A 57,671-nucleotide genomic window follows, 5' to 3' on the forward strand; every position below is an offset into this window, starting at 1 on the left:
GGGCGGGGCCGCGGAGGGGCCGGGGGGCGGGGCCGTCGGGAGACCGGGGGCGGGAGGAACGGGCTGGGGCGGGGTGCCGTTGGAGTGCGGGCCCGTGCTGGCCGCGGCCGAGAGGGCCTCCGCGAGGCCGCCCAGTTCGACGTGGACCACGAGCACCGGTTTGCCGGGGGTCGCCTCGGCGGCCGAGCGCAGCGCGTCGGCCAGGGCCGCGTCCTCGGTGGCCCCCTCCCCCAGGGCCGGGATCGCGGTCACCACCACCGCGTCGCTCGTCTCGTCGGCCAGCGCCCGGGACAGCGCCGCCCGGAAGTCCTCCGCGGAGGCGGCCGTCGTGAGGTCCTGCGGCGGCTGCGGGCGCAGGCCCTCGGCCAGGCAGCGGTCGTAGGTGAGCACGCCCAGCGACTCGGAGTTGCCGAGGATCGCCACCCGGGGCCCGGCGGGCAGCGGCTGCCGGGCCAGCAGCAGCCCGGTGTCGACCAGCTCCGTGATGGTGTCGACCCGGATCACGCCGGCCTGCCGCAGCAGCGCGGACACCGTGGCGTGCGGCAGCCGCGTCGCCCGGACCGCGTGCCCCTGGGGCGCCGAGCCGGCCCCCTGCACGACGACGAGCGGCTTCACCGCCGCCGTGCGCCGGGCGAGCCGGGTGAACTTGCGCGGGTTGCCGATGGACTCCAGGTACATGAGGGCGACGTCGGTGTCGGGGTCGTCGTACCAGTACTGGAGGACGTCGTTGCCGGAGACGTCCGCGCGGTTGCCGGAGGAGACGAAGGTCGACACGCCCGTCACCCCGGTCACCCCGCCGCCGCGCCGGTGCAGCCGGGAGAGCAGGGCGATGCCGATGGCGCCGGACTGGGCGAACATGCCGATCCGGCCGGGCCGGGGCATCTCGGGGGCGAGGGAGGCGTTCAGCCGGACCTGCGGCGAGGTGTTGACGATCCCGAACGCGTTCGGCCCGACGATCCGCATGCCGTACGTGCGCGCCTGCCTGACCAGGGCGCGCTGGCGCTCCCGCCCCTCCGGGCCGCTCTCCGCGTACCCGGCGGAGACCACGACGAGTCCCTGCACACCGTGCTCGCCGCACTCGGTGACCACCTCGGGCACCTGTCCGGCCGGTACGGCGACCACGGCGAGGTCGACCGGCCCGTCGATCTCCCGCACCGAGCGGCGGGCGGGCACCCCGTCGATCTCCTCGCACTCCTGGCCGAAGGCCCGGTTGACGGCGTACAGCCGGCCCGTGAAACCGGCCTCGCGCAGATGGCCGAGGAGGGTGCGGCCCACGCCCCCGGGCGCACGGCCCGCTCCGATGACGGCGACCGAGCCGGGCACCAGCAGCCGCCGCACCGAGCGCGCCTCCGCGCGCTGCTCGCGCGCGTGCTGCACGGCCAGCGAGCGGTCGGTCGGCTCGATGTCGAACTCCAGGCGTACGACGCCGTCCTCGAAGCTGCGCTTCTGGGTGTACCCGGCGTCGGTGAACACCTTGATCATCTTGTTGTTGGCGGGCAGCACCTCCGCGGCGAAACGGCGGATGCCGCGCTCGCGGGCGACCGCCGCGATGTGCTCCAGGAGGGCGGAGGCGACGCCGCGGCCCTGGTGGGCGTCCTGCACCAGGAAGGCGACCTCGGCCTCGTCGGCGGGCTCGGAGCCGGCGGGCGCGGAGGCGGACGAGGCGGCGGGGGCGGAGGCCGGTACGGGGGCGGACACGGCGGCGGGCGCTCCGGCGGCGCCGAGGCGGTCGTAGCGTACGGTGGCGATGAACTCGCCGCCGATGGTGGCCGCGAGTCCCACCCGGTCCACGAAGTCGTGGTGCGTGAAGCGGTGGACGTCCTTCGCGGACAGTCGCGGGTAGGGCGCGAAGAAGCGGTAGTACTTGGACTCGTCCGACACCTGTTCGTAGAAGCTGACCAGCCGGTCGGCGTCCTCGGCGGTGATGGGGCGGATCCGCGCGGTGCCGCCGTCGCGCAGCACCACGTCCGCCTCCCAGTGGGCGGGATACTCGTGCCGGTCCGACGAGGTGCGCATGGGCCCCAGAGTACGGCTCGCGTCCGGCGACGGCGCGAGGCAGTCTGTGGAGCACACGCGCGAGGACGCGCCCTGGGCGGACACCTGCCGGACCGAGGCCGCGGTCCGGCACCGCCGGGACACCGGTCGCGGTGCCGTCCGGGACGTGCTTCACGTATGGGAAACTGGTCTAGACAACCTGAAACACTGAAGGGCAGCATCACATGGCTGAGCGCCGCGTCAACGTCGGCTGGGCCGAGGGCCTCCACGCCCGCCCCGCTTCCATCTTCGTCCGGGCCGCCACGGCCGCAGGGGTCCCCGTGACGATCGCCAAGGCCGACGGCAACCCCGTCAACGCGGCCTCCATGCTGGCCGTTCTGGGCCTCGGCGCGCAGGGCGGCGAGGAGATCCTCCTCGCCTCCGACGCCGAGGGCGCGGACGCCGCCCTGGACCGGCTGGCCAAGCTGGTCGCCGAGGGTCTCGAGGAACTTCCCGAGACCGTCTGACCGCTCACCGCTCACCGCGCACCGCGCACCGAGTGCCGGGCGCGGCCACGGCCCCGCCGGGCCGCCGCTCACCGGCCGCGGTGCCGCGCAGCGCAGCGCGCACACGAAAACCGCGTCGCCCTTTTCTTCACGGGCGGCGCGGTTTTCGCGTGTTACCGCGTTCAAGGAAAAGTTCGCACGCATGCCGGAATCACGATCGTGCCGCCCGGCGGTAACGCGAGCGGGCGCATACCGAGAACGCGATCGGGCGCACACCGGAAACGCGCGCGAATTCACGGCGGCGCGAATAACGGCCCGGAGCTTCCTCCGGTCGATTTCCTCTTTGTATACGGCAGTCTTGTTAATGCCGGACGCCCGATGTGTTGACGGGACGTTTCGGGGCCCTCACACGTTGCGCGGCCGTCACCCGCTCCGTGTGCAGGGCGGCGAGCGCCCGGGCGCGGTCGGCGTCACCGCGCGCCACGGCGTCCACGATCGCCCCGTGCTCGTCCCAGGCCTCCACCGGGTCGGCGGGGTCCGGCACCCCGTACATCCAGGCGATCTTGTACCGCAGCTGGGTCAGGGCGGCGGTCAGCGCGGGACTGCCGCAGGCCTGCGCCAGGGTCTCGTGGAACCAGGCCGCCAGGGACCGCAGTTCCTCGCCGCCGCTGTCGGCCCGCTCCCGCCCCAGCCTGACCAGGCCGCGCAGCACCTTCAGATGGGCCTCGGTGCGCCGCTGGGCGGCCCGCGCCGCGCCCAGCGGCTCCAGCAGGAGGCGCATCTCCAGCAGGTCGGCGGCCTCCTGCCCGGTGGGCTCGGCGACACACGCGCCGGCGTGCCGGCGGGTCACGACGAAACCCTCGGCCTCCAGGGTGCGCAGGGCCTCGCGCACGGGCACGCGCGAGACGCCGTAGCGTCGGGCGAGGGCCTCCTCGGCGAGCCGGGCGCCGCGCTCGTGGACGCCGGCGACGATGTCGTCCCGGATCGCCGTGCACACCGAGTGCGCCGGAACGCGCATGACCGACCTCCGCATTGATCCCGTGGAACTCCGCGACGAACGCGTGTTCCGCGACTCTATGACAATGCGCGGGAATTTCCGACCGCACGACGGAATCCGGGGTTATTTTTTGGTCAACGCCTAGCCCGGGAATACCGAAAGCCCCGGCCGGGCGGCCGGGGCTTTCGATGTCGTTCAGATGTCCGCGTGATCAGTGTCCACGTGTTCGGGGGCACGGGCTGCCGGACGGGCGCGCCCTCTCAGGTGCCGCCGTCAGACGTTCACGCCGTGCTTGCGAAGGTAGGCGATCGGGTCGACGTCCGAGCCGTAGTCGGGGGCGGTGCGCGCCTCGAAGTGCAGGTGCGGGCCGGTGACGTTCCCGGTGGCGCCGGACAGGCCGATCTGCTGCCCCGGCACGACCTGCTGGCCCACCGAGACGCCGATGGACGACAGGTGCCCGTACTGGGTGTACATGCCGTCGGCCATCCTGATCACGATCTGGTTGCCGTACGCCCCGCCCCAGCCGGTCTGCACGACAGTGCCGGCACCGACCGCGTGCACCGCGGTGCCGCTCGCGGCGTGGAAGTCGATGCCGGTGTGCGAGCCGGAGGACCACAGGGAGCCGCCGGTCTTGTAGCCGGTGGAGACGTACGAGCCGGTGATCGGCGGCACGAAGGTGTTGAGGCGCTTGCGCTCGGCCTCGCGGGCAGCCCGCTCCTTGGCCTCGCGCGCCTTCTTCGCCTGCTCGGCGGCCCGCTTGCGCGCGGCCTCCTCGGCCTGCTTGTGCCGGGCCGCCTCCAGCTGCGCGGCGGCCTGGGCGTCGACCCGCTCGGCGACGGTGTCACCGAGGCTGACGACCGGGGTGAGGCCGGTGTCCGCGGGCGCCGGGGTCTCGGCGGCCAGGGCCGGGGAGGCGGCGAGGGTGCCGATGACGCCGGTGGTGGTGAGGGCCGCGACACCCGCCGCGCGGGCGGTGGTGCGCTGCACCCGTCCGGGACGGCGGTGCTTCCCGGTGGCGCGCGTGAACGCCATGTGGTGGCTGGTCCTTTCCTTCCCTCTCGCCTACCGGGTTAGCTGACGGGTTCGGAGCAGGAAGGTCTCCTACGGGCCCCGCGCGTGCGCGGCGCCCGATTCACCCCAGGGACTGAGTGGGTCCCCGGCTCCCCTGGCTCGCGCCGTACGGGGACTCGGCGATGACTGTCCGGTGCCGCGGGTGCGGCGCACTGCCCGACGAACAGCCGGACCGACGCTAGACGGGCCCGCTTTCCGATCCCAAACAGATCCGGGTTTTTGTAGCGCAGACCACAGGGCAGAAGGGCAGCCACTCCCCCAATCCGGACATCGCAGAGCCCTGGTGACGCGTCCGTCACCAGGGCCCCACGCGCGCGTGCCGGGCGGCCCGCTACTCGGCGGCGACGACGGTCACCGGACCGATGCCGAGCGCCTCGACGGGCTCCTTGATCTGCGCCGCGTCCCCGACGAGCACCGTCACGAGCCGGTCCACCGGGAAGGCGCTGACGACCGCCGCGGTGGCCTCCACCGTGCCGGTCTCGGCGAGCTGCTGATAGAGCGTCGCCTGGTAGTCGTCGGGCAGGTGCTGCTCGACCTGGTCGGCCAGCGTGCTGGCCACGGCGGCGGCCGTCTCGTACTTGAGCGGCGCCACACCGACGAGGTTCTGCACGGCGACGTCCCGCTCGGCTTCGGTGAGGCCCTCGGCGGCCAGCTTGCGCAGCACGGTGAACAGGTCGTCCAGCGCGGGTCCGGTGTTCGGCGTGTCGACCGAGCCGCTGATGGCGAGCATCGCCGCGCCGGTGCCGTCGGGCGCGGAGCGCAGCACCTGGCCGAACGACCGCACGCCGTAGGTGTAGCCCTTCTCCTCGCGCAGGACGCGGTCCAGGCGGGAGGTGAGGGTGCCGCCCAGGCAGTAGGTGCCGAGCACCTGGGCCGGCCAGACCCGGTCGTGCCGGTCGGGCCCGGTGCGGCCGATGAGCAGCTGCGTCTGGACGGCGCCGGGCCGGTCCACGATCACGACGCGGCCGGTGTCGTCGGCGGTGACCGGCGGCACGGGCCGCGGCTCGGCCCGCGAACCGGTCCAGGCGCCCAGGGTCTCGCCCAGCAGCTCGTCGAGGTCGACGCCGGTGAGGTCGCCGACGACCACGGCGGTGGCCGTCGCGGGGCGTACGTGCCGGTCGTAGAAGGCGCGGACGGCGGACGCGTCGACGGCGCCGACGGTGTCCTGCGTGCCCTGGCGGGGGCGCGACATGCGCGCGGTGGCCGGGAACAGCTCCTTGGAGAGTTCCTTGGCGGCCCGGCGGGAGGGGTTGGCCAGCTCGTGCGGGATCTCGTCGAGCCGGTTGCGCACCAGCCGTTCGACCTCGGACTCGGCGAACGCCGGTGCCCGCAGGGCGTCCGACAGCAGCCCGAGCCCCTTGGCCAGCCGGGAGGCCGGGACCTCCAGGCTGAGCCGTACGCCGGGGTGGTCGGCGTGCGCGTCCAGGGTGGCGCCCGCGCGCTCCAGTTCGGCGGCGAACTCCTCGGCGGAGTACTTGTCGGTGCCCTCGGAGAAGGCCCGCGCCATGATCGTGGCGACGCCGTCCAGGCCGGCCGGCTCGGCGTCCAGGGGTGCGTCGAGGAGCACCTCCACGGCGACGACCTGCTGGCCGGGGCGGTGGCAGCGCAGCACCGTCAGGCCGTTGTCCAGCGTGCCGCGCTCGGGGGCCGGGAACGCCCACGGCCGGGCCTCGCCCGCCTGGGGACGGGGGTGGAACTCCATGGTGGCCAGCTCGGTCACTTCGCCGTCTCCTCGGTGTCGTCGCCGGCCGCGGCGTCCGCGTCCGGTGCCTGCTCCTGTGCGTCGGGGGCGGTCGGCTCGTAGACGAGGACCGCGCGGTTGTCGGGGCGCAGGCGGGCCTTGGCGACCTCCTGGACCTCCTCGGGCGTCACCTCCAGGACGCGCTGGACGGCGGTCAGGGCGAGCTGCGGGTCACCGAACAGGACGGCGTAGCGGCACAGTTCGTCGGCGCGGCCCGCGACCGTGCCGAGCCGGTCCAGCCACTCGCGCTCCAGCTGGGCCTGGGCGCGCTCCATCTCCTCGGCGGTCGGGCCGTCCTCGGCGAACCGGGCCAGTTCCTCGTCGATGGCGGCCTCGATGACCGGCACCTCGACGTCGCCGGAGGTCTTCACGTCGAGCCAGCCCAGGGAGGGGGCGCCGGCCAGCCGCAGCAGGCCGAACCCGGCGGCGACGGCGGTGCGGTCGCGGCGCACCAGCCGGTTGTACAGCCGGGAGGACTCGCCGCCGCCGAGGACGGTCAGCGCGAGGTCGGCCGCGTCGCACGCGCGCGTGCCGTCGTGCGGGAGCCGGTAGGCGGCCATCAGGGCGCGGGCCGGGACCTCCTCCTCGACGACCTCGCGCAGCTGTCCGCCGATGATCTCGGGCAGCGAGCCGTCGCGGGGCTGCGGCTTGCCGTCGTGGGCGGCGATGGAGCCGAAGTACTTCTCGATCCACGCGAGGGTCTGCTGCGGGTCGATGTCGCCGACGACCGAGAGGACGGCGTTGTTCGGCGCGTAGTACGTCCGGAAGAACGCGCGCGCGTCCTCCAGGGTGGCCGCGTCCAGGTCGGCCATGGACCCGATGGGCGTGTGGTGGTACGGGTGGCCCTCCGGGTAGGCGAGGGCGGTCAGCTTCTCGAACGCCGTGCCGTAGGGCACGTTGTCGTAGCGCTGGCGGCGCTCGTTCTTGACGACGTCGCGCTGGTTCTCCATCGACTCGTCGTCCAGCGCGGCGAGCAGCGAGCCCATGCGGTCGGCCTCCAGCCAGAGGGCCAGTTCCAGCTGGTGGGCGGGCATGGTCTCGAAGTAGTTGGTGCGTTCGAAGCTGGTGGTGCCGTTGAGGGAGCCGCCGGCGCCCTGGACCAGTTCGAAGTGACCGTTGCCCTTGACCTGGGCGGAGCCCTGGAACATCAGGTGCTCGAAAAGGTGAGCCAGGCCGGTACGCCCCTTGACCTCGTGGCGGGAGCCGACGTCGTACCAGAGGCACACCGCCGCGACCGGGGTCAGGTGGTCCTCGGAGAGCACCACGCGCAGGCCGTTGGCCAGGCGGTGCTCGGTCGCTGTCAGGCCGCCGGAGCCTGCCTCGGCTGTGGCCGTGTGACCCATGGGCATGTGCGTCCCTTCGATCGCGGTGGCGGTCCGGGAACCGCCCTGTTCCTGCCGGTCCTGCCACTGTATGCAAGCGTGCGGACCGCTGGCGAAGTTCCCGCTCGCGGTACGCCGGGAGCGGAAGCGGATCGGGGCGGACGGGTCCCGCGCGCGGGGCGCGCGGGACCCTCCCGGGCGGGGTCCGGTCCACGTTGTCAGTCCGGCGGTCCACAATGGTCGGCGTCAGATCCCGTCACACGCTTCAGCAAGGAGCCGGCAGCGATGGCCCGCCGCAGCACGAAGACCCCGCCGCCCGACGACCCCTACGAGGAGAAGATCCTCGACATCGACGTCGTCGACGAGATGCAGGGCTCCTTCCTCGAGTACGCGTACTCGGTCATCTACTCGCGCGCCCTGCCGGACGCCCGGGACGGACTGAAGCCGGTGCACCGCCGCATCGTCTACCAGATGAACGAGATGGGCCTGCGCCCCGAGCGCGGCTACGTGAAGTGCGCCCGTGTCGTCGGCGAGGTCATGGGCAAGCTCCACCCGCACGGCGACGCGTCGATCTACGACGCGCTGGTGCGGCTGGCCCAGTCCTTCTCGATGCGTGTCCCGCTGGTCGACGGCCACGGCAACTTCGGCTCCCTGGGCAACGACGACCCGCCCGCCGCGATGCGGTACACCGAGTGCCGCATGGCCGAGGCGACGAGCCTGATGACCGAGTCGATCGACGAGGACACGGTCGACTTCGCGCCGAACTACGACGGCCAGGAGCAGGAGCCGGTGGCCCTGCCCGCCGCCTTCCCGAACCTGCTGGTGAACGGCGCGTCGGGCATCGCCGTCGGCATGGCCACGAACATGCCGCCGCACAACCTGGGCGAGGTCATCGCGGCGGCCCGGCACCTGATCCGCCATCCGAACGCGGACCTGGACGCGCTGATGCGCCATGTCCCGGGCCCCGACCTGCCCACCGGCGGACGGATCGTCGGCCTGTCCGGCATCCGGGACGCCTACGAGTCGGGCCGCGGCACGTTCAAGATCCGCGCCACGGTGTCGGTGGAGACGGTCACCGCCCGCCGCAAGGGCCTCGTCGTCACCGAGCTGCCCTTCACGGTCGGTCCGGAGAAGGTCATCGCCAAGATCAAGGACCTGGTCGGCGCGAAGAAGATCCAGGGCATCGCCGACGTCAAGGACCTCACCGACCGCGAGCACGGACTGCGCCTGGTCATCGAGATCAAGAACGGTTTCGTGCCGGAGGCGGTCCTGGAGCAGCTCTACAAGCTGACGCCGATGGAGGAGTCCTTCGGCATCAACAACGTCGCCCTGGTCGACGGCCAGCCCCTCACGCTGGGGCTGAAGGAGCTGCTGGAGGTCTACCTCGACCACCGCTTCGAGGTCGTGCGGCGCCGCAGCGAGTACCGGCGCGGCAAGCGGCGCGACCGGCTGCACCTGGTCGAGGGCCTGCTCACGGCGCTGGTGGACATCGACGAGGTCATCCGGCTGATCCGCTCCAGCGAGAACTCCGCGCAGGCCAAGCAGCGCCTGATGGAGCGGTTCTCGCTCAGCGAGGTGCAGACGCAGTACATCCTCGACACGCCGCTGCGCCGGCTGACCAAGTACGACCGTATCGAGCTGGAGGCGGAGAAGGACCGGCTCAACGCGGAGATCGAGGAGCTGACGCGGATCCTGGAGTCCGACGCGGAGCTGCGCAAGCTGGTCTCGAACGAACTCGCCGTGGTCGCCAAGAAGTTCGGCACCCCGCGGCGCACGGTCCTGCTGGAGGCGGGCGCCGTCCAGGTCGCGGCGGTGCCGCTGCAGGTGGCGGACGACCCGTGCCGGGTCCTGCTGTCCTCGACCGGTCTGCTGGCACGCACGTCTGACGACGGGCCCTTCCCGCGGGACGCGGACGCCAGGCGGCACAAGCACGACGTGATCGTCTCGGCGGTCCCGGCCACGGCGCGCGGCGAGGTGGGCGTGGTGACGTCGGCCGGCCGCCTGCTGCGGGTGAACGTCGTGGACCTGCCCCAGCTGCCCCCGACGGCGGCGGCGCCGAACCTGTCCGGCGGCGCGCCGATCGCGGAGTTCATCTCCCTGGACGACGACGAGACGGTGGTCTGCCTGACCACGCTGGACGAGTCCTCGCCCGGTCTCGCGCTCGGCACGGAGCAGGGCGTCGTCAAGCGGGTGGTCCCCGACTACCCCGCCAACAAGGAGGAGTTGGAGGTCATCACCCTCAAGGAGGGCGACCGGATCGTCGGCGCGGCCGAGCTGCGCACCGGTGAGGAGGACCTGGTCTTCGTCACGGACGACGCGCAGTTGCTGCGCTACCAGGCGTCCCAGGTCAGGCCGCAGGGCCGGCCGGCGGGCGGCATGGCGGGCATCAAGCTCGCCGACGGCGCCAAGGTCATCTCGTTCACGGCGGTGGACCCGGCCGCGGAGGCGGTGGTGTTCACGGTCGCGGGCTCGCGCGGCACGCTGGACGACTCGGTGCAGACGACGGCCAAGGTGACACCGTTCGACCAGTACCCGCGCAAGGGCCGGGCCACCGGCGGTGTGCGCTGCCAGCGGTTCCTGAAGGGCGAGGACTGCCTGTCGTTCGCCTGGGCGGGGCCCACCCCGGCGCTGGCCGCGCAGAAGAACGGCAACCCGGCCGAACTCCCGGAGATCGACCCGCGCCGCGACGGCTCGGGCGTGTCCCTGCCGAAGACGGTGGCGGTGGTGGCCGGTCCCGCCTGGGCGTGAGGCCGTTCCGGGCCGGGCGGGGAGCCGGCCGGCCCTGGGCGGGAGGCCGACCGGGTCCCGGCGAGGGGCGCTCGGGGGCCCTTGCGGACCGGGGCGAATCCGTCCCCGCCCGGTCGGATCCGTTCGCGGGCGGGGCGCACCGTCCGGGCGCGGGTCGAATCCGTCCCGGCGCGGGTCGTACCCACCCGGGCGCGGGGTATCGAATCCGTCCCGGCGCGGGTCGTACCCGCCCGGGCGCGGGGGCTGAGTCCGTCTTGGCGCGGGCTGGGTCCGTCCCGGACCGGCCCTAGACGGGCGGGTCCTCGGTGGGTACGTCCTCCTGGTCGGGACCTTGGACGTAACGCAGGACGCCCCACATGCCGTGCTCGTCGGCGTGCGGGGTGTCCTGCTCGCACGCCTGGAGTTCCTTGACGAGGCCGGGGACGTCGGTGCCGGACCCGATGAGCACGAGCTGGGTGCGGTGCGGTTCGCCGGCCGGCCAGGGTTCGGGGTAGAAGCGCAGGAACCGGCCCACGGCGTGCACGGCGTAGCGGTTGCGCGGGTCGTGCGGGCCGAAGCCGACGTACCCCTTGATGCGGTAGAGACCGTCGGGCCGGCTGTCCAGGAATCGCATCAGGCGGCGGGGATCGAGCGGCACGTCGGAGACGAAGGAGAGGCTGTCGTAGCCGGCGTGCAGATGGCCGGCGTGATGGTCGTGGGCGTCGTCGTGGCCGTCCTGCCCGAAGGCGCCCAGATCGTCGAAGGACAGCTGGCCGACGCGTTCCTCACCGGGCCGGCAGTCGAACAGGAACTCGGGGTCCACGCGGCCGTAGGAGGCCGGGACGACGGCGGCCCGGTCGACGAGGGACCGTACGGTGGCGAGCACCTGTTCGCCGTCGGCGGCGCGGTCGGTCTTGTTGACGACGACCAGGTCCGCGAGGGCGAGGTGCCGGTCGATCTCCGGGTGCCGGGCCCTGGTGCCGTCGAACTCGGCGGCGTCGACCACCTCGACGAGGCCGCCGTAGACGACCCGGGGGTTCTCGCTGGCCAGCACCATCCGGACCAGTTCCTGCGGCTCGGCCAGCCCGCTCGCCTCGACGACGATCACGTCGATGCCGGCGCCGGGGCGGGTCAGCCGGTCCAGGTACTGGTCCAGCTCCCCCGCGTCCACGGCACAGCACAGGCACCCGTTGCCGAGGGAGACCGTGGAGTCGCCGAGTGCGCCCGCGACCGCCATCGCGTCGATCTCGATGGCCCCGAAGTCATTGACGATCGCGCCGATCCGGCTGCCGCCGCTGTGGTGGAGGAGGTGGTTGAGCAGCGTGGTCTTCCCGGCGCCGAGGAATCCGGCGAGCACGACGACGGGGATCTGGGCGCTGCCCGGGCGCGCGGCGGGCGGGGCGGTGGCCGGGGCCGCGACGGGACCCGGATCGCGGTCCGGGTCCGGGTACGGGTTCCGGAGCGGCTGGCTCACCGTGCGGCCTCTCTCCCAGCGGTGCGGTGCGCGCCCGGGGCGACGGGGCCCGGTGCGGGCGCGCGGACTGACTGCCGCACCAGGATACGAGCCGCTCACCGGCCCGGGGACCGCGAGCGGCTCCCCCGCGCGGGGCACCGTCGCGGACCCTGCGGGTCACGCCCTCACGCGCGGGCGCACAGCGTCTGCCCGCAGGCACCCCTCCTACCCCGTGGCGCGGGGATCTTCCGCCGCGTCGGCGCGGGCCTGCTCGTCGATGCGGCGCTTGGCGTCCTTCCAGTCGATCGGGAGGTGCGCGACGGGCACTTCCCAGAAGGTGAACGTCGAGCGCCGCATGGCCGGACGGAGGCCGGTCATGACGCCCTTGTGCGGTTCCGCCCTGGCGTACGTGTCGAGCGCGTCGCGGCTCTCCCACGTCGACAGGGTGAAGAAGACCCCCTTGAACAACTGGGCCTCGAGGGAGGCCCCGAGGGCTCCGGGTGCCTTGCGCACCTGGCCCCACGCGGAGAGGGACTTCAGGAAGAAGCGCGGGACGTCCTTCAGGGAGCGCAGCTCGAAGCGGGAGGCCATGACGAGGGCGGTGGTGCCGGGCCGGGCGGGGTTGGGCGTGACCCAGGGAAGAGTGGGCACGGTGGGCTCGCCTCCACTGTTGGTGAGTGACGCTATCCAGCTTAGACAGCGCTGCTATCCAATGCCAGAAAAGAACGCGGAGAACGCGGAGAACGCGGAGAGTGCGGAGAACGCGGAGAAGCTGATGCGGCTGCGGCTGCGGCTGCGGCTGCGGCTGCGGCTGCGGCTGCGGCTGCGCGAGTGTCCGCACAGGAGCTGACACGTCAGGGCCGGGGTGCCGGGCGGGCCCGGACGGTCCGCGGGGGTCCGGCCGCAGTAGGCTCGCCCCTGTGAGTACGTGCGCGACCGCCTCCCGGCAGCTCGGCGAACCGTTGTCCGCCACCGCGCCCACGGCGACGACGTGGCTGCTGCTGGAACAGCCCGGCCCCTGGGGCGCCGAGGCGCTCACGTCCAGCCACCTGGACCCGGTCCTGGGACGCGCACTGGAGCGGGCGGCACAGGGCACCGGCGTCCGGGTGGCCCTCATCCGCCGCCCCGGACGGCACGCCGACTGCCACACCCCTTCGATGCGGCATGTGTACGCGGCCCACACTCTGCCCGGCGCCACCTGGCTGCACGGCGCGGTGACGGCAGCCCCCGAACAGTTGCTGGACCTCGACTTCACCGCCCTCGGCAGGGGTGACCACCACACCTTCGACACGGTCCTGACGGGCGGGCCGCACACAGCGGGCCCGCTCGCCCTCGTGTGCACCAACGGCCGGCGCGACCGGTGCTGCGCCCTGCTGGGCCGGCCCCTCGCCGCGGAACTCGCCTCCCGCGGGGTCCGGGACACCTGGGAGGTCTCGCACCTGGGCGGCCACCGCTTCTCCCCCACCCTGCTCGTCCTCCCCCACGGGTACGCGTACGGACGCGCCGAGGCCCGCTTGGTCGAAGAGGCCCTGCACGGCGTACGGGAGGGCCGGGTCGTGCTCGACGGCTGCCGGGGCCGCAGCGCCTGGGAGCGGCCCGCGCAGGCCGCCGAACTGGCCGTGCGCGAGGCGGCCGGCGAGTACCGTGCCGACGCGCTGACCGTCGTACGCACCGCCCCGCTGGCCGTTCCCGGCGTACCGGACCCGGCCCGTGCGCCGCGCCCGGAGGGAGCCGCGCCCTGCTGGGAGGTGACCGTCGCCCACGTCGACGGGCGCCGCTGGCACGTCACCGTGGCACGGGGCGCTTCCGGTCCGCCGCGCGCGGAGAGCTGCGGAGCGTCGGCGCTCGGCACCCCGGCCCGCATGGACGTGCTGGCCGTCCGTGAACTGGCGGTGCCCGGGCCGCACCACTGAGCCCGCCGGGAACCGCCGGGGGAGAACCGGCGGGGAGAGAGCGGCACGCGGAACCGGCTCGGCCGGGAGAGAGCGGCACGCGGAACCGGCTCGGCCCGGACAGTCGCGGCGCGGGAATCGGCTGCGCCGGGAGATCCGCGCCACACCACCTGGGGCGGCCGCCGTCGCGCACCGTACCGTCATCCGCATGAGCACGACTGCCCCCGCACGCCGCCGACGCCTGGGCCTGCCCCGGCGGGCGTTCTCCCAGGTGCTGCTGATGCAGCTGGCGATCGCCGCGGGAGTCGCCGTCCTGGCGACCGGGCTGTTCCTCGCGCCGCTCAGCCACCAGCTGGACGACCAGGCGATGCGGCGCGCCCTCTCGATCGCCGAGACCACCGCCGAGAACCCGCAGATCGCCCGCGACCTCCAGCACACCCCGCCCAGCGCGGACGGGCCGGTGCAGCGGGAGGCGGAGCGGATCCGCAGCGCGACGGGGGCCGAGTACGTCGTGGTGATGGACCTGCGGGGCACACGCTGGTCGCACGCCGATCCGCAGCAGATCGGCAGGATCGTCTCGACGAGTCCCGAAGCCCCCCTGGCCGGCCAGAAGGTCATGCAGATCGACACCGGCACCCTGGGCCGCTCCGCCCGCGGCAAGGTGCCGCTCTACGACGACCGCCACCACATCGTCGGGGCGGTCTCGGTCGGCATCGCCTACACGAGCGTCCGCGCCCGCCTGGTCGACGCCATCCCAGGACTGCTCGCGTACGCGGGCGGAGCCCTGGCCGTCGGCGCGCTGGCCGCCTGGCTGGTCTCCCGGCGGGTGCAGCGGCAGACCAGGGACCTGGCCTTCTCCGACATCGCGGCCCTGCTCGCCGAACGGGAGGCCATGCTGCACAGCATCCGCGAGGGCGTCGTGGCCCTGGACCGGGACGGCCGGGTGCGGCTGCTCAACGACGAGGCGCGACGGCTGCTCGGCATCGGTGACGAGGCCGTGGGCCGTTCCCTGGACGAGGCGCTCGGCGAGGGCCGTACGACCGACGTCCTGGCCGGGCGGGTGACCGGCACCGACCTGCTCACCGTGCGCGGACAGCGGGTCCTGGTCGCCAACCGGATGCCCACCCACGACGGCGGCGCCGTCGCCACCCTGCGCGACCGCACCGAACTGGAGCAGCTCGGCCGGGAACTGGACTCCACCCGGGGCCTGATCGACGCGCTGCGCGCCCAGGACCACGAACACGCCAACCGCATGCACACACTGCTCGGACTGCTGGAGCTGGAGATGTACGACGACGCGGTGGAGTTCGTGGGGGAGGTGGTCGGCGACCACCGGGCCACCGCGGAGCAGGTCACCGAGAAGATCCAGGACCCGCTGCTCGCCGCCCTGCTCGTCGGCAAGGCCACGGTCGCCGCCGAGCGCGGTGTGGCGCTGTGGATCTCGGACCGCACGTGGCTGCCGGACCGGCTGGTCGACCCCCGCGGCCTGGTCACCGTCGTCGGCAACCTCGTGGACAACGCCCTCGACGCTGTGGCGGCGACGCCGCACGCGCGCGTGGAGGTCGAGCTGCGCACCCAGGGGCGCAGCGCCGTCCTGAGAGTGCGCGACACCGGTCCGGGCATCCCGGCCGAGCTGCGCGAACTGGTCTTCACGGAGGGCTGGTCCACCAAGCGGCCACCGGCGCACGGGAAGCGCGGCATAGGGCTCTCCCTGGTGCGCAGGCTGGCCGAGCGCCAGGGCGGCAGCGCGACGGTGGGAGCGGCGCACGGCGGCGGCGCGGAGTTCACGGTGGTACTGCCCGAGGCGCTGGAGGAGGGCGCGGGCCCGGCCCCCGCCGCCGCCCCCGCCGGGTCCCTCGCGTCCGCCGGGCCCGTCAGCACCGGCGGACCCGTCGCCACCGGCGGACCCGTGACCACCGGCGGGCCCGTGACCACCGGCGGGCCACTCGCGTCCGGCCCCGCCACCGTCACCTCCGGCCCCACCGCAGCTTCCGCCGCTTCCGCCGACGAGGAGGCACGGTGATCGAGGTTCTGGTCGTGGACGACGACACCCGGGTCGCGCGGGTCAACGCCGCGTACGTCGCCAAGGTGCCCGGCTTCCGCGTGGCGGGCCTGGCGCACAGCGCCGCCGAGGCGCTGCACCGGCTGGAGGCCCTGCCGCGCCCGGACCTGGTGCTCCTGGACCACCATCTGCCGGACCGGACAGGGCTCGACGTGGTCCGGGAGATGCGCCGCCGCGGCCACCAGAGCGACGTGATCATGGTGACGGCGGCCCGGGACGTGGCGACCGTCCAGGCGGCGATGCGGCACGGCGCGCTGCAGTACCTGGTCAAACCGTTCACGTTCGCGGGCCTGCGGCCCCGGCTGGAGGCGTACGCCGCGCTGCGCCGCACCCTGGACGGCGGCGGGGAGGCCGAACAGGCCGAGGTGGACCGCATCTTCGGGGCGCTGTCCGCGTCCGCGGCGCCGGGTCCGCCCCGGGCGCACTCCCCCACCACCGCCGACCTCGTACGCCAGACCCTGATCCGCGCGGACGCGCCGCTGTCGGCGCAGGACGTCGCCGACCGGACGGGGCTGAGCCGGCAGACCGCCCAGCGCTATCTGAAGCTGCTGGAGCGCGCGGGGCGGGCCCGGCTGACCCTCCGGTACGGCGACGCGGGCCGCCCCGAACACCGTTACGTGTGGGCGGCCCGCGTCTGAGGACCCGGCTCACGGGGCGCGGAGGACACGGTGCGTGTCGCTCCCGCGGCCGGGCACGGGGGTCAGCCGATGGCCTTCTTGACGAACTCCGTCGTGAAGGTCTTGCTCAGGTCCACCTTGGCGTTCTTGATGGTGGGATTGAACGCCTTGAGGACCTTCTCGACGGTCTCGGGACCGTTCGCCGGCATGACGCCGTCCGTGGTGAACATCGGCAGCGTGCTCTTGATGGCCGCCGCGTACAGGAGCTTGTTGCCCTGCGAGTAGTCGGCGGGCATCTTGTCGGCGATCTCGGTCGCGCTGTGGGTGGACATCCACTTGAGCGTCTTGACGAACGCGTTGGCCAGCTTCTGGACGGTGTCCTTGTGGCTGTTGACCCACTCCGTCTGCATGTAGAGGCTCGACGACGGGTACGGGCCGCCGAGCGCCTCCTGCGAACCCTCCGGGGTGCGCATGTCGAGCAGGATCTTGCCGGCCTTCTTGTCCAGGATGGTCGCGACGGTCGGGTCGGTTGTCATACCGCCGTCGATGGATCCCTTCTGCAGCGCGGAGATGAACGTCGGTCCGGCACCGACGGCGACCGGGGTGAAGTCGCTGACGTTCACGCCGTTCTTCACCGCGAGGTACTTGGTGAGGAAGTCGGTCGAGGAGCCGAGGCCGGTGACGCCGAGCTTCTTGCCCTTGAAGTCCTTGGGAGAGGTGATCTCCCCCTCGGCCTTGGCGGAGACCACCTCCACCTCACCCGGCGCGTGCGAGAACTGCACCACGGACTCGATGTCCTTGCCCTTGACCTGGAGGTCGAGGGTGTGGTCGTAGAAGCCGACGGCGCCCTGGACCTGGCCGGAGACGAGCGCGGTCTCGGCCTGGACGCCGGCGGGCTCGCTGAGCAGTTCCACGTTCAGTCCCTCGGCGGAGAAGAAGCCGAGGCGCTGGGTGAGCATGGCGGGCATGTAGATGACCTTGTCCAGGCCGCCGACCATGATCTTGACGTGCTCGCCCTTGCCGCCGCCGCTGCCGCTGCCGGCCGCCGAGCCGGCCGCGTCGTTGGCGCAGGCGGTGAGGGAGGACAGGGCGAGCAGGCCGGTGGCGGCCGACGCCGCGAGTCTGGTGGTCTTGCGCATGACGGTTCACGTCCTAGGGGTGAGCGGTACGGGGCGGGGTGCGGGGAAGAGGGCGCCGGGCCGGACCGGCGGCCCGGTGCGCGGACCGGCGGGTCTGCGGACCCGGCGGACTTGCGGGCTCGCGGACCGGCGGACCGGCGGCAGGGCCTGCGCCACAGGGGCCAGGCCGCGGCTCAGCGGCCGGAACGGCGGCTCATCGGCCGGAATCGGCGGCTCAGTCGCCTGAGTCGGCGGGCTTCCAGCGGAAGATGCGGCGCTCGGCGAAGGTGAGCAGCCCCTCGGCGACGAGGGCGACCGCGGCGAGGATGACCATCGCGGCGTACACGCCGGCCGCGTTGAAGGTGCCCTGGGACTGCGCCACGAGCAGGCCGATGCCGTTGGTGGCGCCGATGTACTCGCCGACGATGGCACCGATGAGGGCGAAGCCGAAGCTGACGTGGAGGCTGGTGAAGATCCAGGAGGTGGCGGACGGGATGACCACCTGGAACGTGACCCTGCGGTCGCTGGCACCGAGGATCCGCGCGTTGGCCACCAGGTTGCGGTCGACCTCGCGGGCGCCCTGGAAGGCGTTGAAGAACACCGGGAAGAAGACGAGGACGACGGCCGAGGCGATCTTGGACATCGGTCCGAGTCCGAACCAGATCACGAAGATCGGGGCGAGCACGATCCTGGGAAGCGAGTTGAGCACCTTGATGTAAGGGCCCAGGACGTCGGCCAGGAAGGGGATGCGCCCCAGCGCGATGCCGAGGACGACACCGGCCACCACACCGAAGCCCCAGCCGATCAGTGCCTCGTAGAGGGTGTACCAGATCTGCTCGCCCAGCGAGCCGAGCGCGGTGCCGTGGGTGATCCACGTCCACATCTGGTCCCAGATCTTGGACGGCATCGAGAAGTTGAAGGGATCGATGACCTCCGCGCGGGAGAGCGCCTCCCACAGGCCGAGCACGGCCACCAGGAGCAGGACGCGGGCCGCGGTGACGATCACCTTCCGCTTGCGGGCGGCTCGCGCCCGGGAGTGCGCCCTGTCGGGCGTCTTGGCCACCTCGGCGACCGGCGTGCTGAGCGTCTCAGGCGACATGGGCGGCACCTCTTTCACGGGTGATGCGGACCTCTTCGCCCAGGGACTCCCAGATCTCGCGGTAGATGTCGATGAACTCGCTCTGCAGGCGCACCTGTTCGACCTTGCGCGGCCGGGGCAGGCGGATGTCGAAGACCTGCTTCACGGTGGCCGGACCGGCCGTCATCACGACCACCTTGTCGGCCAGCGCGATGGCCTCCTCCAGGTCGTGGGTGACGAAGACGACCGAGGAGCCCGTCCCCTCCCACAGCTCCAGCAGCTCGTCCGACATCAACGCCCGGGTCTGGACGTCGAGCGCCGAGAACGGCTCGTCCATGAGCAGGATCTCGGGGTCGTTGACGAAGGTCGCGGCGAGCGCGACCCGCTTGCGCTGACCGCCGGAGAGCTGGTGCGGGTAGCGGTCCTCGAAGGCGGCGAGTCCGACCCGGGCCAGCCACGCCCGCGCCTTCTCCTTCGCCTCCGCCTTGGGCACACCGCGGAACCGCGGCCCGGCCATCACATTGGACAGCACCGTCCGCCAGGGGAAGGTGGCGTCCTGCTGGAAGACGAAGCCGACCTTGCCGCCGACGCCGGTCACCGGCTCGCCGGCCACCAGCACCTCACCCTCGGTGGGCTCCTCCAGCCCGCTGACCAGCGTCAGCGTGGTCGACTTGCCGCAGCCGGTGGGTCCCACCACGGCCACGAACTCGCCGCGCCGCACGGTCAGGTCGAGATCCCTCACCGCGGTGTGCAGGCCCCCCGACGGGGTCCTGAACGTCTTGCTCGCGCCCCGTAGCTCGATGGCGGGGCTGGTGTCTGCGCTCATGACCCGGGACGGTAGGTGTGGCCCCCGCCACAGCAGCAGTCTTCTGTTCGCAAGCCGTTCTTTTGCTCGCAAGCACCTGTTGTGCTCGTTTTGCTCGCGCTACAACAACGGAGCCGAAACACGGGCTTAACGCTCGCCAGGCCTTGAGGGAAAGAGGCCCGATGATTGACGTCCTGGTGGTCGACGACGACTTCCGTGTCGCCGAGATCAACGCGAAGTACGTGGGAAAGGTTCCCGGTTTCCGGGTGACCTCCCGCGCGCACAGTGCTGCCCAGGCACTGGCCGCCGTACAACGCGGAGGGATCGACCTGGTCCTGCTCGACCACTACCTGCCCGACCGCACCGGTCTGGAACTCGTCCACCGCATGCGCGAACAGGGCCTGGGCACCGACGTCATCATGATCACGGCGGCCGGCGACGTGGCGACCGTGCAGCAGGCGATGCGGCTGGGCGCGCTGCACTACCTGGTCAAGCCCTTCACCTTCACCGCGCTGCGCACCCGCCTGGACTCCTACGCCGCCCTGCGCCGCACCGTCGACCGCGTCGGCGGCCGCGGAGTGGCCGGGCAGGAGCAGGTCGACCGGATCTTCGGCGCCCTGCGCACCACACCGGCACCGTCCTCCCCCGGCCTGCCCAGCGGCCACTCGGAGCCGACGACGGACCTCATCTGCGGTGTCCTGCACGGCGCCGGCCGGCCGCTGTCGGCCCACGAGGTGGCCGAGCGCACCGGCCTGAGCCGGTCCACCGCCCAGCGCTACCTGCGTCACCTGGAACAGGCCGGCCGGCTGCGCCTGTCACTCAAGTACGGCGACACCGGACGCCCGGAGCACCGCTACGCGTGGGTGGCGCCCTGACCCGGGCGGGGCGGCCGGTGCCGGTGGCCACCGGTGACCGCCGCTCCGGTGCCGCAGGTGTCACGGGACGCCTCCCCGGCGAGGGCGAGGGCGCCCGCCTGGCGACCGGTCGCCTCGCGGCCCGCCGGGACGGCCATCGGTGTGACGGCGGCCGGGCCGGCCCCGCTCACACGGCCCCCGCCCCGGTCAGCGACCGCACCTCCGTCTCCGCGTGCTTGCCCTCGTCGGGCGGTTCCGCGGAGGTGACGGTGCCCAGCCAGCCGGCCACGAAGCCCAGCGGGATGGAGACGATGCCCGGGTTCTGCAGCGGGAAGTACTGGAAGTCGACTCCGGGGAAGAGGGAGTCCGGGCTGCCCGAGACGACCGGGGAGAGCACGACGAGCCCCAGGGCCGGGATCAGCCCCCCGTACACCGCCCACACCGCGCCGCGGGTGGTGAACGCCCGCCAGAACAGGGAGTAGAGCAGCACCGGCAGGTTCGCCGAGGCGGCGACGGCGAAGGCGAGCCCGACCAGGAAGGCGACGTTGAGGTCGCGGGCGAGCAGACCGAGGCCGATGGCGACCACCCCGACGCCGACGGCCGCGATCCGTGCCACGGCCACCTCGCCGCGCTGCCGCCCGCCACGCCGCCTCAGCGACGCGTACAGGTCGTGGGCGACGGACGCGGAGGAGGCGAGCGTGATCCCGGCGACCACCGCGAGGATGGTGGCGAACGCGACGGCGGCGACCACCGCGAACAGCACCGTGCCGCCCGTGGAATCCGCACCGCCGCCCAGGTCCAGGGCGAGCAGCGGGACCGCCGTGTTCCCGGCCGCGTTCGACCCGCGCACGGCCTGGGGCCCGACGATCGCGGCGGCACCGAACCCGAGCACGATCGTCATCAGGTAGAAGCCGCCGATCAGCCCGATGGACCAGAGCGCCGACCTGCGCGCCGCCCGCGCGGTCGGCACCGTGTAGAAGCGGGACAGGATGTGCGGCAGACCGCCCGTGCCGAGCACCAGGGCGAGCCCGAGGCTGATGAAGTCCAGGCGCGCGGTCCAGTCACCGCCGTACTTCAGGCCCGGCGCCAGGAAGGCCGCCCCGTGGCCGCTGTGCTCGGCCGCGGCACGCAGCAGCCGGTCGGGATCGCCGTGGAAGCGGACCATGACGAGCACGGTCAGCACGACGGTCCCGGCCAGCAGGAGGACGGCCTTGACGATCTGGATCCAGGTCGTGGCCCGCATCCCGCCCAGCGACACATAGACCACCATCAGGGCGCCGACGCCGATCACGGCCCACGCCTGCGCCGCGCCGCCCGCGCCCGTCCGCCCCAGCAGCAGGGCCACCAGAGTGCCCGCGCCCACCATCTGCGCCACCAGGTACAGGACGGACACGGTGGCCGAGGACGTGCCCGCCGCGATCCGCACCGGCCGCTCGCTCATCCGGGCCGCCACCACGTCGGCGAGGGTGAACCGGCCGCAGTTGCGGACCAGTTCGGCGACGAGGAACAGCACCACCAGCCAGCCCACGAGGAAGCCCACCACGTACAGCACCCCGTCGTAACCGAAGAGCGCGATCAGCCCGGGCACACCGAGGAAGGAGGCGGCCGAGGCGTAGTCCCCGGCGATGGCAAAACCATTCTCCATCGGGGAGAACAGCCGCCCGCCCGCATAGAACTCCTCCGCCGAACCGTGTCTCCTGCGGCTCACCCAGGTCGTGATGGCCAGCGTGACCGCCACGAACCCGCTGAACAGCACCAGCGCCGGCGTCTGGTGGCCACCGGTCATGACGCGTCCCCCTGCATGGTTCCCCGTGTCAGCACCTGCGTGTCCCAGCGCAGTTCGAGCGCGGCCCGGTCCCGCCGCAGCCGGGCGTGCCGGGCGTAGGCCCATGCGAAGAGGAAGGTGGTGAGGAACTGCGCGAGCCCCGCGAGGATCGCCACGTTCACCGCGCCCGCCACCGGCCTCGCCATCAGCCCGGGCGCGGCCGTAGCGGTCACGACGTAGGCCACGTACCAGACGAGGAAGACCACCACAGCCGGCACCACGAACCTCCGGTAGCGACCGCGCACCTCCTGGAACGCGGCACTGCGCTGCACCTCCAGATACACCTCGGCCGCCGTCGCCGCGCCCGGCCGGCCCGCTTCCTCCCGTCGTGCCGCCGGCACCCCTGCGGCGGGGGCTCCCGTCCCCTGCCCCTCGCCCCACCCGGACGCCAGCACGTCGTACCACGGATCGCGGTATCGCAGGTCCTCGGGCGCCTGCTCCCGGCCCTCGTGGCTCCCGGACGGGCCCTCGGCGCCGCCCCCGTCCCCGTGGGGACCGCCGTTGTTTGACTGCATGCCCAAGGATGGGCGGAACGGGAGGATTCCCGGCTTCCCTTCCCCCCGCTCTTCACCCCATCAGGTGAACCGGCCCCAGACGGCCCCGCCCCGGGTGCCTCCGCCCCCGATGACTCGCCCCAGGCGGCTCCCCCGGGTGCCTCCGCCCAGGCGGCTCGGCCCCGGGTGGCTCAGCTCGCCGGCGGCCGCGCCAGCCCCTTCGCGTACGCGTACCGCACCGCCTGCGCCCGGTCCTTGAGGCCCGTCTTGGCGAAGAGGTTGTTGATGTGCGTCTTCACGGTGGCGGTGGAGACATGCAGCCGACGGGCGATCTCCTGGTTGCTCAGACCCTCGGCGATCAGCACCAGCACCTCGCACTCCCGGCCGGTGAGCCCGTCCGGCGGCTCGGAGGGATGCGCCTGCCGGTGGCCGGACTCGGACAGCCGCTCCAGCAGCCGCCGCTGGATACCGGGCGACAGCCCCGCGTCCCCCGACAGCACGCTCTCCACGGCCCGGACGATCTCGTCACCCCCCGCGTCCTTGGTCAGATAACCCCGCGCTCCCGCTCTGAGCGCGGGAAACAGCGACTCGTCGTCCGCGTACGTCGTGAGGATCACGACCTGGGTGCCCGGATACCGAGACCTGATCCGCCGGGTGGCCTCGACGCCGTCGCAGCGGGGCATCCGCAGGTCCATCAGCACCACGTCCGGAGCCACCTCCGCGACGAGCTTCACCGCCTCGTCCCCGTCGCCCGCGGACCCCACCACCTCGATCCCCGGGAGCAGCCCCAGCAGCATCACGATGCCTTCGCGCACCACCGTCTGGTCGTCGGCCACCACCACCCGCGCCGGTTTCCTCCCGGCCTCGTCGCTCATACCGGCACCTTCAGCGTCACCACGAACCCCTCCTCGCGCGGGCCGGCCTCCAGCGAGCCGCCCAGCAGCTCGGCCCGCTCCCGCATGCCCAGCAGACCGTACCCGCCGCCGGCCCCGCTCAGGTCGCCCGGCGGGCCGCCCGAGTCCCGCACGTCCAGCATCACCTCGTGCTCTCCGTAGTCCAGCCGGAGCCGGACCTTGGCCCCCGGAGCATGCTTGCGGACGTTGGTCAGGGCCTCCTGCGCGACCCGGCGCACCGCCTGCGACGCCTCGGCGGGCAGCTGTCTGCGATCACCCGAGACGGTGACCTCCGCACCGTCGGTCGCCGCCACGAGCCGGCTGAGGAAGTCCTCCAGCGGCGTCAGCTCCCCGCGCAGCGCGGACAGGGCCTGACGGGTCTCCTCGAGACCGTCGCGGGCCATTCCCCGGGCCGCGACCACCCGCTCCAGGATCTGGTCGCGCTCCGCGCCCCGTTCGATGAGGAGCCGGGCCGCCTCCAGGTGCACGAGCTGAGCCGAGAGGCTGTGCGCCAGCACGTCGTGGATCTCCCGGGCGATCCTCGCCCGCTCCCCCAGCGCCGCGGACTCCGCCTCCGCCACCCGCGCGGCCCGCTCCTGGGCGAGCAGCCGCTGAGCGCTGCCACGGGCCTCGGCGTCGAGCCGCAGGACGTAACCCGCGAGCGCCAGGCCCGCCGCCGTGACGACGGTGGTCAGCCACCGGTCGTCGTTGGCGAGAACGAACGCGGTGAGCGCGACACCCGTCAGGGGCGTGGCCACCGCGAGCGGCAGCCTCTCCAGCGCGGCGATCGCGCAGGCGCACCAGATGACGAGGGCGGGCACATGGAAGCCCCCTGCCTGCGCGGCGGCCGCCATGCCGAGGAGAACGGCGAAGAGCCCCAGCGACGGCGCGAGCCGGTGCGCGAACGTGGTCCGGAAGAAGCCCCAGCCCGCAGCCGCCACCACGACGACGCCGGCGGCCCCGCCGAACGCCCCCCAGAGATGGACGTGACTGCTGCGGAAGGTGCTCCACAGCAGGACGGCGGCCATCAGGATCCGCGCGCCCCACCCGAGGAGGCGCCGGGGCCGGGAGATTCCGACGCGCCCCAGCGCCTCCGGAGAGGGCCAGCGCGTCCAGACGTTCTCTGTCACACGCGCTCCTTCCACGCGGGTCGGGGGCTGCCGCCACCGTACGCCGGGAGCGGGCCGTCGACCGGGGCGAGGGCCCGCGTCCTCTGGACGAGGACGCCTGAGCGAACCAGCAGCGTGGCGGCCAGGGCGAGCATGAGGGCCGGGCTCCCCTGGTGCAGGCCGAGCAGCGCGCCCCACCCGAACAGGCCGGCACGCAGGATGATGCCCCCGGCCCAGACGGCCATGCTCGCCCTGGTGCTCTTGGTCCACACGGTGCCGTCCGGCTCCGCCCATATGCGGGTGGTCCAGGCCCATCCGGCCCCGATCCCGAGGCCGATGACCAGTTCCGCCGCGAGCAGCAGCGAGGCCGCGGTGCGGTGGTGGGCGTCGATCAGACCGGGGTCACGCAGCGCGACCACCGCCAGGATCACGGGCATGAGCCACCAGCGCCGGTCGGCGTCGAGCCGGCGTGCGCCGAACTGCCTCGTGATCACGACGGCGGCGACGGCGACGATCACCAGCACATTGACGAGCCCGGACATCAGAGCCTCCATGAGCGGGAAGGGAAGGCCGACGGCGAGAACCGTCGACGCCTTCGACGCTACGGAAATCCGCGGGCGGAGTGATCGGAGCACGGGTGGATCACGGGTGGATCCCACACCGCCGCCGACTCCACCCACGGGTGGAGAGAGGACCGTGGCAGAGCCCTGCGCACCGGCGACGTACCGGCGCCCCGGCCGCCGGCGCGGCTCGGCCCCGCGGACGGAGACCGGAGCCGGTCCGCCGCGCGTCACGTGGACCGGCACAGGCCCGCCCGCCGCGCATCGGCCCGGCTGACGTCCTCCGCCCCCGCCCCCGCCCACGGCCGGCCCGGCCGACGCCTGCCCGCCCGCCAGACATCGTCGGCTGACGCCTGCCGGCCCGCCCACGGCCGGGCCGGCCGACGCCTCTCCGTCCGCCGCCGGCCGGGCCGGCCGGTGGTGGAGCAAGTTCCTCCGCGGCACGCCGGCCCGGCCGGCTCTCGCGACGGAGTTCCGGCCTTCCGGGCTCAGGCGCTCCACGACGGCCGGCACCGAGTTCCGTCCGGGCAGGGACACCGGCCCGGACCTGCCTGGGCCGGTCCCGCGGCTGTCCGGTCCGCCGGCCGCTAGGCGTCGATGCGCGAGCGGTCGAGTGTCGCCGCCGAGCTGGCGATGAACTCCTTGCGAGGTGCCACGTCGTTGCCCATCAGGAGGTCGAACACCCCTTCCGCGGCCTCCAGATCGGAGAGGTTGATCCGGCGCAGGGTGCGATGGCGCGGGTCCATGGTGGTCTCGGCCAACTGGTCGGCGTCCATCTCGCCGAGGCCCTTGTACCGCTGGATCGAGTCCTTGTACCGGATGTTCTTGCTCTGGAACTCCAGGAGCTTGTCGCGCAGTTCGCGGTCCGAGTACGTGTAGACGTACTTGTCCTGGCCCTTCTTCGGCTGGATCAGCTCGATGCGGTGCAGCGGCGGCACCGCGGCGAACACCCGGCCGGCCTCGACCATGGGCCGCATGTAGCGGTGGAACAGGGTCAGGAGCAGGGTGCGGATGTGGGAGCCGTCCACGTCCGCGTCGGTCATCATGATGATCTTGCCGTAGCGCGCCGCGTCCAGGTCGAAGGTGCGGCCCGAGCCTGCCCCTATCACCTGGATGATCGCGCCGCACTCGGCGTTCTTCAGCATGTCCGTGACGGACGACTTCTGGACGTTGAGGATCTTGCCGCGGATCGGCAGCAGCGCCTGGAACTCGGAGTTCCGGGCGAGCTTGGCGGTACCGAGCGCGGAGTCGCCCTCGACGATGAACAGTTCGCTGCGGTCCACGTCGTCGCTGCGGCAGTCGGCGAGCTTGGCCGGCAGGGAGGAGGACTCCAGGGCCGTCTTGCGACGCTGGGCGTCCTTGTGCTGGCGGGCCGCGATCCGGGTCCGGGCGGCGGCGACGGCTTTCTCCATGACCACCCGGGCCTGCTGGGCGGCGTCCCGCTTGGTGGACGTCAGGAACGCCTTGAGTTCCCTGGTGATCACGTTGTTGACGATGCGGCGGGCCGCCGAGGTGCCGAGGACCTCCTTGGTCTGGCCCTCGAACTGCGGCTCGGCGAGCCGGACCGTGACGACCGCGGTGAGGCCTTCCAGGGCGTCGTCCTTGACGATGTCGTCCTCGGCGACGCGCAGCATCTTCTTGGCCCGCAGCACCTCGTTCATCGTCTTGGTGACGGCCTGCTCGAAACCGGCGACGTGGGTGCCGCCCTTGGGCGTGGCGATGATGTTGACGAACGAGCGGAGGGTGGTGTCGTAGCCGGTTCCCCAGCGCAGGGCCACGTCCACGCCGAGATCGCGGGTGACCTCCGTGGGTGTCATCTGGCCGTGGTCGTCGAGGACGGGAACCGTCTCCTTGAAGGAGCCCTGCCCGCTGAAGCGGAGCACGTCGCACACCGGCCTGTCGCTCGCCAGGTACTCGCAGAACTCGCTGATGCCGCCGTCGAAGCGGAAAGACTCCTCGCCCTTGCTGCCGCCCTCGCCGAGGCCGTACTCGTCACGGACCACGATGGTCAGGCCGGGCACCAGGAAAGCCGTCTGCCGGGCGCGCTGGTGCAGATTCTCCAGGGAGAGCTTCGCGTCCTTGAGGAAGATCTGGCGGTCGGCCCAGTAGCGCACGCGCGTGCCGGTCCGCGCCTTGGGGATCTTCTTGGCCTTGCGCAGACCGCTGCCGGCCTCGAACTTGGCCTCGGGGCCATTGCCCGTGAACGCCCCGGGCACGCCGCGCCGGAAGCTGATGGCGTGCGTGTGGCCGCCGCGGTCGACCTCGACGTCCAGCCGGGCGGAGAGCGCGTTGACGACGGAGGCGCCGACGCCGTGCAGACCGCCGGAGGCGGCGTAGGAGCCACCGCCGAACTTGCCGCCGGCGTGCAGCTTGGTCATGACGACCTCGACGCCGGACAGGCCGGTCCTGGGCTCGACGTCGACCGGGATGCCACGGCCGTTGTCCCGGACCTCCACGGAGCCGTCGTCGTGCAGGACGACCTCGATGTGGTCGCAGACGCCCGCGAGGGCCTCGTCCACGGAGTTGTCGATGATCTCCCACAGGCAGTGCATCAGACCGCGGCTGTCGGTCGATCCGATGTACATGCCGGGGCGCTTGCGCACGGCCTCGAGCCCCTCGAGGACGAGAAGGTGCCGCGCGGTGTAGTTGGAGCCGTCACGGTCTGCTCCTGCCAGCAGCGCTGTGGACGGCACGGACGTATCGGCGGTCACGCGGTTCGCTCCTCGCTGAATTTCAGGTGAGGCCCTCGTGGGTAAGGGCGCGGCTTCGGTTGCCGCTCAGAGGGTACCGAGGCCTGGTAGAGCCCTTGTAACGCAACCCTCGGCAGCGACCCAGACTAGTCGACGATCGCATGTACGTTCGATCCCTCGATGGAGTGAAGCACATATCACGTTCCCTTCGAGGCATGAACCATTTAGGCTCCGGGCACGTCCTCATGAACAACCGGCAAGCCGGCCGGGAGGACCGACCATGACCGACAGCGCGAACCCGTAAGACACACAGAAACGTAATACGGCACATTCGCCGCCAAACCGGCAACGGACAGCCGCCTCGGAAAGATTTTTCGAGGAAAAGCCGCGAGCGGGAACGTTTGGGGCTGGTTGGATGTTGACCCTGGTACGACAGCTCGTCGAGCTAGAGAAGAGGCGACGTGACTACTGTTCTGACCCCCGCGAGCCCGCTGACGGCCGCTGATCGCTGCGACCGCTGCGGCGCCCAGGCTTACCTGCGCGTCGTCCTGCTGAGCGGCGGAGAACTGCTCTTCTGCGCCCACCACGGTCGCAAGTTCGAGCCGGAACTCAAGAAGATCGCCGCTGAGATACAGGACGAGACGGAGCGCCTCACCTCCGTGCCCTCCAATACGTCCGAGGAAGAGCGCTGACCGAGCGCTGACCATCTCGCACGACGAGCCAGCACCGGCGCAGGCCGGCGAACGGGCGGCCGCTCCTGACCCACAGGAGCGGCCGCCCGTCATTGTCCCCGTGGAGCCCCGTCAGCCCTCTCCGGCCGCCCCGGGCAGCCCCCTGGCCCCGCGGGCCTCGCGCAGCGCCCGCGCCACGGCGGACACCCGCGTGTAGACGCCGGGGTTCCCCGCCCGGCCGCAGCCGTTCCCCCACGACACGAGCCCGATGAGGCGCCCCTTGGCCACCAGCGGACCGCCGCTGTCCCCCTGGCAGGCGTCGCGGCCGCCCGTGCTCTCCCCCGCGCACAGCATCGTCTCCGGCGCGTACGTCCCCTCGACGCTGCCGGGATACGCCCGCCGGCACTGGGCGTCGGGCAGGACGTGCACCCGCGCGGCATGCAGGCCGTGCGGGTAGGCGGCGCCTCCGGTCGTGTCCCCCCAGCCGTAGACGAGAGCGCTCGTGCCCGGCGTGTACGCCGGGTCGCCCGCGCCCGCCATCGGGATGACCGCCCGCTGCGGCAGCGGCTCGGCCAGGGTGAGCACCGCGAAGTCCCCCGAGTTCGTCATGACGTCGTAGCGCGGATTGACCCAGGTGTCTCGTACACGGATCTCCTTGCCCTCGGCGGAGAGCAGGTCCGTGCGTCCCTCGATGACCTTCAGATCGCGTGTCGGTGGTGCGCCGACCACCTCACCGGCCAGACAGTGGGCGGCGGTCAGCACGGTGGTGCGGGCGACGGCCACGGCTCCGCAGAACTGCCCCGCCCGGGTACCTCCGAACCGGTCACGGCTGGCCAGGGCCACGGTCCACGGGCTCTGCGACACGTCGACGGGAAAGCCCCCCACGACAACGCTGTCGGCGGCCGCGGGGGCCGTGTCCACCAGCGGTATCGCGGCCCCCGCGGCCGCCAGGACCAGCGGCCCGGCCAGGACCCGGGCAATACGGCATCGCATGCGCGCTCCTCACTCTGGGATGATCGTCGGACACCCAGAGTCGGGCAGAGCGGGACACATCGCAGCACGAAGGCCCGGCCCCCTCGGGGAACCGGGCCTTCGCCGGCGTACGGCTGTGCCTAGTCGAGGTAGTCGCGCAGCACCTGCGAACGGGACGGGTGACGCAGCTTCGACATGGTCTTGGACTCGATCTGGCGGATCCGCTCACGCGTGACGCCGTAGACCTTGCCGATCTCGTCGAGGGTCTTGGGCTGACCGTCGGTGAGACCGAAGCGCATGGAGACGACGCCCGCCTCGCGCTCGGACAGGGTGTCGAGCACCGAGTGCAGCTGCTCCTGCAGGAGCGTGAAGCTGACCGCGTCGGCCGGGACGACCGCTTCGGAGTCCTCGATGAGGTCACCGAACTCGCTGTCGCCGTCCTCGCCCAGCGGGGTGTGCAGGGAGATGGGCTCGCGACCGTACTTCTGGACCTCGATGACCTTCTCCGGGGTCATGTCGAGTTCCTTGGCCAGCTCCTCCGGGGTGGGCTCGCGGCCCAGGTCCTGGAGCATCTGGCGCTGCACGCGCGCGAGCTTGTTGATGACCTCGACCATGTGCACCGGGATACGGATGGTGCGGGCCTGGTCGGCCATCGCGCGGGTGATCGCCTGACGGATCCACCAGGTGGCGTACGTGGAGAACTTGTAGCCCTTGGTGTAGTCGAACTTCTCGACCGCGCGGATCAGACCGAGGTTGCCCTCCTGGATGAGGTCCAGGAAGAGCATGCCGCGACCCGTGTAGCGCTTGGCCAGCGAGACCACCAGACGGAGGTTGGCCTCCAGGAGGTGGTTCTTGGCCCGGCGGCCGTCCTCGGCGATGATCTCCAGCTCGCGCTTGAGCTTCGGCGCCAGCTTGTCGGCGTTGGCCAGCTTGTCCTCGGCGAACAGGCCCGCCTCGATGCGCTTGGCCAGCTCGACCTCCTGCTCGGCGTTGAGCAGGGGCACCTTGCCGATCTGCTTGAGGTAGTCCTTGACCGGGTCGGCGGTGGCACCGGCCGCCGCCACCTGCTGGGCGGGGGCGTCGTCCTCGTCCTCGTCGGAGAGTACGAAACCGGCGCTCTCGGTGCCCTCCGGCTCCTCCGCGCCCTTCGGGTCCTCGAGCACCTCGTCCTCGAGGAGCTCGGCGTCGTCCTTCTTGGCGCCGGTCTTCTTCGCCGCCGTCTTCTTCGCGGCGGCGGTGGTCTTCTTGGCCACCGTCTTCTTCGCGGCGGCGGTCGTCTTCTTGGCGGCGGCCTTCCTGGCGGGCGCGTCGTCCTCGCCCGGCGTGTCGACGGCAGGCGCCGCCGCCGGGGTGGCGGTGGCGGTGGCCTTCCTGGTGGTCACCGTCTTGGCCGCGACCGTCTTGGTGGCGGTGCGCTTGACCGGGCTCTTCGCTGCGACGCTCTTCCGGGTGCGCTTGTTGGGCTCCGCGGCACTGACCATCAGCGTCACACCCTCTTCCTCGAGGATCTGGTTGAGGCTGCGCAGTACGTTCTTCCACTGAGTGGCCGGGATCTGGTCAGCTTCGAAGGCCCGACGCACATCGTCGCCGGCGATCTGCCCCTCAGCCTTTCCCCGCTCAATGAGCGCCATGACAGAGACGGACTCGGCGATCTCCGGCGGGAGCGTACGGGATGTGCTGGCCGACACGAACAACCTCTCGGAACGTTGGAAAACGGCTTCCGGCCCCGTCCACGAGTGGACAGGAGCCGACCACCGGCCTGGGGATGGGCCGACGGCGCGGGCGGGGGCCGGGAAGATGCACAGCGCCATGAACGGCGTCCGTATTCCCTCCGCGGCTGTCACCTCTTAGGTCATCGCGTTGTTTCCACGAGCGTTACGCCCAATCCGCGTGGCCCGAGTCACACCCCGTAAGCGCTCAAAAACGGTCAGAGGCGGACAGAAGTGTGTGGCGGTGTCTCGCCCGCCACCGGCTGCAGACGCCTGTCGTCACGCGCGGACCCCGCCGAGTGCGCGGAGGATCCGGCAGGGTCCGCCGAGGAGCCGCTCACCGGCCGGGCGGCGCCGCACGCGAACGGCCGGGCGACGGGTGGCGGGGCGAGCGGTCCGCCGGGCCGGGCGGCCCCGCGGGAGGGCGGCACGGCTCCGGCCGTCCGCCCGCGCCCGGAGCGGCACCCACGGCTCAGTGCTCGCGCGGCGCCGGCACCACGCGCTCGATCTCGGGGTGCACCGTCAGCAGCTGGCGCATCGCCGCCTCCGCCGCCGCGCCGTCGGCGGCCGCGAGCGCGTCGACGATCCGGGCGTGCTGGGCGACGGACGCCTCGTTCGGGCGCTCACAGCCCGTGACCGGGCCGCCGGACACCTGGAGGGCGGCCGAGACGATTCCGGCGAGGTGCTCCAGCATCCGGTTGCCCGCGATCTGGATGAGCAGCGAGTGGAACTCCGCGTCCGCGCGGGAGAAGGTCAGCGCGTCCCCCTGAGCCAGCGCGTGCCCCATGATCTCGACCATGTCGGACAGGCGCTGCTGGACGTCTTCGCGCCCGTGCCCCGCGGCGAGCCGCGCCGCGAGCGGCTCGATCGTCCAGCGCAGCTCGCTCAGCTCACGGCGCTGGTCGTCGCGCTGCGGGCCGAAGGCCCGCCACTCGATGATGTCCGGATCAAGGAGGTTCCAGTCACTGACCGGACGCACGCGGGTGCCGACGTTCGGTCGCGCACTGACCAGGCCCTTGGCCTCCAGCACACGGAGCGACTCACGGACGACGGTGCGGGAGACCTCGAAGCGCTGGCCGATCTCCTCGGGCACCAGCGGCCGGTCGGCGCCCAGATCCCCGGAGACGATCATCTGACCGAGCTGCTGGACGAGTTGGCCGTGCAGGCCGCGCCCGCGGCTGCCCGCGGCCCGTCGGCCGACGCGTCCCAGCTCGGGGTCCGCGGTCTCCCAGGCAGAGCTCGCGACGCGGTCGGGGACGGGTGCCTCGGCGTAGGGGTAGCGGTCGAGTCCGCCCGGGCCGGCAAGACCGGAGTCTGAGGAGCGGGCGGCGGTCATCATGGTGTGCGCAAGGGTACTCACGGATCCTTTGTCGGCGTTGCCTCCAACTCCCTTGAGGTCTTTGGTGAAAAGCACACGAAAGGGTGATCGCTCACTCCGTCGCAATTGACGCCTTATCGGAAAGAATTGTGCTTTCCGCGAGGAATTGCGCACGATGCGCGATCGAAAGAGTACGAACGGTGGTCACCTCATCCTGCTCCGCAGAGTCGTCATCAGGTACCCGCCCACCAGCGTGGCCAGCGACAACGTGAGGGCGCCGCCCACAGGTTGGGCGATCACACGGGCCGCGGCGGCGACGTAGCGGTCACCCCCGAAGGGCCACGACAACAGGAACGTTTCGCGCAACCGTGCGGGCAGGCCGGCCGCGTCCCCGTTCGCTCCTCCCAGGGCCTGCCGCACGAGGGGTGCGACGGCGACCGGTACGGCGACGACCGCGGCGAGACCGGCGGTGGTGGACCGGAACAGCCCCGCGGCGAGCACCCCGGCCCAGCCGCAGCCGACCACGAGGCCGGCCCAACTCGCGGTCGGCGCGAGCCAGTCGCCGGGAACCTGGGTGAGTTCCCGTCCGTATACGACGTAGAGCACCTCGGCGTCGCAGCCGGCCGTGAGGAAGGCCAGCAGCAGGGCGGCGGCCGTGGTGACGAGGAGCTTCGCGGCGAGCAGTCCCAGGCGGCGCGGGACGGTGCCCCGGTCCGCGGCCAGTGCGGGATGGCGGAACTCGTCGCCGAAGGCGAGCGCGCCGATCAGCCCCGCGCCGAGCGCGGCCGGCGGCAGCGGGAACTGCTGCGGCCATGCCGCCAGCAGCCGGGGCTGGGGCGTGTGCCCGATCCGCCCCGCGACCAGGGCGGTCAGCGCGGAGACGACGAGCACGGCGGCACAGATGGCGAACCCGGTGCCGATGCCGAGGGCACGGCGCAGTTCGTAGCGCACGGGACGCAGGGGGCCGGCGCCCGCACGGACGGAGATGGGAGGGGGCAGGGGCGCCGAGGCGTCCGGCCTCACGGCCTCCGCCGGACGCGGAGTGGGGATCGAGGGCTGCGCCCCCGCGGTGGCGCTACCGGACGGCCGGGCCGCGGCACGGCCGGGGGACTCCGTGGTCTCCGAGTGGCCGGTCCCCGTTTCTCCCGGCCGGGGGCGCCGTGCCCCTTCTCCGCGCTCGGCGGGACGTCGCCGCACGGAAGGCCGTGCGTCGGCCGGGGGGACGTGATTCCGGGCCTCCCTGCGGCCGGGCTCGTGCGGGGCGCCTTCCGGCGTGGGCACGCCGCCCTGGCGCTGGGGGCGGGCCTCGCTGCCGTGACGGACCGCCGCGGACGGGGCTTCGCCGGGGCGGGCGGCCCCGGGGGCGTTGCCGCAGCCGTCGGCAGGCACCGGGTCCGCGCCCTCGCGGCCGAGGGCTGGGCTTCCCGCCCCTGAGCGGGTCCGTGTCCGCACCGCCGGGCCGCTGTGCGCGTGCGCCGTCGGGGGCGCGCCGTCGGCGGATACGGCCGGCGTCGCGCTGTCGGCACGTCCGGAGACGGAGACGGCCTCGGACGGCCCGGACGCGGCGTCCGCCGTGTCCGCCGTGCCCCTCGCCTCTCTCGCCACCCTCGTCGCGGCGCCGGATGCCGCTGCGAGCGTCGCCGTCACGGCTCGTTCCTCGAATCCGTCCGGGAGTCCGTGGTCGCGGGGAGCGGCGGCGGGCTTTCCCTCGGCTGTCGCCGAGCCGGGCCCCTCAGCCGGCGCGGCAGCGGCGAACACGCCGCCGGAGTCCGTCGTGCCCGGCGCGCTCCCGCTCGCCGCGCCGGCCGCTTCGCGGGGGGCGCGTCCGGCACGGGCGGCGGCAGACGCCGGCCGCCGGTCGGTCGCCGGACTCTCGCATTTCTCACCCACCGTCCGATCGGCGGCCTGCTGTTCTGTCCCGGCCCCGGCCCCAGCTCCCATGTCGCCGATCTCGTCCGCCAGTTGGTGAACGAGGATGCCGTGGCGGAACGCGGTCTCACCGACATCGGCACACGTACTGCCGTAGACGGAGAGGCGATTGCCGTTCTCCCGTACGACCTCGACGGAGCGGTGTGCGGTGCGGGCTTCCTTGGCCAGCAGAGCCGCGAGACGGGCCGCGTGCGGGGTGCGGACGGCGACACGCGGACGCAGCCGGTGGCGCCCGAAGTCCTCGGCCTCCTGGTCGGCCACGACGGTGCCGCGTTCCAGCGTGACCACGCGGTCGGCCGTGCGCGCGGCCTCCTTTGGATCGTCCGTGGCGAACAGAACCGTGCCGCCCCGGCCTGCGTGGGCCCTCAGCACCCCGTGCAGCCAACGGCCCTCCCGCGCGGAGAGGCCGCGAGTGGGGCTGTCGAGCACCAGGGTGTGCGGATCGGTGAGCAGGACGCAGGCCAGGCCCAGCCTCCGGTCCATGCCCCGGGACAGCGTGCCCAGGCGTTCCTCCCGGAAACTGACGAGTCCGACGGCCTCCAGAACCTCGTCGGCCCGCCGGGCGGGAAGTCCCGCCGCCGCGCACAGCATGCGCAGGTGGCCTCGGACGGTGCGGGAGGGGTGACCGGGTACATCGCCCAGAAGGACACCGACCTCGCGCGCCGGGTGGGCGATGCGGTGCAGCGGACGGCCCTTGAAGTAGGTGATGCCTCGGCCCTGTTGGAGTTCGAGCATGAGTCTGAGCGTCGTCGTCTTGCCCGCGCCCGCAGTCCCCAGGAGCGCGGTGACGCGCCCCGCGCGCGCTTCGAAGGACACGTCGTCGACGGCGGGCGGAATGCCCTTGCGGGAGTCGCTGGTCAGTCCGAAGGCCTGGATCACCCGCAGCAAGATAGCGCGTTATGTCCCTTTTTTCGGGGTTCTCGGGTTCGCGAGGCGCGTTCCGCACCCACCGTCGCCCCGCCCGCTCCCTCGTTTTTCCCGGCCCGCGGGAAACGGCGCCTTCGCACTGCGCGCACGAGGACGGGGAATCAGACCTCGGGCCGCAGCATGGGCGGGTTGAGCAAAGTGGCGCCACCGGCCCGGAAGAGCTGCGCCGGCCGGCCGCCCTGCCGCGTGGTCGTGCCTCCTGTCGGCACGAGAAAGCCCACTGTGCCCGTCACCTTGCGGTGGAAATTACGTGGATCGAGCGCGACGCCCCACACCGCCTCGTAGACGCGGCGCAGTTCACCGACGGTGAATTCGGGCGGGCAGAAAGCGGTCGCCAGCGATGAGTACTCGATCTTGGAGCGAGCCCTCTCCACCCCGTCGGCCAGGATCTGGGCGTGGTCGAAGGCGAGCGGGGCCACCGGTTCACCGTCGCGGCCGTAGCCGCCCTGCTGCAGCAGTTCCTCCACGGGTGCCCACCGCGCGTCCCCGGCGTCGCCGCCCGCCCGGGGCGCGGGCAGATCCGGCGCGAGGGCGAGGTGGGCCACACTCACGACGCGCATCCTCGGGTCACGCTCCGGGTCCCCGTAGGTCGCGAGCTGCTCCAGGTGGGCGCCGTTGTCCTGGACGGGCGCGGCGGGGTCGTGGGCGCGCAGGCCGGCTTCCTCCTCCAGTTCGCGTGCCGCGGCCTGCGCCAGGTCCTCGTCCTCCCGCACGAAGCCCCCGGGAAGCGCCCACCGCCCCTGGAACGGCGGCTCTGCCCTGTGCACCGCCAGCGCGCACAGGGAGTGATGGCGCACGGTCAGCACGACCAGGTCCACGGTGACGGCGAAGGGCGGAAAGGCTGACGGGTCGTAGGGCATGCGGTGATCATAGTCGTCTGCCTGACGATAAACACTCCCTCCGTCGGTCGCAGCGTCGACCGCTGTGCGGACTTGCACCCCGAGCCCCACGGCTGCCCCTGCCAGGGCTCAGCCCCCGTGTCGCACGAGGTCAAGCCCCCCCTCGCAGCCCGTGGCCTGCGAGGCAAGCCCCCCGTCGCACGTCTGGCCCGTACGAGGCCGACCCCCGCGTCGCCCCTCCTGGCCCGTACGAGATCAGGCACCCAGTTGCAGTCCTTCGGCCGCCTCCTCCACCAGAGCCATGCCGAGCCTGCTGACGCGCACGGAGAAGGGCGCTCCGGCCACCCGCAGCCCCGTGAAGCCGATCTCCCCGAGCGGCGCGGCCCGCACCGGCCGCAAGGTGACCGACCTGGCGGGGGCATCGGGCCGGATGCCCACGAGCGAGGTCAGCAGCAGGACCGCGGCGGCGGCCGCCGTGGCCGAGGGACGGCAGGCCGCCGGATGCGGCACGGGCGCGCCGCCCTCCGTGCGCTGCTCCCCGGCGAACATCTCGGGCAGTCGGTGCCCGAAGGCCTGGGCCGCCGCCAGAACGCCCCGCAGGAGCGCGCCCGCCTCCTTCTCGTGTCCAGCGGCCGCCAGACCCGCCACGGCGACCGCCGTCTCCGCCACCCGCACCGCCCCGGCACGATGCCCGAAAGGGTTGAAGCCCGCCTCCTTGGCGGCCAGCCCGCGCAGTCCCCAGCCCGAGTCCATCGACGGTCCGCCGAGCAACCGGGCGAGTTGCCCGGTCTGTGCCTTGTCGAGCAGTCCGGGCGCCTGCTCGCCACCGCCCGCCAGCCCCGTGTCGAGGAGATGCACGGCGGAAGCGTCGAGGTGGGTCAGAAGCCGCCCGTCGGGGGTCCTGCCCGCGGCGGGTCTGCCGCCGCCGCGGTCCTCGACCCAGAAACCGCTGCGGAACGCCGAACGCAGCTGCTCGGCCCACTGCCGCAGCTCGGCGGCGCCCGGCCGGTCGAACGCGTCGAGCAGATCGGCGCCGAGCACTGCCGCTCGGTGTGCGTACGCCTGGATCTCGCAGCGCACGGGCCGTCCGGGCAGCGGATCGCACAGGTACGTGTCCTCGCCCACGGCGGTGCGCAACCAGCTCAGGCAGTCCGCGGCGGCGGGCAGCAACTCCTCCGTCTCCTGTTCCGGAAGGCCCCATCGGCGGGCTTCCGCGAGGAGCACGGGAAAGAGCAGGGTCGCCTCCGTGCCCGTGCACCCGGGCGGAAGGTGCGGACCGGCGTCCCTCCGCGGACCGGGGATCATGCCGGACTGCGGCCCCGGGCCCGCCCGCTGGGTGCGGGCCAGCGTGCGCAGGGTGCTCGCGGCGAGCCGGGTGCCCAGGGGCAGCACCATGCGGGCGGCGACGAGCGCCTCGGCCGGGGCAAGACCGGAACGCCAGGGTGTTCCTGCCGCGAGGTGGAGGTCGGCGGGGTGCATCGGGTCGCGCAGCAGGAGAGCGTGCAGGTCGTCGATGCCGGCGCGCATCAGTTCCGCGACACCCGGGGCGTCTCCCGTGGCCCGCGCCGGTGCCAGTGGGCTCGTCGCCGCGCGGCCCGCCGCCCGCAGCGGGCCCGCACCGTCCTGGCGTACCCGCAGTTCCACGCTCGTCGTGCCGCCCGGGGGCAGCTCGAACTCCCAGCGGAGCAGGCCGGCGGAGGCCAGCGCTTCGGCGGGTGGCGGGTCCGCGGTGACCGACGCGCTCGTGGCCCCGCTGGACCAGCGCAGACCTGAGCCACGCACGCTCGCGGGACGCTCGCCGCCCGCGCGGCCCCGGGCGATCTGGCCCAGGTCGGCGAGGTCCGTCCCGAGGGCCACCTCCACGGGGACTCTCAAGGGGCGGAGCGATGTGCTGCGCAAGGTGATGCGTTCCGTGCCGTCCGCGTCGCGCACGCGTTCCACGAGTACGTCGGGATCGGGCCCGGTGCCCGGCGAAGCACGCAGGACGCCCACGAAGCGGGCCCGGTCCGCGGCGGTCATCAGGGCCTGCACGGCGAGCGGTTCGCGGCCGGCGACCCGGATCTGGCAGCGGGAGAGCAGGCGCCTGCCGGCGCGGTAGAAGCCTTCAAGACCGCGACCGGTCAGCTGTCCCTGGGCGGTCGAGATCGCCAGCCCGGGGAGGGCGACGCAGATCAGGGCGTCGTGGGCTGGAGGCAGCTCGGACGAAGGACGAGCGGCCGGCTGCCGCGCCGCGACCCGGGAGCCGCCACGGACGGGAGCGGCGACGCGCGCGGGCGGAGAAGCGGGAGCGGACGGGACAAGGCGTGTCTCCCGGCTCGTCGTCCCGCGCCACGTCGGCCCGGCCGCCCACGTCTCGGAAGGGAGCACGGCCCCGGTGGGGCAGGGCGGCGTCGGCTGGTGCATGGGACGGCTTCCTCTGCGCTCTGTGGGCCCCGGGCGGGCGGGGCGCCCGGCGTCGGCCCGGGGGCCTGGGAACGGCGGCGGGGCGGCCCGGCCGGGCGCTCCGCCACTCAGGTGAACGCCGGGGGGCCGTCCCGGGTCACGCCTGTGGCGGGGGAAGCCGACCGAATGGCGGCTGTACGGAACCCACCGGCCGACGGGACCGCCGACGCCCGGCCACCGGTCCTCGTCCCGCGCGATGCGTGCCGCGCTTTCTGCCGGTGGCAGCGGTCCGGACGACGAGGGCCGGACCGCGCCGCGCCGTCCCCCACCGCATCCTCCCCCGCCCGTCGGCTGATCGCCCGGTCCGCTGTCGCCCGTAGGCCCGTGGCCCGGACGATCATGCGGAACCGACCGACCGTCCAGGCCCGGCTCCCCGCACTCGGCAGGCATCCCGTGCGCGCCCGGCCCCTTCCGCTCGCCCCGCCTCCCGTGCCGGCCCCGCCCCTCGCGCTCGCCATGCCTCCCGTGCGGCCCGGAGAGCCGGTGACCGGCCGGCTTCCCCTGGGTCGCCGAGCAGAGCTTGGACCACCACCTCTGGATCGACCGGAGGGGGTTCATACGCCGTCCTCGGGCCTGTCGGCCCGGGGCTTGCCGGTCGGCCGGCATCCGCCGCGGCGGTGTACGTCCCCCTTGGTCCTGGACCCGGCCCGTGGGCGGGTCCGTCCGGGCGACCTGGAGGCCCCGGGGCGCGGGTGACCGCTGTCGGTGCGGGAGGTGACCGGGCGTGCCCCCTCCGCGCCGCCACCGTCCGCGACGGGTGCGTCGCCTCGCAGCCGGCGCCGACGTCCGAAGGACTCGCCCTTCACCGCCGGTGAGTGACTGCCGTCACCGGCGGTCACCAGCGCCCGCGCCGGGCCGCCCACGGTTTCTGCCCCTTCCTCGTCCTCCGCCTTCGGTACGCTGCCCGCGTCCGTGAGGCCTTCCGCCTCCCCCTCTTCTTCCGTCTCTCCCGCCCTTTCCGCTGCCGCGTCCGCGACGGCCGCGTCCTGCGGGACCATGGCGTCCGTCTTCTCCGCGTCCTCGACGGCCGCCGCCTGCGCAGCCGCGTCTTGTCCCGTGTCCTCGCCTGCGCCGACCGGTTCCGCGTCCGCCGACCACTCGCGTCCCGCCCGTTCCGCACGCAGGCAGCGTCGGACCGATTCCGGGTCCAGGCCCTCGTTGCAGGCCTGGTGCAGCAGACGGGCGAAGAGGTAGTCGGGGTCCGCGCCGAGCGCCATGGCGAGGGCTTCGCGAGCCTCCAGGCCGTCGCCCAGGGACCAGGCGACCCAGCCGGCGAGTGCCAGCGGCGCGGCCGCATGCTCCCCGTAGCTGCCGACGCAGCGGCGGGCCAGTGCCCGCCACAGACGGAGCGCCGGAGCCGCTTCCTCCCCTTCCATCCACTCGGCCGCCCGGTCGCGCGTCGTCCGGTCCTGCAGGCCGAGGATCAGGAAGGCCGCTTCCTCGTCCTCGAGCAGTCGGTCGTCGCGCAGGTCGGAGGGGAGCGCACCGGCGATGCCGGGGGCCTCGGCGAACCGCCACAGGACCCGCTCGGCCAGGTCGAGTGTCTCCTCGGCCACCACGACACGGTTCGCCTCGTCGAGAATCCTGGGCACCAGGGCCCTGCCCGCCTTGTCCAGCGCGGTCTCCTGCGCCCGTGCGGCAGGGGTCTCCCAGGGAAGCAGCCTGGCCCGCAGCTCGCGCAGGCTGCCGCGCACCTGGATGCCCGCGTACGTCGCCGCGGCGGCCAGGACCGAGGTGCCGGGCAGCCCCATGGGCCGTCCCTCGTCGGGGCAGCACCCGTCGGTCGGACAGCAGTAGGACCAGAAGCGGCCCCCGGAGATGCACAGGGCCTCGATCACCGGGACGTCGAAGCGGCCGCACTCCGTGCGCAGTTTCTGCGCCAGCGGCTGCAACCGCCGTACGACGTCGCGCGGCGACTCACCGCTCGCGGGCTCCTGGCAGAGGAAGGCGACCATCTGCTCCGGTTTGGCGCCTCGGCGCTCGCTGCCCGTGATCAGGCCGTGGGCCAGTTGCCGGGCCGCCGACGGCCAGTCGCCCCGGCTCGGCGGAATACCGAGCCTGGCCCGGCCGCCGAACCTGCCCCGGCCGTCCTTGTCGTGCAGGGCGACCAGAACGATGCTGTCGTCCGGCCGGTAGCCGAGCAGGTACGGGAGGGCGTCGGCCAGCTCGGCCGGAGTACGCAGGGTGACCTGATGTTCGGGGCCCGGTCCCTCGTAGGTGATGTGGCCGTTTCCGAAGGGTCCGGTCGTTTCGCTGTGGTTCGTCATGCGCCGACGATCTCGCGGAATTGAATCTTCCGCTTTTGCCTGTGGATAACTGCCCTGTGGACAAGTCCGGCCAGGGTCACGCCGTCGGAAGCCCCGGCCGCGGGCCCACCGTCGGGGCCCCGCCGCTCCGGACAGCCTGCTCGTCCGGCTGTCTCCGAGCCCCGGCGGCCTGCCGCGCTCTCCGGTGACCGGCACCGTCCCGCTGTCTCCGATTGTCACTGCCGTCCTGTTGTATGGGACGCATGGAGCACACGAGCAACGCGGAACTCCGGGCGGCGGCCGACGCGGTCCTCGCCCGCCTCGTCGGCGACGGCACGGGCACGGCCCGGTTGCGCGAGGACCAGTGGCGGGCGATCGAGGCGCTGGTCGCCGAGGGGCGCCGGGCCCTGGTCGTCCAGCGCACCGGCTGGGGCAAGTCCGCGGTGTACTTCGTGGCGACCTCCCTGCTCCGGGCGCGCGGGAGCGGCCCCACGGTGATCGTCTCCCCGCTGCTGGCGCTGATGCGCAACCAGGTCGAGGCCGCCGCCCGCGCCGGCATCCACGCCCGTACGATCAACTCTGCGAACCCGGAGGAATGGGACACCGTCCAGGCGGAGATCGCACAGGGCGCGGTCGACGTCCTCCTGGTCAGCCCGGAGCGGCTCAACAACCCCGACTTCCGTGACCAGGTCCTGCCGAAGCTCGCCGCCGCCACCGGTCTGCTCGTCGTGGACGAGGCCCACTGCATCTCGGACTGGGGGCACGACTTCCGCCCGGACTACCGGCGGCTTCGGACCATGCTCGGTGAACTCCCGGCGGGTGTGCCGGTGCTGGCCACCACCGCCACCGCCAACGCGCGCGTGACGGCCGACGTCGCCGAGCAGCTGGGGACGGGTGACGCCTCGGGCACGCTGGTGCTCCGTGGGCCCCTCGACCGGGAGAGCCTCAGCATGGGCGTGCTGCGGCTGCCCGACGCCGCACACCGGATGGCCTGGCTGGCGGACCATCTCGACGATCTGCCCGGCTCCGGGATCGTCTACACCCTCACCGTGGCCGCCGCCGAGGAGGTCACCGCCTTCCTGCGGCACCGCGGACACGCCGTCGCGTCGTACACCGGCAAGACGGAGAACGCCGAACGGCAGCAGGCCGAGGAGGATCTGCTGGCGAACAAGGTCAAGGCGCTGGTGGCCACCTCGGCCCTCGGCATGGGATTCGACAAGCCGGACCTGGGCTTCGTCGTGCACCTCGGTTCCCCGTCGTCGCCGATCGCCTACTACCAGCAGGTGGGCCGGGCCGGCCGCGGAGTCGAGCACGCGGAAGTGCTCCTTCTGCCCGGCAAGGAGGACGAGGCGATCTGGGAGTACTTCGCGTCGCTCGCGTTCCCCTCCGAGGAGCTGGTGCGCAGGACCCTCGACGTGCTGGCCCACGCTCCGGGACCGATGTCGCTGCCGGCTCTGGAGCCGCTGGTCGAGCTGCGCCGTTCGCGCCTCGAGGCCATGCTCAAGGTGCTCGACGTGGACGGGGCGGTCAAGCGGGTCAAGGGCGGATGGATCTCGACGGGCCGGCCGTGGACCTACGACACGGAGCGTTACGACTGGGTCGCGCGGCAACGGGCGGCGGAGCAGCAGTCGATGCGCGAGTACGCGGCGACGACGGGCTGCCGCATGGAGTTCCTGCAGCGCCGGCTCGACGACGAGACCGCCAGGCCGTGCGGCCGCTGCGACAACTGCGCGGGGGCCCGGTTCACCGCCGACCTTTCGGCCTCGGCGCTGGACGCCGCGCGCGTGGACCTGGGCCGGGCCGGGGTGGAGGTGGAACCGAGGCGCATGTGGCCGACCGGTCTCCCGGCGATCGGTGTCGCTCTCAAGGGGCGCATCCCGCCCGCGGAGCAGGCCTCTGAGGGGCGGGCCCTGGGACGTCTGTCGGACATCGGCTGGGGCAACCGGTTGCGGCCCTTGCTCGCGCCCCACGCTCCGGACGGCCCCCTGCCGGAGGACGTGGCCCGGGCCGTGGTGGGCGTGCTGGCCGACTGGGCGAAGGCACCGGGTGGCTGGGCCACGGGCGCGGCGGACGCGCAGCCGCGCCCGGTCGGTGTCGTCACCATCGCCTCGCGCACCCGCCCCCGGCTCGTCCAGTCCCTGGGCGCGCACATCTCCCAGGTCGGCCGGCTGCCGCTGCTGGGCACCGTCGAATACGCCGGGGACGCGCGTCCCGTGTCCCGCAGCAACAGTGCGCAGCGGCTCAAGGCCCTCGACGGAGCGCTCACCGTGCCGCCCTCGCTGGCCTCGGCACTCGTCGGCCGTCCGGGGCCGGTGCTCCTGGTGGACGACTGCACCGAGACGGGCTGGACCCTCGCGGTCGCCGCCCGGCTGCTGAGAAAGGCGGGGGCGCAGGGAGTCCTGCCTCTGGTGCTCGCCGTTCAGGGCTGAGCGCGCCCCGGCTGCGGCAGCCCGGCGGCGGCCGCGCCCGTCCGGCGGCCGGGTCCGGGTGCCGGGCCCCGCTTCTCACGGTCCGTGGCGCGTATGCGCCGTGGAAGGCGTGGTACTTGCTCCGCACAGGCGGTGGAGGCGTGACCGACCGTGCACTTCAAGGCGTCGCGAGGCCGACCGCTGGGTAGGGATATAAGGCACGGGTCAGCCGATAACGGTCGGTGACCCCAATTGCTCGTTGCCGCAACCCAGTTCGACAGGAAGAATTGAATTCCGCTCCCCGCGCGGCCCCGGCCCGGTCCGGTAGGGCTCCGCCGCGGTGTGCGCTCCCCCGAATCCGACCCCGCCCGCAGTATGGGCGCGTAGCCGAAGGGAGGAACGTGACCTTCGGATTCGCTCCGTCCTCGGCGGCCTCGTTGTCGTCGACCGCCGCCTCGGCCCATCGTGTGCTCGAACCCGCGGAGTGGGCCTCCGCGGGCATTCCTCTGCTGCGCAACCCCCGGGAAGTCGTCAGCGGACTGCACTCCCGGCACCGTCCGGGGCCGGCCACCGCCGTGGTCGCGGTCCTCGATCCGGACGAGCGGCTACGGGCGAGCGCGTCGTTCACCCGCCGCCCCTCGCCCGCCGACGGCTGGATGTTCCGCAACGCGCTGCTCGCCCAGTTGCGCCGCGTCGTACCGCACGATCTGCGGCGCCGTACCCCGGTACGCACCGCGGTGCTGCTCTACTGCCGGGAGGGCGACGCGCGTTGGACGGAGGAGGACGGCGCGTGGATGTGGGGGCTGCGTGACGCGTGCACCTTGCACGGGCTGCGCTGCGGGGCGTACATCACGCTGACCAGAGACGGGTGGCAGGTCCTCGGTGAGGGGCGAGGTGGCCGCAGGCCGAGCGCCGTCTCGACGCCCGAAGCCCTCGGCACGGCGGAGGCAGCGCCGCCGTCACCTCGTACCGGAGGCGCGGCCTCCGAGGTGCTGCGCCGCGCAGCGGCCCGCTGACGCCGGCGCCGAACCCCGGCACCACCGTTCCGCGCAGCCCGGCCTGCGCGGGCCTCCGCGACCGCAAACGACCCGGTCCCGCACCGCGCCCTGAGTGCGCCGTCCCCCGCGCGCACGGGCGCGAAGAACGACGCTGCCGTGCGGGGCGGCCGGACACTCCCGGAGCATCCCTCATGCCGAAACAGCCGTCGCGCGGTGCTCCGCGACGACGGCTGTCACCCACCGCGCCTGACGGGCAGGCCGGACCGGACGGGCAGGAGTTACCGGCCGAGCCGCCGGGAACCCCTCAGACGCCTGCGCCCAGCACCGAGTTGATCTGCTGCGGGTCACCGCAGACGATCAGCAGCGCTCCGGCCCGGGTGTGGGCCAGCGGCAGGGCGGCGGCGACGGCGTCGTCGGTGCCGCCGTTGACGGCGACCACGACCACCGGCCGGGAGGCGGCACGCGAGGTTCCGGCGGCGTCCGTGTAGAAGACGTCGTCGCCCGCGTCGTGCTGCGCCCAGTAGGACGGTTCACCGAAGGACAACTCGTGGGCGGCCCAGGGGTGCGGGTCGCCGGTGGTGATCACCAGCACCTCCCCAGGGGCACGACCCGACTCCAGGAGCAGGTCGACCGCTTCCTCGGCGGCGTCGAGGGCTCCCTCGGCCGAGGCGGGGATCAGCTGGATCTGCGGAGCCGCCGAGGCGGCGGGGACAGCCGGGCCCGAAGGGGCGGGCTTGGTCGCGGCCGCGTCCCGCGGCGTACGCTGCGCCGGCGGCGCGGGCCGCACGGGGCCGGGACGACCGGGACGCGACGGAGCCGCGGGACGGGGGCCGGGTACGGGACGGGGGGTCGGCGCGGTGCGGCCGGTGGCCGGAGTGGCGCGGGGACCCTGGGCACTCTCGTGAATCTGAGGCTCCTCGGGAATGAGAGGCATGAGCTGATATTTATCAAACGTTGGTACGGCCCGCGTGAGCGGGGGGCACATCCGGGCAAGCGGCCCCGTCAGAAGTCGAAGCCGAGCTGGCCCTCGATCTGCGGAACGTTTCCCTCCAGCCAGACCCGGGCCTTCTTGAGGTGCTGCCAGCGCGGCAGCGCATCAAGATACGCCCACGACAGCCGGTGGTACGGGGTGGGCCCCCGCTCCTCCAGCGCGGCCTTGTGCACAGGCGACGGATAACCGGCGTTGGCCGCGAATCCGAAGTCTGCATGGTCGGCGCCCAGTTCGGCCATCATTTTGTCGCGGTGCACCTTGGCGATCACCGAGGCCGCCGCGACGGCCACGCACGACCGGTCACCCTTGATGACCGTGCGAACCCGCCAGGGAGCGCCGAGGTAGTCGTGCTTGCCGTCGAGGATGACCGCGTCGGGACGGACGGGCAGTCCTTCCAGGGCGCGCACGGCGGCGAGCCGCAGGGCCGCCGTCATCCCCAGCTCGTCGATCTCCTCCGGTGCGGCGTGCCCGAGGGCGTACGCCGTCACCCACTTCTCCAGTTCCACGGCGAGTTCCGTGCGCCGCTTGACGGTGAGCAGCTTGGAGTCGGTGAGCCCCAGGGGAGGCCGGCGCAGTCCGGTGACCGCGGCGCAGACGGTGACGGGTCCGGCCCACGCACCCCGCCCCACCTCGTCGACACCTGCGATGACCTTGGCTCCGGTCGTTGCGCGAAGGGAGCGCTCGACGGTGTGAGTGGGTGGTTCGTACGGCATGGCGCCCTTAGCGTACGCCGCCCTGATCCCGATGCGACACCCCGGTTTCCCCGCGCGGTCGCAGCGCTGCCGCAGACCCGGTGGTCCGGGTCGCCGTCTTCACTCGTGCACATCTTCGCGCGCGTGTCAGCGCAGCCGGTGCGACAGCGAGGAGACGGGCGTCGACCGCGGCGCTCACCCCTCACCGGCCCGCTTCGGCGCCGCTGCGCCACCGTGCGTGATCAATTCCCCTGGAGACGGCAGCTCCTCGGATCCAGTGCGCCGGGCTCGGGTCGCATTCGTGAATCACGCAGCGAAGCGCGGGGACGCGGCACGGAGCGGAGCCGGCCCGGACTTCCCGCCGGGCTCAGCGGGGGCGTCGAAGCGGGTCAGGCCCGGGTCGGCAGCCAGTCGGGCAGCGCCTCTGTGGAGCGCACCCATTCGGCGGGCGGACTGCCCGCCTCGCCCCCGGCGAGCACCCCGCCGACGATGGCGCAGGTGGTGTCCACGTCGCCGCCGGCCTGGGCCGTCCTCCAGAAGGCCTCCTCGAAGTCGCCGAGGCACCGGGCGGCCGACCAGAGCGCGAAGGGCACCGTGTCGTGGGCCGTCGTCCGCCGACCGCAGCCGAGGACGGCCGCGACCGTGCCGGCGTCGCCGTAGTCGAGCATGTCGCGGGCGCGGCGCAGTCCGGCGCCGACGGCGCTGCGGGCGGGCACCAGGGCGATGACTCCGTCCAGGAGTGCTTCGGGGCGCGGCGGCCCGTCGGGGGCCGCGGCCAGGGCGGCTGCCGCGGCGACCGCCATGGCGCCCACGACGGCCTCGCGGTGCTGATGTGTCGGGTACGCCGAGATCTCGGCCTGGTGGGTGGCCTGCTCCGGGTCGTCCGCGTACCAGGCGCCCAGAGGGGCGATCCGCATCGCGGCACCGTTGCCCCAGGAACCCTGGCCGTTGAAGAGGGCCGCGGCCAGTTCCCGCCAGTCCCCGCCCTCCCGGACGAGACGCAGGAGGCGGTTGACCGCGGGGCCGTACCCCCGGTCGAAGTCGTGGTGGCGGGCGAAGGAGTCGGCCAGGGCGTCCTGGTCGATGCGGTGGTGGGCGACGAGGACGGCCACCACGGAGCAGGCCATCTCCGTGTCGTCGGTCCACTGCCACGGGCCGGGCGGCAGCTCACGGCGGTGGAGGAGGGGGTAGTTCGCCGGCACGAAGAACTGCGAGCCCAGCGCGTCCCCGACCGAGAGTCCGCGTGTGCTGGCCAGGGCGCGCTCCAGGCGCCCGCCGGGAGAGGAGTCTGAGGTCATCGCTCGCCACTCTATCCAGTGATCCCGTACGGCTCCGGGTCCCGCCACCGCTCGAACGGCCGGTCCATGGCGTACCTGCCGTCGTCACCGAGAACGAGCATCCGCATCTCGGCGTTCCCCGGATTCGACAGTGCCTCGAATTCCGCGACGGTCCAGTGGAACCAGCGCATGCAGAACAGGCGCATCGCCAGGCCGTGGGTCACCAGGAGGACGTTGGGCGGGTGGTCGGGGGCCTCGAAGCTGCGGAAGAGGCTCTCCAGGAAGCCACCGACCCGGTCGTAGACGTCGGCGCCGGACTCGCCCTGGGCGAAGCGGTAGAAGAAGTGGCCGTAGGCGTCCCGGTAGGCCTTCTGGAGGCGTACGTCGTCGCGGTCCTGCCAGTTTCCCCAGTCCTGCTCGCGCAGCCGTGGTTCCTCACGCACCCGTATGAGGCCGGGGTCGAGGTGGAAGGCATGGAGGGTCTCGTGGGTGCGGCGGTAGGGGGAGACGTACACGCTCACGCGTTCGCGTCCGAACAGCTCGCGCAGTTCCTTGCCGGTGTCCTCGGCCTGCTGCCTGCCCCGCTCGGTGAGCGCCAGCGCGTGATCGGGCTCGCGCTCGTAGACGGAGTCATCGACATTGCCCGTCGACTCGCCGTGCCGGACAAGAACGATGCGCCGTGGTCGTGCCATGCCAAAACACTAGATCGGGCGACGACCGTTCGGAGAATCGAGCGGCCCCCGTACGGCGTAGGTCACACGTCCGGACGCCATGGCCGTCGAGGGCGCGTCCGCGCTCCCGGGCGCGTCACACGGTCCAGGTGGGCTCCAGGTCCACGATGGCGCCCGTCATGGACGCCACATCGGCTTCCGTCTGAGCACGCAACGCCAGGCGCTCGACACGCTCGGTGCGGTACTTCCCGTGCTCGGCGGAGGACTGCCACATGGACAGGACGAGGAATTCGCTGCCCGGTGCCTCACCGAACAGGCCCCGGACCATGCCGGGCGAGCCGGCCATCGCCGGGTTCCACACCTTCTCCTGCATCAGCGTGAAGTGCTCGGCGCGCTCCTCACGGACCCTGCAGAGCGCGACACGGACCAGGTCGGCGTCCGTGAAGCGCGGCTGGAACCCCGTCTTCACATCGAATCTGTGATCGAAAAGCCGGACCTGCGCGTCCTTGAACGTTCCGGCCTGGGCGGCCGCCAGCCGGTCGTGGGAGCGGGCCATGAACGAGTCGTAGAAGGCGCGGCTCTCCCAGAAGGCGAAGACGTGGGCCACCCCGTCCCGGCCCCGGCTCCAGCCGCCTCCCTGCCCCCGAAACCCCGGCTCTCCCAGAAGCCCCGCCCACTTTCGCTGCCCCCGCTCGAAGCCCCGGCGGTCCACCACGGTGCAGCGAATCCACTTGACCAGCACCGCGCCATCGTACGGCCCTGGAGCGTGGCGTCGGTCACTCTCCCGAAGACAGCGCCCGCACAGGCGCACCGGTCGGCATGGCACGATGGACAACAAACGTTCGCATGCCGGAAGTTGAGGCAGGCGGGGCAACGGGAACACGGGGAAGGGGGAGTCCGGTGAGCGGGCTCAGCAAAGGAATCCGCAAGATCGAGGTGGCGCTCAAGTGGGACCCCAGTCCGGCGGGGCAGCCCCCCACGGACCTGGACATCGTGGCCGGCACCTACCTGGCGGACGATCCGTACGGCGAACCCGTCTACGTGGTGCACTTCGACAGCCGCTCCCCCGACGGCACGATCTACCTGAACCGGGACAGCACGGACGGCAGGGGCTTCGGCTGGGACGAGGTCATGACGCTCGAACTCGACCGGCTCGACACCCGGTACGCGCGCGTGGTCGTCGGTGTGGTGATCCAGCAGCGCGCCGCGCACCGCGCCTTCGCCGACGTCCTGGACCCCGGGCTGCGGATCCGCGAGGGCTACACCGTTCTCGCCCAGGACGACTTCGGGGGTGTGCCCAGGGCGCGGGCCGCGGCCGTCGCGGAGTTCGCGCGCGACGAGTCGGGCAGCTGGGTCTTCCGCCCCGGCGTCCACGGGTTCGAGGACGACCCCGCGACGTTCACCCGCACCATGGGGCGCATCCACCGGCCGTAGCCGGACCCACGGGACGAAGGTAAGGGGCGTCAGCCATGGCCGACGCCCCTTACCTCACGGCCTGCCTGTCAGGTCAGCTGCAACCGCTCGTGGAGCCGCAGCCCTCGCAGATGTAGCAGGAACCGGCGCGCTGCATCTTGGTGCCGCAGGAGAAGCAGAGCGGGGCGTCGGCCTGGATGCCCAACTGCATCTCGACCAGTTCGGCGCTGGTGTGCGCCTCCTTCGGGGCGGGCGCGGCCACCTCGGCCTCGGCCTTCGGCATGGCGACGGCCTTCAGGTCGGTCTGGCGGGGCGCCGACTGGGCCAGCCCCTCGACGTCGACCTCCTCGTCGATCGGCTCGTAGGAGCCGGTCTCCAGGTGGCGCTGACGCTCCTCGGCGGAGTGGATGCCGAGCGCGGAGCGCGTCTCGAAGGGCAGGAAGTCCAGCGCCAGGCGGCGGAAGATGTAGTCGACGATCGACTGGGCCATCCGCACGTCCGGGTCGTCGGTCATGCCGGCCGGCTCGAAGCGCATGTTGGTGAACTTCGAGACGTACGTCTCCAGCGGCACGCCGTACTGAAGGCCGACGGAGACCGCGATGGAGAAGGCGTCCATCATGCCCGCGAGCGTCGAGCCCTGCTTGGACATCTTCAGGAAGACTTCGCCGAGACCGTCGTCCGGGTAGGAGTTGGCGGTCATGTAGCCCTCGGCGCCGCCGACGGTGAAGGAGGTGGTGATGCCGGGACGGCCCTTCGGGAGACGCTTGCGGACCGGGCGGTACTCGACGACCTTCTCGACCTTGGGCTGCTTCTCCTCGGCGGCCTCGGGCTTCTTGTCGGAGTCCTTGGTCTTGGCGGAGAGCGGCTGGCCGACCTTGCAGTTGTCGCGGTAGATCGCCAGCGCCTTGACGCCCAGCTTCCAGGCCTCGAAGTAGATCTCCTCGACCTCCTCGACGGTCGCCGACTCCGGCATGTTGACCGTCTTGGAGATGGCGCCGGAGATCCACGGCTGGATCGCCGCCATCATGCGGACGTGGCCCATGGGGGAGATGGCGCGCTCGCCCATGGCGCAGTCGAACACCTCGTAGTGCTCCTGCTTGAGACCGGGGGCGTCGATCACATTGCCGTGCTCGGCGATGTGGGCGACGATCGCCTCGATCTGCTCCTCCTGGTAGCCCAGGCGGCGCAGGGCCTGCGGGACGGTGCCGTTGACGATCTGCATCGAGCCGCCGCCGACCAGCTTCTTGAACTTGACCAGCGCGAGGTCGGGCTCGACACCGGTGGTGTCGCAGGACATCGCGAGGCCGATGGTGCCGGTCGGGGCGAGGACGGAGGCCTGGGAGTTACGGAAACCGTTCTTCTCACCGAGGCGCAGCACGTCCTGCCAGGCCTCCGTGGCGGCGGCCCACACCGGGGTGTCCAGGTCGTCCATGCGCACGGCGGTGGCGTTGGCGTCGGAGTGCTGCTTCATGACGCGCTGGTGCGGCTGCGCGTTGCGGGCGTAGCCGTCGTACGGTCCGACGACCGCGGCCAGCTCGGCGGAGCGCTTGTAGGCGGTGCCGGTCATCAGGGAGGTGATGGCACCGGCCAGCGCGCGGCCGCCGTCGGAGTCGTAGGCGTGGCCGGTCGCCATCAGCAGGGCGCCGAGGTTGGCGTAGCCGATGCCGAGCTGGCGGAAGGCGCGGGTGTTCTCGCCGATCTTCTGGGTCGGGAAGTCCGCGAAGCAGATCGAGATGTCCATCGCGGTGATGACCAGCTCGACGACCTTGGCGAAGCGCTCGGACTGGAAGGACTGGTTGCCCTTGCCGTCGTCCTTGAGGAACTTCATCAGGTTCAGCGAGGCGAGGTTGCAGGACGTGTTGTCCAGGTGCATGTACTCGCTGCAGGGGTTCGAGCCGTTGATCCGGCCGGACTCCGGGCAGGTGTGCCAGTGGTTGATCGTGTCGTCGTACTGGATGCCCGGGTCGGCGCAGGCCCAGGCGGCCTCGGCCATCTTGCGGAAGAGGGACTTGGCCTCCACCTCCTCGATGACCTCGCCGGTCATCCGGGCACGCAGACCGAACTTGCCGCCCTGCTCGACCGCCTTCATGAACTCGTCGTTCACCCGGACGGAGTTGTTGGCGTTCTGGTACTGGACGGACGTGATGTCGTCGCCGCCCAGGTCCATGTCGAAGCCCGCGTCGCGCAGGGCGCGGATCTTCTCCTCCTCCTTGACCTTCGTCTCGATGAAGTCCTCCACGTCGGGGTGGTCGACGTCGAGGATGACCATCTTGGCGGCGCGGCGGGTGGCACCACCGGACTTGATGGTGCCCGCGGAGGCGTCGGCGCCGCGCATGAAGGAGACGGGACCGGAGGCGTTGCCGCCGGAGGAGAGCAGTTCCTTGGAGGAACGGATCCGGGAGAGGTTCAGGCCGGCGCCGGAGCCGCCCTTGAAGATCATGCCCTCTTCCTTGTACCAGTCGAGGATCGACTCCATGGAGTCGTCGACGGACAGGATGAAGCAGGCGGAGACCTGCTGGGGCTGCGGGGTGCCCACGTTGAACCAGACGGGGCTGTTGAAGCTGAAGATCTGGTGCAGGAGGGCGTACGCCAGCTCGTGCTCGAAGATCTCGGCGTCGGCGGGCGAGGCGAAGTACTTGTAGTCCTCACCGGCCTTCCGGTACGTCTTCACGATGCGGTCGATCAGCTGCTTGAGACTGGTCTCGCGCTGCGGGGTGCCGACGGCACCGCGGAAGTACTTGCTGGTGACGATGTTGACCGCGTTCACCGACCAGAAGTCGGGGAACTCGACGCCACGCTGCTCGAAGTTGACCGAGCCGTCGCGCCAGTTGGTCATGACGACGTCACGGCGCTCCCAGCTCACCTCGTCGTACGGGTGTACGCCGGGGGTGGTGTGGATGCGCTCGATGTGCAGCCCCTTGTTCCCAGCCTTGCCGCCCTTGGCGCGGGAACCTCGTGCCGGACCGCTCGCCGTCTCTGTCATGCCGCCTCCCTGATACGGGCGAAAACGCCCCGAAGTGCCCCGATGTTCCGAGACACGATGTTCTGTCTGGTGCTGCGGGCACCCCTGTCGCTGCCGCCCGCAACCGTCTTCCTCGCCGCCGCACAGCCGGATCCGGACCCGCGGTCCGGACCGGCCCGCCGATCAGTCGGCGGCGCGTGCGGGCAGGGGGACCTCAGCCGTCCCGCCGCGCCCGCGATCGTCTTCCTGGCTCCCCGTGACGGCACCGTCGCCGCCCTCCTCCTGCGCGCCGGGGCGTCGCGTTCCTTCCCTCAGCTCCGCGATGGCGGCCTCGAAGTCCTCGAGCGAGTCGAACGCCCGGTAGACGGACGCGAACCGCAGGTAGGCGACGAGGTCCAGCTCCCGCAGGGGGCCGAGTATGGCGAGCCCCACCTCGTGAGCGGCCACCTCGGCGCTCCCGCTGGCCCGCACCGCTTCCTCGACCCGCTGCCCCAGCTGGGCCAGCGCGTCCTCCGTGACAGGCCGCCCCTGGCACGCCTTGCGCACGCCGTTGATGACCTTGGTGCGGCTGAAGGGCTCGGTGACTCCGGACCGCTTGACCACCATGAGCGAACACGTCTCGACGGTCGTGAACCGGCGAGAGCAGTCAGGGCACTGGCGGCGCCTGCGGATCGCCGTGCCGTCGTCCGTCGTACGACTGTCGACCACACGGCTGTCGGGGTGCCTGCAGAAGGGGCAGTGCATGGACTCCAACCCTCCTCACAGCAGACTCAATGGCTACGCAGGACCTCATGGGCCCCGCGGAAGCAGCCCCAAGCATAGGCGATGACGAGAGGACCGAAGACCCGGGGGAACACAACTTGTGGGCTGCTGTAGCTATCCAACCACTAGATGTAGGGATTGGCCGGTACGTGCCCGACGGGGCACGCGTGTCGCGGAGGGACGGCCCCGGCCCGTGCGGCCACCCCGGGCCCGCGCAGCGGAGGAAGACACGCCGACGCACGCCGGCTACGGCCGCGGGCGTACGGAGATACCGTGAACGCCGCACGGAGGACGCGTGGGACTGTCCGGCAGATGGGCGACCGGCACCCTGCCGACGGGCCGCCGGATGGCAGACTGGGGCAGCGGTCCGAAGGGCCGCACCCCGGCGGTGAAGAGTACAGCAATGGGCCCTTTTGCCTGCCGGGTGCCGCGCCACCTATACACCCAGACACATGATCAAGCCAGACCATTCGCGGTTTTTCACTCGAACGTGTGTTTGGCGCAACCTTTCGAAAGCAACTACCGTTGTGCCGGAGGGAGACCATCGAGAGGGGCCGACGTGACCACCACCGCAGACAGTGCCACCATCACTGCCCAGGACCGCCCCCAGGGCCGACTCGAGCCGGTGCATGCGATGAACGAAGCCGCGAACCCCGAGGGACACAAGCGCTCCCTGCCGGGGCGACCTCCAGGCATCCGGGCCGACAGCTCGGGGCTCACCGATCGCCAGCGCCGGGTGATCGAAGTCATCAGGGACTCGGTGCAGCGCCGGGGCTACCCGCCGTCCATGCGGGAGATCGGCCAGGCCGTGGGGCTGTCCAGCACCTCGTCGGTGGCCCACCAGCTGATGGCGCTGGAGCGCAAGGGCTTCCTCAGGCGCGACCCGCACCGCCCGCGCGCGTACGAGGTCCGCGGCTCCGACCAGGCCGCAACGCTGCAGCCCACGGACACCGTGGGCAAGCCGGCCGCGTCCTACGTCCCGCTCGTCGGGCGGATCGCCGCCGGCGGCCCGATCCTCGCCGAGGAGTCCGTCGAGGACGTCTTCCCGCTCCCCCGCCAGCTGGTCGGCGACGGTGAGCTGTTCGTCCTCAAGGTCGTCGGCGACTCGATGATCGAGGCCGCGATCTGCGACGGCGACTGGGTGACCGTCCGCCGCCAGCAGGTCGCCGAGAACGGCGACATCGTGGCCGCCATGATCGACGGAGAGGCCACGGTCAAGCGCTTCAAGCGCGAGGACGGCCACGTCTGGCTGCTCCCGCACAACGCGGCGTACGAACCGATCCCGGGTGACGACGCGACCATTCTCGGCAAGGTGGTAGCAGTCCTGCGGCGCGTCTGAGACGACCGCCGGACGGGCCCACCGACCCGCCCCTGACCGGGCCCCGGAACCCCTGCGCCGGTTCCGGGGCCCTGCGCTGTCCGGACACCGACAGGCCGCGGCCCCCGGCCGCATGCCGTGCTCCGAGCCGGCCTCGGGCCACACGCACGACCACGGGACACGGGACAGGCTGGTTCCCATCGCGGGGTAGCCTGAGCGGCGCCGCTCAGGCTACCCCGCGATCACTTCGCGACCTGCTCGCTCTCCGCCTGCTGCGCCGCCGCGTCGATGGACGCGAGCGACTTCCGCACCTGGTTGCGGTCGGTGGTGTACCAGAAGTCCGGCAGCGAGGCCTTCAGGTAGCCCCCGTAGCGGGCTGTGGCCAGCCGCGGATCCAGGACGGCGACCACTCCCCGGTCCCCCGACGCCCGGACGAGGCGCCCGGCGCCCTGGGCCATCAGGAGGGCCGCATGCGTCGCGGCGACGGCCATGAAACCGTTCCCCCCGGCTTCCTCCACCGCCTTCTGGCGGGCGCTCATCAACGGGTCGTCCGGACGCGGGAAGGGGATCTTGTCCATGACGACCAGCTGGCAGCTGGGACCGGGGACATCGACGCCCTGCCAGAGCGAGAGGGTGCCGAACAGGCAGGTCTTCGGATCGGCCGCGAAGTTCTTGATCAACTCGCCCAGGGTCTCCTCGCCCTGGAGGAGGATCGGGAACTCCGGGAGGCGCGAGCGCAGCTCCTCCGCGGCGAGCTGGGCCGCCCGCATCGACGAGAACAGGCCGAGCGTCCGGCCGCCGGACGCCTGGATCAGCTCCGTCAGCTCGTCGAGCATGTCCCCGCGGTCGCCGTCCCGCGCGGGGCGCGCCAGGTGCTTGGCGACGTACAGGATGCCCTGCCTGCGGTAGTCGAACGGCGAACCGACGTCCACCCCCTTCCACTGCGGCACGTCATCGCCCTGCGTGCCCTCGGGGGCCAGGCCGAGTGAGGCGCCGACGCCGTTGAAGTCGCCGCCGAGCTTCAAGGTCGCGGAGGTGAGCACCACGGAGCGGTCGGTGAAGAGCTTCTCCCGCAGCAGTCCCGACACGGACATGGGGGCGACGCGCAGCGAGGCGCCGAAGCGGTCGTGGCGCTCGTACCACACCACGTCCCATTCGGAGCCGTTGGTGATCCGCTCCGCCACATCGTGCACGTTCTCCACGGAGGCGAGCGCCTGCTTGCGGACCGCGTCCTCGTCCTGGACCGACTTGTCACGGGTGGCGCCGATGGCCGAGATGACGGTGCGGGAGGCGTCGCGCAACGCCATCAGCGCATAGCCGAGATCCTCCGGGATCTCCTCCAGACGACCGGGAAGGGCCAGCTCCATCAGCCGCTCGAAGCCCTCGGCGGCCGTCTGCAGCTGGTCGGCGGCCTTCTCGTCGACCAGCTTCGCGGCGCGGCGCACCGCGCGGTTGACCTGCCCCGGGGTCAGCTCACCGGTGGCCACGCCGGTCACCCGCGAGACCAGCTCGTGCGCCTCGTCGACGATCAGTACCTCATGCTGCGGAAGGACCGGCGCGCCCTCGATGGCGTCGATCGCGAGCAGCGCGTGATTGGTGACGACCACCTCGGCGAGCTTGGCGCGCTCGCGGGCCATCTCGGCGAAGCACTCCGCCCCGTAGGCGCACTTCGAGGCGCCCAGGCACTCGCGGGAAGAGACCGAGACCTGCGCCCAGGCCCGGTCCGAGACGCCCGGTGTGAGGTCGTCACGGTCCCCGGTCTCCGTCTCGTCCGACCAGTCGCGCAGCCGCAGCAGGTCCTGCCCCAGCCTGCTGGTGGGCGCTGCCGCCTCGAACTGGTCGAACAGGCCCTCCTCCTCGTCCTGCGGCACACCCTCGTGCAGGCGGTGCAGGCACAGGTAGTTCGACCGGCCCTTGAGCATCGCGAACTCCGGGCGGCGGCGCAGCAGCGGGTGCAGGGCGTCGACCGTGCGCGGCAGGTCCCGCTCGACCAGCTGGCGCTGCAGGGCCAAGGTGGCCGTCGCCACCACGACCCGGCCTCCGTGCGCGAGCGCCGGCACGAGGTAGCCGAGCGACTTTCCGGTGCCGGTGCCGGCCTGGACCAGCAGGTGCGAACCGTCGTCGATCGCGTCGGAGACGGTTTGGGCCATGGTCACCTGGCCGGGGCGCTCCGTACCGCCGACGGCGGCGACGGCGGCATGCAGGAGTTCGGGGAGAGAGGGCTTCGTCATAGCGCGACCACCCTACGGCTCCGGACTGACAAACGGGTCCCGGACGCCGGGACGGGAGGCGGTGCACCGGTGTGCGGGCCCCTCGGTCCGGTACCGGTGCCCGGCCCTTCCGGCCCGGGGCCCGGAGCGGAGCCGGAGGAGGGCGGCCCGAAACGGGGCGGTGGAAAGGGGAACCGGTTCGCGTCGGCCGGTGTACCAGAAGTGACAAGGACGTGGCGGACTGTCACAGCGGCCTGCGGGAGGTCCGGTCGCGAAGCATGAGGGCGGCCCGTTTGCCGGGCAGGTCCACCTCGGCGGAGAGCCGGAAGCCGGCGGCCCGGAAGGCGGAGAGGGAGGGTGCGTTGCGAAGGTCGGGTTCCGCGACGACGCGGGAACAAGCGGGACGCTTGGCGAGTACGAGGTCGGCTACCGCTGCCAGCAGGGCGCTGCCGATACCCCGTCCGCGGTCGGCGGCGCTCCCGATGAGGAGGTGGACACCGGTGTCGTGCGGACGTGCGCGGTAGTGGCGGGCCAGGGGATCGAGATCGGCGCGGTAGATCTCCCAGTAGCTCATCGGCATGCCGTCCAGCAGTCCGATGCAGGGAACGCTGCGTCCGTCGCCGTCCACCTGCGCGCGCAGGTGCTGCTCGGTCACGCTCGGTGGCCCGGCCAGGTGCCAGAACTCGGCGACCGCGGGCTCGTTCATCCAGCGGCCGACGACCGGCAGGTCACGCTCGACCAGGACGGTGACCAGCTGGAAGGTGCCGACGGGCGTGACGGTGGGTCCCCAGTCTCCGACGCCGTCGAGGAGGTCGGCCCGGCCGGCGGCGCGCGCTCGGGCCGGCTCGGCGAAGAGCGCGACGAAATCATCAGGCAGACGCAGGTCGAGCGTGTCCTCGGCGTCGCCGCACTCCTCGGCGGCGCGGGGACGCGAGACGGGACCGGTCGTGCCCGAGCCGGTGTCGCGGAGCCCCGCCGCAGGGCCCGGATCCGTTCCGGCGGGGGACGGGGTGGCGGGGACGTGACAGGGGGCGGCGCCGGCGTCGACGGGAGACATGGGGCGCTCCTCTCGGAAGGCGGTGGCGGGGACGAGGTGGGACACGGTCCTCGGTGGCGGGGGGGGCGTGT

Annotated in this window: 44 protein-coding genes and 1 riboswitch; of the genes, 12 read left to right on the top strand and 32 right to left on the bottom strand. The window is 72.6% G+C overall.

All coding sequences use genetic code 11. The annotated features are described in order from the left end of the window. On the bottom strand, nucleotides 1-2,016 hold a 2,016-nt coding region (locus IG64_RS16540; protein ID WP_037856711.1), incomplete at its 3' end, for a GNAT family N-acetyltransferase. Nucleotides 2,017-2,219: 203 nt separating this feature from the next. Here IG64_RS16540 and IG64_RS16545 point away from each other — a divergent pair. Further along, nucleotides 2,220-2,501, top strand: coding sequence for an HPr family phosphocarrier protein (locus tag IG64_RS16545; RefSeq protein ID WP_037856714.1), 282 nt, complete (start codon nucleotides 2,220-2,222; stop codon nucleotides 2,499-2,501). A 340-nt stretch (nucleotides 2,502-2,841) separates the two neighbouring features. Here the strand turns inward: IG64_RS16545 and IG64_RS16550 are convergent, their stop codons facing one another. From IG64_RS16550 to IG64_RS16565, 4 genes are all read right to left on the bottom strand, one after another. Then, complete coding sequence (locus IG64_RS16550) at nucleotides 2,842-3,498, bottom strand: GntR family transcriptional regulator (RefSeq protein ID WP_037856715.1); 657 nt, start codon at nucleotides 3,496-3,498, stop codon at nucleotides 2,842-2,844. A 252-nt stretch (nucleotides 3,499-3,750) separates the two neighbouring features. Beyond that, nucleotides 3,751-4,509: a M23 family metallopeptidase gene (locus tag IG64_RS16555; RefSeq protein ID WP_037856718.1), complete on the bottom strand. Its 759-nt coding sequence runs from the start codon at nucleotides 4,507-4,509 to the stop codon at nucleotides 3,751-3,753. A 12-nt stretch (nucleotides 4,510-4,521) separates the two neighbouring features. After that, nucleotides 4,522-4,680: riboswitch (cyclic di-AMP (ydaO/yuaA leader) on the bottom strand. Between the two features lie 199 nt (nucleotides 4,681-4,879). Then, the gene (locus tag IG64_RS16560) at nucleotides 4,880-6,268 is read right to left on the bottom strand and encodes a M16 family metallopeptidase (protein ID WP_037856720.1); all 1,389 of its coding nucleotides are present in this window, start codon (nucleotides 6,266-6,268) and stop codon (nucleotides 4,880-4,882) included. Further along, nucleotides 6,265-7,638 carry a M16 family metallopeptidase gene (locus IG64_RS16565; RefSeq protein ID WP_037856722.1) on the bottom strand — a complete coding sequence of 458 codons (1,374 nt, stop codon included), beginning with the start codon at nucleotides 7,636-7,638 and terminating at the stop codon, nucleotides 6,265-6,267. Before IG64_RS16565 ends, IG64_RS16560 begins: the two co-directional genes overlap by 4 nt. A gap of 258 nt (nucleotides 7,639-7,896) precedes the next feature. On the opposite strand from IG64_RS16565, the gene IG64_RS16570 reads away from it, so the two are divergent. Continuing rightward, nucleotides 7,897-10,359 (top strand): DNA gyrase/topoisomerase IV subunit A, encoded by a 2,463-nt coding sequence (locus IG64_RS16570; RefSeq protein WP_037856723.1) that lies wholly within the window; start codon nucleotides 7,897-7,899, stop codon nucleotides 10,357-10,359. A gap of 286 nt (nucleotides 10,360-10,645) precedes the next feature. Here IG64_RS16570 and IG64_RS16575 read toward each other — a convergent pair whose 3' ends face one another. Then, entirely contained in the window at nucleotides 10,646-11,707 is a 1,062-nt protein-coding gene (locus tag IG64_RS16575) for a CobW family GTP-binding protein (protein WP_037856871.1), read from the bottom strand. Between the two features lie 309 nt (nucleotides 11,708-12,016). Then, nucleotides 12,017-12,442 (bottom strand): DUF3291 domain-containing protein, encoded by a 426-nt coding sequence (locus tag IG64_RS16580; protein ID WP_037856726.1) that lies wholly within the window; start codon nucleotides 12,440-12,442, stop codon nucleotides 12,017-12,019. Nucleotides 12,443-12,503: 61 nt separating this feature from the next. Here IG64_RS16580 and IG64_RS41160 point away from each other — a divergent pair, with 61 nt between their 5' ends. The 4 genes from IG64_RS41160 to IG64_RS16595 all read left to right on the top strand — a co-directional run bounded on the left by IG64_RS41160 (nucleotide 12,504) and on the right by IG64_RS16595 (nucleotide 16,383). Beyond that, nucleotides 12,504-12,641 carry a hypothetical protein gene (locus IG64_RS41160; protein ID WP_158771578.1) on the top strand — a complete coding sequence of 46 codons (138 nt, stop codon included), beginning with the start codon at nucleotides 12,504-12,506 and terminating at the stop codon, nucleotides 12,639-12,641. A gap of 70 nt (nucleotides 12,642-12,711) precedes the next feature. Beyond that, nucleotides 12,712-13,704, top strand: a complete 993-nt coding sequence (locus IG64_RS16585) for a sucrase ferredoxin (protein ID WP_037856727.1) — start codon at nucleotides 12,712-12,714, stop codon at nucleotides 13,702-13,704. A 187-nt stretch (nucleotides 13,705-13,891) separates the two neighbouring features. Then, on the top strand, nucleotides 13,892-15,706 hold the full coding sequence (locus tag IG64_RS16590) for an ATP-binding protein (protein WP_037856728.1): 1,815 nt from the start codon (nucleotides 13,892-13,894) through the stop codon (nucleotides 15,704-15,706). Beyond that, complete coding sequence (locus IG64_RS16595) at nucleotides 15,703-16,383, top strand: response regulator (protein ID WP_037856730.1); 681 nt, start codon at nucleotides 15,703-15,705, stop codon at nucleotides 16,381-16,383. Before IG64_RS16590 ends, IG64_RS16595 begins: the two co-directional genes overlap by 4 nt. A 62-nt stretch (nucleotides 16,384-16,445) precedes the next feature. On the opposite strand, the gene IG64_RS16600 is transcribed toward IG64_RS16595, so the two are convergent. From IG64_RS16600 to IG64_RS16610, 3 genes are all read right to left on the bottom strand, one after another. Beyond that, complete coding sequence (locus IG64_RS16600) at nucleotides 16,446-17,501, bottom strand: ABC transporter substrate-binding protein (protein WP_037856732.1); 1,056 nt, start codon at nucleotides 17,499-17,501, stop codon at nucleotides 16,446-16,448. A gap of 214 nt (nucleotides 17,502-17,715) precedes the next feature. Further along, nucleotides 17,716-18,579, bottom strand: coding sequence for an ABC transporter permease (locus IG64_RS16605; protein ID WP_037856734.1), 864 nt, complete (start codon nucleotides 18,577-18,579; stop codon nucleotides 17,716-17,718). Then, nucleotides 18,569-19,384, bottom strand: a complete 816-nt coding sequence (locus IG64_RS16610; RefSeq protein WP_037856737.1) for an ABC transporter ATP-binding protein — start codon at nucleotides 19,382-19,384, stop codon at nucleotides 18,569-18,571. The genes IG64_RS16605 and IG64_RS16610 overlap by 11 nt, the downstream gene beginning before the upstream one ends. 161 nt (nucleotides 19,385-19,545) lie before the next feature. Here IG64_RS16610 and IG64_RS16615 point away from each other — a divergent pair, with 161 nt between their 5' ends. Continuing rightward, nucleotides 19,546-20,238, top strand: coding sequence for a response regulator (locus IG64_RS16615; RefSeq protein WP_037856738.1), 693 nt, complete (start codon nucleotides 19,546-19,548; stop codon nucleotides 20,236-20,238). 166 nt (nucleotides 20,239-20,404) lie between these two features. Here IG64_RS16615 and IG64_RS16625 read toward each other — a convergent pair whose 3' ends face one another. From IG64_RS16625 to IG64_RS16655, 6 genes are all read right to left on the bottom strand, one after another. Continuing rightward, on the bottom strand, nucleotides 20,405-22,003 hold the full coding sequence (locus tag IG64_RS16625) for a cation acetate symporter (RefSeq protein WP_037856740.1): 1,599 nt from the start codon (nucleotides 22,001-22,003) through the stop codon (nucleotides 20,405-20,407). Then, on the bottom strand, nucleotides 22,000-22,557 hold the full coding sequence (locus tag IG64_RS16630; protein ID WP_037856743.1) for a DUF485 domain-containing protein: 558 nt from the start codon (nucleotides 22,555-22,557) through the stop codon (nucleotides 22,000-22,002). The genes IG64_RS16625 and IG64_RS16630 overlap by 4 nt, the downstream gene beginning before the upstream one ends. Nucleotides 22,558-22,727: 170 nt before the next feature. Beyond that, nucleotides 22,728-23,411, bottom strand: a complete 684-nt coding sequence (locus IG64_RS16635; RefSeq protein ID WP_037856744.1) for a response regulator transcription factor — start codon at nucleotides 23,409-23,411, stop codon at nucleotides 22,728-22,730. Further along, nucleotides 23,408-24,559 (bottom strand): sensor histidine kinase, encoded by a 1,152-nt coding sequence (locus tag IG64_RS16640; RefSeq protein ID WP_037856746.1) that lies wholly within the window; start codon nucleotides 24,557-24,559, stop codon nucleotides 23,408-23,410. The genes IG64_RS16635 and IG64_RS16640 overlap by 4 nt, the downstream gene beginning before the upstream one ends. Continuing rightward, a complete protein-coding gene (locus tag IG64_RS16645; RefSeq protein WP_037856749.1) occupies nucleotides 24,556-25,080 on the bottom strand; it encodes a DUF1453 family protein in 525 nt (174 codons plus the stop codon). Before IG64_RS16645 ends, IG64_RS16640 begins: the two co-directional genes overlap by 4 nt. A 605-nt stretch (nucleotides 25,081-25,685) precedes the next feature. Then, entirely contained in the window at nucleotides 25,686-27,809 is a 2,124-nt protein-coding gene (locus tag IG64_RS16655; RefSeq protein WP_037856753.1) for a DNA gyrase/topoisomerase IV subunit B, read from the bottom strand. A 440-nt stretch (nucleotides 27,810-28,249) separates the two neighbouring features. On the opposite strand from IG64_RS16655, the gene IG64_RS16660 reads away from it, so the two are divergent. Next, nucleotides 28,250-28,480 carry a DUF7455 domain-containing protein gene (locus IG64_RS16660; protein WP_037856754.1) on the top strand — a complete coding sequence of 77 codons (231 nt, stop codon included), beginning with the start codon at nucleotides 28,250-28,252 and terminating at the stop codon, nucleotides 28,478-28,480. Nucleotides 28,481-28,591: 111 nt separating this feature from the next. Here the strand turns inward: IG64_RS16660 and IG64_RS16665 are convergent, their stop codons facing one another. The 7 genes from IG64_RS16665 to IG64_RS16695 form a co-directional block, all read right to left on the bottom strand. Beyond that, nucleotides 28,592-29,452, bottom strand: a complete 861-nt coding sequence (locus tag IG64_RS16665) for a S1 family peptidase (RefSeq protein WP_037856755.1) — start codon at nucleotides 29,450-29,452, stop codon at nucleotides 28,592-28,594. Nucleotides 29,453-29,571: 119 nt separating this feature from the next. Next, nucleotides 29,572-31,119 carry an RNA polymerase sigma factor gene (locus tag IG64_RS16670; RefSeq protein ID WP_037856873.1) on the bottom strand — a complete coding sequence of 516 codons (1,548 nt, stop codon included), beginning with the start codon at nucleotides 31,117-31,119 and terminating at the stop codon, nucleotides 29,572-29,574. A 493-nt stretch (nucleotides 31,120-31,612) separates the two neighbouring features. After that, nucleotides 31,613-32,500 (bottom strand): FadR/GntR family transcriptional regulator, encoded by an 888-nt coding sequence (locus IG64_RS16675; RefSeq protein ID WP_051812978.1) that lies wholly within the window; start codon nucleotides 32,498-32,500, stop codon nucleotides 31,613-31,615. Between the two features lie 162 nt (nucleotides 32,501-32,662). Then, entirely contained in the window at nucleotides 32,663-35,266 is a 2,604-nt protein-coding gene (locus IG64_RS16680) for an ATP-binding cassette domain-containing protein (protein ID WP_037856874.1), read from the bottom strand. Between the two features lie 149 nt (nucleotides 35,267-35,415). After that, complete coding sequence (locus IG64_RS16685) at nucleotides 35,416-36,174, bottom strand: NUDIX hydrolase (RefSeq protein WP_037856760.1); 759 nt, start codon at nucleotides 36,172-36,174, stop codon at nucleotides 35,416-35,418. A gap of 234 nt (nucleotides 36,175-36,408) precedes the next feature. Next, nucleotides 36,409-38,556, bottom strand: coding sequence for a glycogen debranching N-terminal domain-containing protein (locus IG64_RS16690; RefSeq protein WP_234438529.1), 2,148 nt, complete (start codon nucleotides 38,554-38,556; stop codon nucleotides 36,409-36,411). A gap of 593 nt (nucleotides 38,557-39,149) precedes the next feature. Beyond that, entirely contained in the window at nucleotides 39,150-40,862 is a 1,713-nt protein-coding gene (locus IG64_RS16695) for a DUF4192 domain-containing protein (protein WP_037856762.1), read from the bottom strand. 242 nt (nucleotides 40,863-41,104) lie between these two features. Here IG64_RS16695 and IG64_RS16700 point away from each other — a divergent pair, with 242 nt between their 5' ends. Beyond that, nucleotides 41,105-43,270: a RecQ family ATP-dependent DNA helicase gene (locus IG64_RS16700; protein ID WP_037856765.1), complete on the top strand. Its 2,166-nt coding sequence runs from the start codon at nucleotides 41,105-41,107 to the stop codon at nucleotides 43,268-43,270. A gap of 380 nt (nucleotides 43,271-43,650) precedes the next feature. Next, complete coding sequence (locus tag IG64_RS16705) at nucleotides 43,651-44,265, top strand: hypothetical protein (protein WP_037856767.1); 615 nt, start codon at nucleotides 43,651-43,653, stop codon at nucleotides 44,263-44,265. Nucleotides 44,266-44,551: 286 nt separating this feature from the next. Here IG64_RS16705 and IG64_RS16710 read toward each other — a convergent pair whose 3' ends face one another. The 5 genes from IG64_RS16710 to IG64_RS16730 all read right to left on the bottom strand — a co-directional run bounded on the left by IG64_RS16710 (nucleotide 44,552) and on the right by IG64_RS16730 (nucleotide 48,620). After that, a complete protein-coding gene (locus IG64_RS16710) occupies nucleotides 44,552-45,181 on the bottom strand; it encodes a hypothetical protein (RefSeq protein ID WP_078884046.1) in 630 nt (209 codons plus the stop codon). Nucleotides 45,182-45,249: 68 nt separating this feature from the next. Beyond that, nucleotides 45,250-45,951 (bottom strand): ribonuclease HII, encoded by a 702-nt coding sequence (locus IG64_RS16715; RefSeq protein ID WP_037856771.1) that lies wholly within the window; start codon nucleotides 45,949-45,951, stop codon nucleotides 45,250-45,252. A 368-nt stretch (nucleotides 45,952-46,319) separates the two neighbouring features. After that, the gene (locus tag IG64_RS16720; RefSeq protein WP_037856775.1) at nucleotides 46,320-47,228 is read right to left on the bottom strand and encodes an ADP-ribosylglycohydrolase family protein; all 909 of its coding nucleotides are present in this window, start codon (nucleotides 47,226-47,228) and stop codon (nucleotides 46,320-46,322) included. Between the two features lie 11 nt (nucleotides 47,229-47,239). After that, the gene (locus tag IG64_RS16725; protein WP_037856777.1) at nucleotides 47,240-47,899 is read right to left on the bottom strand and encodes a histidine phosphatase family protein; all 660 of its coding nucleotides are present in this window, start codon (nucleotides 47,897-47,899) and stop codon (nucleotides 47,240-47,242) included. Between the two features lie 115 nt (nucleotides 47,900-48,014). Next, a complete protein-coding gene (locus IG64_RS16730; RefSeq protein ID WP_037856778.1) occupies nucleotides 48,015-48,620 on the bottom strand; it encodes a YdbC family protein in 606 nt (201 codons plus the stop codon). 158 nt (nucleotides 48,621-48,778) lie between these two features. Between IG64_RS16730 and IG64_RS16735 the strand changes: the two genes are divergently transcribed. Next, complete coding sequence (locus tag IG64_RS16735; protein ID WP_037856780.1) at nucleotides 48,779-49,312, top strand: TerD family protein; 534 nt, start codon at nucleotides 48,779-48,781, stop codon at nucleotides 49,310-49,312. Nucleotides 49,313-49,385: 73 nt separating this feature from the next. Here the strand turns inward: IG64_RS16735 and IG64_RS16740 are convergent, their stop codons facing one another. Further along, the gene (locus IG64_RS16740; RefSeq protein ID WP_037856782.1) at nucleotides 49,386-52,274 is read right to left on the bottom strand and encodes a vitamin B12-dependent ribonucleotide reductase; all 2,889 of its coding nucleotides are present in this window, start codon (nucleotides 52,272-52,274) and stop codon (nucleotides 49,386-49,388) included. 162 nt (nucleotides 52,275-52,436) lie between these two features. Further along, nucleotides 52,437-52,997, bottom strand: coding sequence for a transcriptional regulator NrdR (gene nrdR / locus IG64_RS16745; protein ID WP_037856786.1), 561 nt, complete (start codon nucleotides 52,995-52,997; stop codon nucleotides 52,437-52,439). A 577-nt stretch (nucleotides 52,998-53,574) separates the two neighbouring features. On the opposite strand from nrdR, the gene lexA reads away from it, so the two are divergent. Beyond that, a complete protein-coding gene (gene lexA / locus IG64_RS16750) occupies nucleotides 53,575-54,354 on the top strand; it encodes a transcriptional repressor LexA (RefSeq protein ID WP_037856788.1) in 780 nt (259 codons plus the stop codon). Between the two features lie 221 nt (nucleotides 54,355-54,575). On the opposite strand, the gene IG64_RS16755 is transcribed toward lexA, so the two are convergent. Beyond that, nucleotides 54,576-56,564, bottom strand: coding sequence for an ATP-dependent DNA helicase (locus tag IG64_RS16755; protein WP_037856790.1), 1,989 nt, complete (start codon nucleotides 56,562-56,564; stop codon nucleotides 54,576-54,578). 223 nt (nucleotides 56,565-56,787) lie between these two features. Then, nucleotides 56,788-57,600 carry a GNAT family N-acetyltransferase gene (locus tag IG64_RS16760; RefSeq protein ID WP_037856792.1) on the bottom strand — a complete coding sequence of 271 codons (813 nt, stop codon included), beginning with the start codon at nucleotides 57,598-57,600 and terminating at the stop codon, nucleotides 56,788-56,790. Between the last annotated feature and the right edge of the window lie 71 nt (nucleotides 57,601-57,671).

Origin of the sequence: Streptomyces sp. NRRL S-340, from assembly GCF_000720185.1 — a bacterium.
Classification (GTDB): domain Bacteria; phylum Actinomycetota; class Actinomycetes; order Streptomycetales; family Streptomycetaceae; genus Streptomyces.

Bases quoted from the DNA above. Each gene is read 5' to 3' on its own strand.
- IG64_RS16615 (WP_037856738.1), top strand. From the start codon at position 19,546: ATGATTGACGTCCTGGTGGTCGACGACGACTTCCGTGTCGCCGAGATC.
- IG64_RS16610 (WP_037856737.1), bottom strand. From the start codon at position 19,384: ATGAGCGCAGACACCAGCCCCGCCATCGAGCTACGGGGCGCGAGCAAG.
- IG64_RS16605 (WP_037856734.1), bottom strand. From the start codon at position 18,579: ATGTCGCCTGAGACGCTCAGCACGCCGGTCGCCGAGGTGGCCAAGACG.
- IG64_RS16555 (WP_037856718.1), bottom strand. From the start codon at position 4,509: ATGGCGTTCACGCGCGCCACCGGGAAGCACCGCCGTCCCGGACGGGTG.
- IG64_RS16740 (WP_037856782.1), bottom strand. From the start codon at position 52,274: ATGACAGAGACGGCGAGCGGTCCGGCACGAGGTTCCCGCGCCAAGGGC.
- IG64_RS16710 (WP_078884046.1), bottom strand. From the start codon at position 45,181: ATGCCTCTCATTCCCGAGGAGCCTCAGATTCACGAGAGTGCCCAGGGT.
- IG64_RS16725 (WP_037856777.1), bottom strand. From the start codon at position 47,899: ATGGCACGACCACGGCGCATCGTTCTTGTCCGGCACGGCGAGTCGACG.
- IG64_RS16690 (WP_234438529.1), bottom strand. From the start codon at position 38,556: ATGCACCAGCCGACGCCGCCCTGCCCCACCGGGGCCGTGCTCCCTTCC.
- IG64_RS16760 (WP_037856792.1), bottom strand. From the start codon at position 57,600: ATGTCTCCCGTCGACGCCGGCGCCGCCCCCTGTCACGTCCCCGCCACC.
- IG64_RS16625 (WP_037856740.1), bottom strand. From the start codon at position 22,003: ATGACCGGTGGCCACCAGACGCCGGCGCTGGTGCTGTTCAGCGGGTTC.
- IG64_RS16635 (WP_037856744.1), bottom strand. From the start codon at position 23,411: ATGAGCGACGAGGCCGGGAGGAAACCGGCGCGGGTGGTGGTGGCCGAC.
- IG64_RS16700 (WP_037856765.1), top strand. From the start codon at position 41,105: ATGGAGCACACGAGCAACGCGGAACTCCGGGCGGCGGCCGACGCGGTC.
- IG64_RS16550 (WP_037856715.1), bottom strand. From the start codon at position 3,498: ATGCGCGTTCCGGCGCACTCGGTGTGCACGGCGATCCGGGACGACATC.
- IG64_RS16600 (WP_037856732.1), bottom strand. From the start codon at position 17,501: ATGCGCAAGACCACCAGACTCGCGGCGTCGGCCGCCACCGGCCTGCTC.
- IG64_RS16545 (WP_037856714.1), top strand. From the start codon at position 2,220: ATGGCTGAGCGCCGCGTCAACGTCGGCTGGGCCGAGGGCCTCCACGCC.
- IG64_RS41160 (WP_158771578.1), top strand. From the start codon at position 12,504: ATGCCAGAAAAGAACGCGGAGAACGCGGAGAACGCGGAGAGTGCGGAG.
- IG64_RS16570 (WP_037856723.1), top strand. From the start codon at position 7,897: ATGGCCCGCCGCAGCACGAAGACCCCGCCGCCCGACGACCCCTACGAG.
- IG64_RS16755 (WP_037856790.1), bottom strand. From the start codon at position 56,564: ATGACGAAGCCCTCTCTCCCCGAACTCCTGCATGCCGCCGTCGCCGCC.
- IG64_RS16685 (WP_037856760.1), bottom strand. From the start codon at position 36,174: ATGCCCTACGACCCGTCAGCCTTTCCGCCCTTCGCCGTCACCGTGGAC.
- IG64_RS16630 (WP_037856743.1), bottom strand. From the start codon at position 22,557: ATGCAGTCAAACAACGGCGGTCCCCACGGGGACGGGGGCGGCGCCGAG.
- IG64_RS16665 (WP_037856755.1), bottom strand. From the start codon at position 29,452: ATGCGATGCCGTATTGCCCGGGTCCTGGCCGGGCCGCTGGTCCTGGCG.
- IG64_RS16715 (WP_037856771.1), bottom strand. From the start codon at position 45,951: ATGCCGTACGAACCACCCACTCACACCGTCGAGCGCTCCCTTCGCGCA.
- IG64_RS16720 (WP_037856775.1), bottom strand. From the start codon at position 47,228: ATGACCTCAGACTCCTCTCCCGGCGGGCGCCTGGAGCGCGCCCTGGCC.
- IG64_RS16565 (WP_037856722.1), bottom strand. From the start codon at position 7,638: ATGCCCATGGGTCACACGGCCACAGCCGAGGCAGGCTCCGGCGGCCTG.
- IG64_RS16695 (WP_037856762.1), bottom strand. From the start codon at position 40,862: ATGACGAACCACAGCGAAACGACCGGACCCTTCGGAAACGGCCACATC.
- IG64_RS16590 (WP_037856728.1), top strand. From the start codon at position 13,892: ATGAGCACGACTGCCCCCGCACGCCGCCGACGCCTGGGCCTGCCCCGG.
- IG64_RS16645 (WP_037856749.1), bottom strand. From the start codon at position 25,080: ATGTCCGGGCTCGTCAATGTGCTGGTGATCGTCGCCGTCGCCGCCGTC.
- nrdR (WP_037856786.1), bottom strand. From the start codon at position 52,997: ATGCACTGCCCCTTCTGCAGGCACCCCGACAGCCGTGTGGTCGACAGT.